At 38.2% G+C, this 52621-nt stretch carries 49 protein-coding genes, 1 tRNA gene and 1 pseudogene; 39 read left to right on the forward strand and 12 right to left on the reverse strand.

The genetic code is table 11. From position 1 onward, the window contains the following. The 5 genes from F3H01_RS01450 to F3H01_RS01470 all read left to right on the forward strand — a co-directional run. Window positions 1–3757 (forward strand): diguanylate cyclase domain-containing protein (locus F3H01_RS01450; protein WP_188116335.1); only part of this gene is annotated, 3757 nt, incomplete at its 5' end. After that, window positions 3757–4623 carry an ATP phosphoribosyltransferase regulatory subunit gene (locus F3H01_RS01455; protein ID WP_149724601.1) on the forward strand — a complete coding sequence of 289 codons (867 nt, stop codon included), beginning with the start codon at window positions 3757–3759 and terminating at the stop codon, window positions 4621–4623. The genes F3H01_RS01450 and F3H01_RS01455, both read left to right, overlap by 1 nt. 2 nt (window positions 4624–4625) lie before the next feature. Then, entirely contained in the window at window positions 4626–5876 is a 1251-nt protein-coding gene (locus tag F3H01_RS01460) for an adenylosuccinate synthase (RefSeq protein WP_087585191.1), read from the forward strand. Next, the gene (locus F3H01_RS01465; RefSeq protein WP_103579631.1) at window positions 5873–6295 is read left to right on the forward strand and encodes a flagellar export protein FliJ; all 423 of its coding nucleotides are present in this window, start codon (window positions 5873–5875) and stop codon (window positions 6293–6295) included. The genes F3H01_RS01460 and F3H01_RS01465 overlap by 4 nt, the downstream gene beginning before the upstream one ends. Beyond that, window positions 6295–6858 carry a MotE family protein gene (locus F3H01_RS01470; protein WP_149724602.1) on the forward strand — a complete coding sequence of 188 codons (564 nt, stop codon included), beginning with the start codon at window positions 6295–6297 and terminating at the stop codon, window positions 6856–6858. The genes F3H01_RS01465 and F3H01_RS01470 overlap by 1 nt, the downstream gene beginning before the upstream one ends. 117 nt (window positions 6859–6975) lie before the next feature. Here the strand turns inward: F3H01_RS01470 and F3H01_RS01475 are convergent, their stop codons facing one another. Together F3H01_RS01475 and F3H01_RS01480 are read right to left on the reverse strand one after the other, a co-directional pair. Then, the gene (locus F3H01_RS01475) at window positions 6976–7977 is read right to left on the reverse strand and encodes a TerC/Alx family metal homeostasis membrane protein (RefSeq protein WP_149724603.1); all 1002 of its coding nucleotides are present in this window, start codon (window positions 7975–7977) and stop codon (window positions 6976–6978) included. A gap of 17 nt (window positions 7978–7994) precedes the next feature. Next, window positions 7995–9194: a molybdopterin molybdotransferase MoeA gene (locus F3H01_RS01480; RefSeq protein WP_149724604.1), complete on the reverse strand. Its 1200-nt coding sequence runs from the start codon at window positions 9192–9194 to the stop codon at window positions 7995–7997. A gap of 135 nt (window positions 9195–9329) precedes the next feature. On the opposite strand from F3H01_RS01480, the gene yedE reads away from it, so the two are divergent. Beyond that, window positions 9330–10388, forward strand: a complete 1059-nt coding sequence (gene yedE / locus F3H01_RS01485; protein WP_087579561.1) for a YedE family putative selenium transporter — start codon at window positions 9330–9332, stop codon at window positions 10386–10388. Window positions 10389–10676: 288 nt separating this feature from the next. Beyond that, window positions 10677–12773, forward strand: a complete 2097-nt coding sequence (locus tag F3H01_RS01490; RefSeq protein ID WP_149724605.1) for a TonB-dependent receptor — start codon at window positions 10677–10679, stop codon at window positions 12771–12773. Window positions 12774–12865: 92 nt separating this feature from the next. Here F3H01_RS01490 and F3H01_RS01495 read toward each other — a convergent pair whose 3' ends face one another. After that, entirely contained in the window at window positions 12866–13696 is an 831-nt protein-coding gene (locus F3H01_RS01495; RefSeq protein WP_021091056.1) for a peptidylprolyl isomerase, read from the reverse strand. A 70-nt stretch (window positions 13697–13766) separates the two neighbouring features. Here F3H01_RS01495 and gltX point away from each other — a divergent pair, with 70 nt between their 5' ends. From gltX to F3H01_RS01525, 6 genes are all read left to right on the forward strand, one after another. Next, window positions 13767–15146 carry a glutamate--tRNA ligase gene (gltX, locus tag F3H01_RS01500; RefSeq protein ID WP_149724606.1) on the forward strand — a complete coding sequence of 460 codons (1380 nt, stop codon included), beginning with the start codon at window positions 13767–13769 and terminating at the stop codon, window positions 15144–15146. Next, window positions 15143–16396 (forward strand): malic enzyme-like NAD(P)-binding protein, encoded by a 1254-nt coding sequence (locus F3H01_RS01505; RefSeq protein WP_054196129.1) that lies wholly within the window; start codon window positions 15143–15145, stop codon window positions 16394–16396. The genes gltX and F3H01_RS01505 overlap by 4 nt, the downstream gene beginning before the upstream one ends. A gap of 84 nt (window positions 16397–16480) precedes the next feature. Then, entirely contained in the window at window positions 16481–17107 is a 627-nt protein-coding gene (upp, locus tag F3H01_RS01510; protein ID WP_004317747.1) for a uracil phosphoribosyltransferase, read from the forward strand. 9 nt (window positions 17108–17116) lie between these two features. Further along, window positions 17117–17623, forward strand: a complete 507-nt coding sequence (locus tag F3H01_RS01515) for a ribonuclease domain-containing protein (RefSeq protein ID WP_103588847.1) — start codon at window positions 17117–17119, stop codon at window positions 17621–17623. Beyond that, window positions 17620–17892, forward strand: coding sequence for a barstar family protein (locus F3H01_RS01520; RefSeq protein WP_103588848.1), 273 nt, complete (start codon window positions 17620–17622; stop codon window positions 17890–17892). Before F3H01_RS01515 ends, F3H01_RS01520 begins: the two co-directional genes overlap by 4 nt. Beyond that, entirely contained in the window at window positions 17889–18569 is a 681-nt protein-coding gene (locus F3H01_RS01525; RefSeq protein WP_103588849.1) for an MqnA/MqnD/SBP family protein, read from the forward strand. Before F3H01_RS01520 ends, F3H01_RS01525 begins: the two co-directional genes overlap by 4 nt. A 44-nt stretch (window positions 18570–18613) precedes the next feature. Here the strand turns inward: F3H01_RS01525 and F3H01_RS01530 are convergent, their stop codons facing one another. The 3 genes from F3H01_RS01530 to F3H01_RS01540 form a co-directional block, all read right to left on the reverse strand. Next, entirely contained in the window at window positions 18614–19219 is a 606-nt protein-coding gene (locus F3H01_RS01530) for a DUF6803 family protein (RefSeq protein WP_103588850.1), read from the reverse strand. 131 nt (window positions 19220–19350) lie between these two features. Beyond that, complete coding sequence (locus F3H01_RS01535) at window positions 19351–20064, reverse strand: TorD/DmsD family molecular chaperone (protein WP_103588851.1); 714 nt, start codon at window positions 20062–20064, stop codon at window positions 19351–19353. After that, a complete protein-coding gene (locus F3H01_RS01540) occupies window positions 20057–21730 on the reverse strand; it encodes a 4Fe-4S binding protein (protein WP_149724607.1) in 1674 nt (557 codons plus the stop codon). Before F3H01_RS01540 ends, F3H01_RS01535 begins: the two co-directional genes overlap by 8 nt. Window positions 21731–21884: 154 nt before the next feature. On the opposite strand from F3H01_RS01540, the gene selA reads away from it, so the two are divergent. The 16 genes and pseudogenes from selA to F3H01_RS01620 all read left to right on the forward strand — a co-directional run bounded on the left by selA (window position 21885) and on the right by F3H01_RS01620 (window position 39511). After that, on the forward strand, window positions 21885–23210 hold the full coding sequence (selA, locus tag F3H01_RS01545) for an L-seryl-tRNA(Sec) selenium transferase (RefSeq protein ID WP_149724608.1): 1326 nt from the start codon (window positions 21885–21887) through the stop codon (window positions 23208–23210). Beyond that, complete coding sequence (gene selB / locus F3H01_RS01550) at window positions 23207–25027, forward strand: selenocysteine-specific translation elongation factor (RefSeq protein ID WP_149724609.1); 1821 nt, start codon at window positions 23207–23209, stop codon at window positions 25025–25027. The genes selA and selB overlap by 4 nt, the downstream gene beginning before the upstream one ends. 53 nt (window positions 25028–25080) lie before the next feature. Continuing rightward, window positions 25081–25821 carry a thioredoxin fold domain-containing protein gene (locus F3H01_RS01555; RefSeq protein WP_149724610.1) on the forward strand — a complete coding sequence of 247 codons (741 nt, stop codon included), beginning with the start codon at window positions 25081–25083 and terminating at the stop codon, window positions 25819–25821. A gap of 285 nt (window positions 25822–26106) precedes the next feature. Continuing rightward, complete coding sequence (locus F3H01_RS01560) at window positions 26107–26313, forward strand: twin-arginine translocation signal domain-containing protein (protein ID WP_087579573.1); 207 nt, start codon at window positions 26107–26109, stop codon at window positions 26311–26313. Window positions 26314–26390: 77 nt separating this feature from the next. After that, window positions 26391–26585, forward strand: a pseudogene (locus F3H01_RS09760) (hypothetical protein); the annotation flags it as partial. A gap of 60 nt (window positions 26586–26645) precedes the next feature. Beyond that, window positions 26646–29300 carry a formate dehydrogenase subunit alpha gene (locus F3H01_RS01570; RefSeq protein WP_223155318.1) on the forward strand — a complete coding sequence of 885 codons (2655 nt, stop codon included), beginning with the start codon at window positions 26646–26648 and terminating at the stop codon, window positions 29298–29300. 11 nt (window positions 29301–29311) lie between these two features. Next, on the forward strand, window positions 29312–29872 hold the full coding sequence (fdh3B, locus tag F3H01_RS01575; RefSeq protein ID WP_021090689.1) for a formate dehydrogenase FDH3 subunit beta: 561 nt from the start codon (window positions 29312–29314) through the stop codon (window positions 29870–29872). Window positions 29873–30138: 266 nt separating this feature from the next. After that, window positions 30139–32082, forward strand: a complete 1944-nt coding sequence (locus F3H01_RS01580) for an FTR1 family iron permease (protein ID WP_149724611.1) — start codon at window positions 30139–30141, stop codon at window positions 32080–32082. A gap of 20 nt (window positions 32083–32102) precedes the next feature. After that, window positions 32103–32624, forward strand: a complete 522-nt coding sequence (locus F3H01_RS01585) for an iron transporter (RefSeq protein WP_085657784.1) — start codon at window positions 32103–32105, stop codon at window positions 32622–32624. A gap of 50 nt (window positions 32625–32674) precedes the next feature. Next, window positions 32675–34054 (forward strand): Fe-S-containing protein, encoded by a 1380-nt coding sequence (locus F3H01_RS01590; RefSeq protein ID WP_149724612.1) that lies wholly within the window; start codon window positions 32675–32677, stop codon window positions 34052–34054. Continuing rightward, window positions 34051–35343: an ABC transporter permease gene (locus F3H01_RS01595; protein ID WP_149724613.1), complete on the forward strand. Its 1293-nt coding sequence runs from the start codon at window positions 34051–34053 to the stop codon at window positions 35341–35343. The genes F3H01_RS01590 and F3H01_RS01595 overlap by 4 nt, the downstream gene beginning before the upstream one ends. Next, a complete protein-coding gene (locus tag F3H01_RS01600; RefSeq protein ID WP_084108994.1) occupies window positions 35330–36472 on the forward strand; it encodes an ABC transporter permease in 1143 nt (380 codons plus the stop codon). The genes F3H01_RS01595 and F3H01_RS01600 overlap by 14 nt, the downstream gene beginning before the upstream one ends. 1 nt (window position 36473) lies before the next feature. Next, a complete protein-coding gene (locus F3H01_RS01605; RefSeq protein WP_021090626.1) occupies window positions 36474–37163 on the forward strand; it encodes an ABC transporter ATP-binding protein in 690 nt (229 codons plus the stop codon). Further along, window positions 37153–37647 (forward strand): TlpA family protein disulfide reductase, encoded by a 495-nt coding sequence (locus F3H01_RS01610; RefSeq protein WP_021090806.1) that lies wholly within the window; start codon window positions 37153–37155, stop codon window positions 37645–37647. The genes F3H01_RS01605 and F3H01_RS01610 overlap by 11 nt, the downstream gene beginning before the upstream one ends. An 8-nt stretch (window positions 37648–37655) precedes the next feature. Further along, a complete protein-coding gene (locus F3H01_RS01615) occupies window positions 37656–38234 on the forward strand; it encodes a hypothetical protein (RefSeq protein WP_021090568.1) in 579 nt (192 codons plus the stop codon). A gap of 29 nt (window positions 38235–38263) precedes the next feature. Beyond that, window positions 38264–39511, forward strand: coding sequence for a DUF2920 family protein (locus F3H01_RS01620; protein ID WP_149724614.1), 1248 nt, complete (start codon window positions 38264–38266; stop codon window positions 39509–39511). 44 nt (window positions 39512–39555) lie between these two features. Here F3H01_RS01620 and F3H01_RS01625 read toward each other — a convergent pair whose 3' ends face one another. The 6 genes from F3H01_RS01625 to der form a co-directional block, all read right to left on the reverse strand. Continuing rightward, the gene (locus F3H01_RS01625) at window positions 39556–41925 is read right to left on the reverse strand and encodes a tetratricopeptide repeat protein (protein WP_149724615.1); all 2370 of its coding nucleotides are present in this window, start codon (window positions 41923–41925) and stop codon (window positions 39556–39558) included. Continuing rightward, a complete protein-coding gene (gene serS / locus F3H01_RS01630; protein WP_149724616.1) occupies window positions 41925–43169 on the reverse strand; it encodes a serine--tRNA ligase in 1245 nt (414 codons plus the stop codon). The genes F3H01_RS01625 and serS overlap by 1 nt, the downstream gene beginning before the upstream one ends. A 9-nt stretch (window positions 43170–43178) precedes the next feature. Further along, window positions 43179–43619: a hypothetical protein gene (locus F3H01_RS01635; protein ID WP_021090475.1), complete on the reverse strand. Its 441-nt coding sequence runs from the start codon at window positions 43617–43619 to the stop codon at window positions 43179–43181. Between the two features lie 13 nt (window positions 43620–43632). Further along, entirely contained in the window at window positions 43633–44595 is a 963-nt protein-coding gene (trpS, locus tag F3H01_RS01640; protein WP_149724617.1) for a tryptophan--tRNA ligase, read from the reverse strand. Window positions 44596–44999: 404 nt separating this feature from the next. Further along, entirely contained in the window at window positions 45000–45521 is a 522-nt protein-coding gene (locus F3H01_RS01645; RefSeq protein ID WP_054196151.1) for a shikimate kinase, read from the reverse strand. Next, window positions 45502–46890 (reverse strand): ribosome biogenesis GTPase Der, encoded by a 1389-nt coding sequence (gene der, locus F3H01_RS01650; RefSeq protein ID WP_149724618.1) that lies wholly within the window; start codon window positions 46888–46890, stop codon window positions 45502–45504. Before der ends, F3H01_RS01645 begins: the two co-directional genes overlap by 20 nt. Before the next feature lie 152 nt (window positions 46891–47042). On the opposite strand from der, the gene F3H01_RS01655 reads away from it, so the two are divergent. From F3H01_RS01655 to F3H01_RS01700, 10 genes are all read left to right on the forward strand, one after another. Beyond that, window positions 47043–47933, forward strand: coding sequence for a DMT family transporter (locus F3H01_RS01655; protein WP_149724619.1), 891 nt, complete (start codon window positions 47043–47045; stop codon window positions 47931–47933). Between the two features lie 9 nt (window positions 47934–47942). Then, the gene (locus F3H01_RS01660; RefSeq protein ID WP_149724620.1) at window positions 47943–48992 is read left to right on the forward strand and encodes a hypothetical protein; all 1050 of its coding nucleotides are present in this window, start codon (window positions 47943–47945) and stop codon (window positions 48990–48992) included. A 10-nt stretch (window positions 48993–49002) separates the two neighbouring features. Then, complete coding sequence (kdsA, locus tag F3H01_RS01665; protein WP_149724621.1) at window positions 49003–49809, forward strand: 3-deoxy-8-phosphooctulonate synthase; 807 nt, start codon at window positions 49003–49005, stop codon at window positions 49807–49809. Then, window positions 49799–50128 (forward strand): DMT family transporter, encoded by a 330-nt coding sequence (locus F3H01_RS01670; RefSeq protein WP_149724625.1) that lies wholly within the window; start codon window positions 49799–49801, stop codon window positions 50126–50128. Before kdsA ends, F3H01_RS01670 begins: the two co-directional genes overlap by 11 nt. Beyond that, window positions 50125–50448: a DMT family transporter gene (locus F3H01_RS01675; RefSeq protein ID WP_107769741.1), complete on the forward strand. Its 324-nt coding sequence runs from the start codon at window positions 50125–50127 to the stop codon at window positions 50446–50448. The genes F3H01_RS01670 and F3H01_RS01675 overlap by 4 nt, the downstream gene beginning before the upstream one ends. A gap of 10 nt (window positions 50449–50458) precedes the next feature. Further along, the gene (gene ribH, locus F3H01_RS01680; protein WP_021090940.1) at window positions 50459–50929 is read left to right on the forward strand and encodes a 6,7-dimethyl-8-ribityllumazine synthase; all 471 of its coding nucleotides are present in this window, start codon (window positions 50459–50461) and stop codon (window positions 50927–50929) included. A 1-nt stretch (window position 50930) separates the two neighbouring features. Continuing rightward, the gene (gene nusB / locus F3H01_RS01685) at window positions 50931–51326 is read left to right on the forward strand and encodes a transcription antitermination factor NusB (RefSeq protein ID WP_087578360.1); all 396 of its coding nucleotides are present in this window, start codon (window positions 50931–50933) and stop codon (window positions 51324–51326) included. Continuing rightward, window positions 51323–52003: an orotidine-5'-phosphate decarboxylase gene (gene pyrF / locus F3H01_RS01690; RefSeq protein WP_107769740.1), complete on the forward strand. Its 681-nt coding sequence runs from the start codon at window positions 51323–51325 to the stop codon at window positions 52001–52003. The genes nusB and pyrF overlap by 4 nt, the downstream gene beginning before the upstream one ends. 89 nt (window positions 52004–52092) lie before the next feature. Next, window positions 52093–52335, forward strand: coding sequence for a helix-hairpin-helix domain-containing protein (locus F3H01_RS01695; protein WP_149724622.1), 243 nt, complete (start codon window positions 52093–52095; stop codon window positions 52333–52335). A gap of 142 nt (window positions 52336–52477) precedes the next feature. Then, window positions 52478–52568: transfer RNA gene (locus F3H01_RS01700), tRNA-Ser, on the forward strand. Window positions 52569–52621 lie beyond the last annotated feature (53 nt).

Raw genomic sequence — 52621 nt, forward strand, 5'->3', positions numbered from 1 at the left:
TGCTGATGACATAGCCGAAAAGGATCTATCTCAGCTTAGTTTAAATGAGACAGATGCCGGGAAATTTACAGTATCAGATCGAGTTTATAAAAACAATCGTTTTAGAGATATTTATGCATCTTATGGACTAAAAAATGGAGGCAGCATTTTAGTTCAAATTGATATAAAATTTTTTCAAAACTACACTAATGTAGATTACGATGAGAAAACCAAAACTTATGCTTATTTGGTAGATAAATATGGAAATTTATCAAGAGATGAGTTTTATAAAAAATTTGATGAATCGATGTTTTTGACTTATGTGAGTCTTGGCGACGAGTTTAAAGAGGATAAAATAATATTTTCTTTAAGCCATATGGACTTTTATCTTATAAGCTATATGCCAGAGTATAAAATTTTTGTTATTACAGCTTCAACGAAGCATTTTCATATCTTTATGCAGTTTGTGTTATTTTGGCTATCGATCTTTTGTTTTATATCTTCTTTAATTTTGTGGGTTAGAGATGTAAAATTTATAAAAAATAGAATAATGCCAGCTTTAAAAGAGGTAAGAGATACTTTAGATGGCGATGAATACGAGATAAGACGAAGCTTTAATGTAACAGAATTTGAAGATATAAAAAATGGAATAAACAAGCTAAAGATAGAAACCAAAAAAGCAACTGATGGGCTAGAAGAATACAAAAGTAGATTTGGCTATATTTTTGAGCAAAGCTTTTTGAAAATAGTAGTTTATGATGCTTATAGCGGCGATATTATTGATGCTAGTAATGCATTTTTATCTTCCGTTGGCTACACAAAAGATGAGATTATAGAGCTAAATTTAAATGATTTAATAGATGGCGATTTTGCATTGTTTATGCAAATGAAACAAGACGCTCAAAATAGCGATATGAGCTTTAAAATCGAGCTAAAAACAAAAGATGGCGGCACTAAAGAGGGATTTTTACAAGAGTCGCAGATCGAGCTAAGAGATTCTAGGCTAAATTTTATGCTTATACACGAGCTTGACGATGGAAAATTTACGAAAAAGGATAACGAAGCAATAAATGATTATTCGTTTTTATCGCCAAATGTAATAGCAGAAGCATTAAGCAGCGATCCATTTTCTATCGTAAGAAGTACGCAAAATATCGATAGTGTCTTTAAAGTCCCACAAGATAAGAAGCTTATAAATTTAAAAGATCTAATAAGCCCTGAAAGTTTAGATGAGTTTGCTGTAAATGTTTCTAATGAATCTAAAAAATTCTTTGAAAAAGGTAGCAAAAATAGCGAAATAAATCTCGTAGCCAATATGCAAACAAACGAAAATAACAAAACGCCATTTAAGATAAAAGTAAAATTTATAGATAATGGTGCTGATAAAGAGCGAAAGATCATCTACTTTTTTAATGACTTAAGCGATATAGCAAAGTTACAAGAAAAATACGATACTGAATTAAAATATTTTCAAAGCATACTTTGGGCAAGCCAAGCGCTTGTCTTTTCATGGGATAAAAAAAGCGACACCCTTTATATCCCAAATGCTATCGCCAAGTCGCTCGGATATGCATTAAATGGGGATATGAGTATAAATTTTGAACGCGCAAAAACTATATTTGTAGATGAATTTGTAAGCTTTAAGGACTTTTTTGACCTTATAAAAAAAGGTGAAGTATATGATGGCGAAGTGCGTTTTTATAGGGCTGATAAAGAGATTATTTATGTAAGGATTAGAGCAAAAGCAATAGCTTTTTATGATGGTGAAGCAAGCGTTATAAAGGGCACAATGCAAGATCTTAGTGTGCAAAATAGCTTTTTTTCTTATCAAGACCTTTTAGCAAAAATTTTCTCATACGCAAAAGAGCAAATTATTATGCTTGATGATGAGCTTAGGATCATAGATGCTAATGACGCTTTTTTCGATACGCTTGACATTTCTAGAGATAAAAATTTTATAGAGAAAATTTACTCAAAAGATATAATAAATTTTAAAAACGGACTAAAAGATATTAAAGATGAAATTTTAAATTCACTTAAAATAACTGGCTTTTGGCAAGGTCTTATTCATGATGTTCGAAGCAAAAATAGACTCGAAGTCATAAGTATAAGCAAGCTTTTAAACGCGTTTGGCGATCAAGAGGGATATATTTTGTTAGCTTCAAGCGCAAATGATGATTGCTACAATAAAGAGTACCTCGAATTTATCGCATATCACGATACGCTAACTGGGCTGCCAAATAGATTTTTACTTTTTAATAAGCTAGAAAATCTACTAAAACAAGCGAAAAAAAGCTTAAAAGTAGCAGCATTTTATGTTGATTTTGATAATTTTAAATCGATAAATGACGGATACGGACATCAAGTAGGTGATAAAAACCTAATAGAAATTTCAAAAAAAATAGATGAAATTTTCCCAAAACAAGGAATATTTGCAAGAATAGGCGGAGATGAGTTTATAGGTGCTATGCCTTATGAAAATTTGGGAGAAATTTACGAAACTGCTGAAAACATCTTAAGGGTAGCTAAGAGTAAAATTTCTATTGATGATGATGAGAAAAAACTTAGCGTAAGTATTGGTATTAGCTTAAGTAGCGATGCACTTAGCGTTGATGATCTAATTGAAAGAGCCGATTGGGCTATGTATCAAGCAAAGCTTAATGGAAAAAATAAATATTATGTATTTAATTCGAAAAAAGATACATATTTTAAAAATGAATATAGAGATGACTCAAAGATCATTGAAGCTATCGATGCTGGCGAGATGTTCTTACTATATCAGCCCGAGATTGATATAAAAAGCGGGGAAGTTAGCAGCTTTGAGGCATTTATTAGATGGAAAAATGGCGATAAGATATTAAGGCCATCAGATTTCTTACCACTTGCAAAAGGCTCAAAAGCAGTTGTTGCTATCGCACTATTTACACTAAAAGATGCTTTAAAAGCTAGGGCTGTATGGCTAAAAGAGGGAATAAATGCAAAAGTTAGAGTAAATTTATGCATTAAAAAGCTAATGACCTCTGAGTTTTTTGAGAAATTTAAAAAGCTTTTAGAAGATGAGCAGCTAGACGCTAATGGGCTAATCATAGATATCGTTGACTCCGCAAGTGGCGTAAATTTAGATGATGTTGTTAGATATATCGATGCTTATAAGGAGCTAGGTGTTAGCTTTTCGCTTGATGATTTTGCGTCTTATTCGGGCTCAGTAGAAGCGTTAGGTATGTTAAAAACAAATAGATTTAATATAGATAAAAGATTTTGCAAACAAATTTTTGACTCAGTAGAAGCGCTAAAGACCATACGCATGATAAAGTATGTATCAGATACATTTGATTTTGATGTCATGATAAAAAATTTAGAAGATAAAAGCATGCTTGAAATTTTTGTTGGATTTGGCTTTAGTAGATTTCAAGGACGGCTTTTTGCGCCAGAGCTTAGCCTGGATGATGTGCTCAAATTTAAATTTGCTCTATCATCTCCGCTAAATGTAAGAAATTTTCAAGATGATGAGAACTACAATATGCTTTGCAAAATAGTAGGTGCAAAAGAGCTTATGACTCGTTTGATAAATTTGCTTAAATGCGATGAAAAAGTAAGCGAAAAATTAAAAATCGAAATAGCAAATCAAGTAGATAATATCAGAACAATAAATGAAAAATTAGCTGAAATTTTAGATACGATCCTTGTAAAAATAGACAAAGAGAACGTAATAAATTTAGCTAATGAGGCAATTTTGTTATGCGATGATGATCTAAATTTGAGTGGAGCGAATAAATAATGAATGAAAATGCTTTAAATGTTTATGAGCACGAAATCCCAAATGGAAGCAAGCTATACTTTGCTAGTAGCGCAAAGCTAAAGAGGCAGATTGAGCAAAAAGCTAGTGAAATTTTAGAAAATGAAGGCTTTAGCGAGATCGTAACGCCATTTTTCTCATATCACCAGCATTTAAGTGTAGATGCTACAAATCTTTTACGTTTTAGCGATAGTCTAAATCACGAAATAAGCCTAAGAGCTGATAGTACGGTAGATACTGTAAGGATCGTGCTTAGAAGGCTAAAGGCAAACGAATCAAAAAGATGGTTTTATATCCAGCCAGTCTTTCGCTATCCAAGTCAAGAAATTTATCAAATCGGAGCCGAGCTAATCGGTGAAAATGATGTTTTAAAAAGTATAAATATCGTAGCAAAGCTTCTTAATGAGCTAAAAATGGATACATTTTTGCAAGTGAGCAATATACAAATTCCAAGAGTAATTTGCGAAATTTTAAGTGTGCCTATTGAAATTTTTGAAAATGGACAAATGGAGAAAATTTTATCTCAAAATGTTCCATGGCTAAGCGCTCTTGCTCTTTTAAAGTCAGTTGATGAGCTGTATGAAGTGATTAAAATTTCTCCAAGTAAACTAAAAGAACCGCTTGAAAATTTGAGAAATTTAGCCAGTGCTTTAGAATATAAAAATTTAAGAATAGTTCCGCTATATTACTCGAAAATGAGATATTACGATAGTTTATTTTTTAGATTTTTAAGAAATAACAGCATAATAGCAAGTGGCGGCAGCTACGAAATAGACGGAAAAATAAATAGTGGTTTTGCTGTTTATACAGATGCATTGATAGAAGAAAAAATTAATTTAAGGAAGTAAGAATGAGAAAGGCTGATTTAGTAGTTGGAGTTCAATGGGGTGATGAGGGTAAAGGCAAGATAGTTGATATGCTAGGACTAAACTATGACATGATCTGTCGCTCACAAGGTGGTCACAATGCCGGCCATACGATCTGGGTTGATGGCGTTAGATACGCGCTTCACCTTGTTCCAAGTGGAATTTTGCATAAAAATATTATAAACATCATTGGCAATGGTGTTGTTGTTTGCCCAGAAGTATTAATCACTGAAATGGCTCAGTTTGAAAATTTGGAAGGAAGGCTTTATATTAGCGATAAAGCACATTTAAATCTAAGCTACCATAGTCAAATCGATCAAGCAAAAGAGAGACTAAAGGGCGAAAAGGCTATCGGTACGACTGGCAAAGGCATCGGACCAACTTATGCTGATAAAATAAGTAGAAGCGGTCATAGAGTAGGCGAACTACTTGAGCCAGAGCGTTTGTGCGATGCTTTAATGCATGATTTTGAGACAAATAAATGTGTATTTGACGCACTTGGTGTGAAAATTCCTAATGAGAGTGAATTACTTGAAGAGCTAAAAAGATATAAAGAGGTTTTGGCTCCATTTATCGCAAATACTACAAACCTAGTGTGGAAGGCACTTGATGAAAATAAAAAGGTATTACTTGAAGGCGCTCAGGGCACGCTTTTAGATATCGACCACGGCACATATCCATATGTAACTAGCTCAAATACCATAAGTGCAGGTGCTTGCACAGGTCTTGGACTAAATCCAAAAGAAATCGGTGAAGTAATAGGCGTCATAAAGGCATATACAACTCGTGTTGGCTTTGGTCCTTTCCCAACAGAAGACAAAGGCACAAGTGGCGATAAGATGTGTGATATCGGCAAGGAATTTGGCACAACAACAGGCCGCCGCAGACGTTGTGGCTGGTTTGATGCTGTGAGTGTAAAATATGCTTCAAGACTCGATGGTGTCGATACTTATGCGCTTATGAAGCTTGATGTACTTGATGGATTTGAAGTGGTAAAAATTTGCAAAGCTTATCAATATAATGGTGAAACTATCGATTATATGCCAACAGATCTTGAAAATGCAACTCCTATCTATGAAGAACTTGCAGGCTGGGATAGCGTAAAAGGCATAAGCAAATATGAAGATCTGCCAGCAAATGCAAGAGCTTATATCGAGCGAATAGAAGAGCTAACTGGCGTAAAGATCGGCTACATCTCAACAAGCCCTGAAAGAAGCGATACGATCATTAGATGAAAAGCAAATTTACCTCTATCGTCCGTGTAAAAAAACAAGAGATGGATAAGGTAGAGGCAAAGCTCGCCGTCGCCAGGCTTAATGTAAGAAATTTTGAAGAAAATTTAGTGCATTTAAGAGCAAGGCTTGAGGAGTTTTGCTTGCCAAAAAGTGGCAATATAGGCGAACTAAAGGAAAATTTAGAGTTTATAAAGATAGCAAGGCAAGAGTTAAATGCCTGCAAAGAGAGTCTTGAGATAGCTAAAAAAGAGGTTTCGCACTACGAACATAAATATAAAAATGCAAATTTAGAGTACGAAAAGATGAAATATCTAGAAAAAGAAGAGTTTAAAAAAGAGATAAAACGCATACAAAAGGCTGAAGCACTTGCGCTTGATGAGTTTGCAGTGATGAAATTTACAACTAAGAGCGAGTTTTGATGAGAGCGGTTTTATTATTTTTCATTGTTTTAAATTTTGCATTTTGTTTTGAAGTACCAGTTGACTGTACGCAAATTTTTGAAGTTAGAAAAGAAGAAATTTCAAAGGAGCTTGAGATCATAGATGAACAGCGCCAAGCTTTAGAGGTATTTCGCGCAAGCTCGGCAGCAGCCTATGAAGAAAATAATAAAAAGCTTGCCAAAAAAGAAGCTGATCTAAATGCGACAATGAAAGTGATCAAGCAAAAACGCAAAGAGATCGATGAAGTGGTCGCTAAAAATGAGAAAATTTTAAAAGAACTTCGCACAATGACTAGTGATAAAGTCAATGAGTCGTATTCTAAGATGAAAGATGGCGCGGCAGCTGAGGTGCTCTCTAAAATGCCTAGATCAAACGCAGCCACCATACTTTATGCTCTTGATGCCAAAAAGATATCAACCATCATGGCAAAAATGGATCCAAAAGTAGCATCCGAGATCACCACTTTGCTTCAAAAAGGGCCACCATTTGCTGATGAAAAAGGCGATATGCCAACTCCAGCTGGTAGCATAAATATACAGTAATAAATTTTTGCACAAACAAGCAAAATTTAAAAAATTAGACACCAAACATAAAGCACTATGCTTATAAATTCTTAATTTTAAGCTCACCTAACTTTAGCTTGTATACTTTTGTGGTAGCTATTTTTTAACCAAACTTACTAGGACACCAACTCCAAGAATGGCTAGAATGATAAAAAGGCTAATTTGTGCAGAAATTTCAAAACCATGATGAAAGATATGAGCGGTTGCATTTACAGCTAGCTTTGCTGCGATAAAAAATAAAAGCACGATCACAGAAATTTCTAGATATTTTAAAAAATTTTTGAGTGCTTCAAGCACAAAATAAAGCGTTCTTAGCCCAAGTATCGCAAATATCATCGCTGAATAAACAATCACAGGATCTTTACTCACAGCAATGACAGCTGGAACGCTATCAAAAGCAAATATCACATCGCTTAGCTCAATCACACAAAGGCACAAGAATAATGGTGTTGCTATCCAAGTAGCTTTTAGCCTTAAAATCTGATCGTTAAGAGCAGTTTTTTGACTATCTGAAATTTGCTTAGAAATTTCGCTAAATTTAACAAAAAAACTATGTCCAAAAAGCTGTGGCAAAACCGGAAAAAAGCGATAAACTGCCCTATAAGCTATGTGGTTTGAATAATCTTTTATATCTTCATCGCACTTATCTTTTTTTATCATCATTACGGCACTATATGCGACTATTGCCGCAAATATTAGCTCCATCAAAGGAGAGATGGCAAAAAGCATCGTACCTACGGCTACAAAGATGAGCCTAAATATCATAGCTCCTATAACGCCAAAATAAAGCACTCTGTGGCGGTAAATTTCAGGTATCTTAAACCATGAAAAAATCGCCATCATCACAAAAAGATTATCTACTGAGAGTGACTTTTCTAGCGCATATCCTGCAAAATAAAGACTTGCTATTTCACTGCCTCGCTCAAAATATAAATATATGCCAAAAAGCACCGAAACTCCTATCCAAAAAATAGACCAAATGCCAGCTTGTTTTAGTGAAATTTTCTCATCATGCTTATGAGCAAAAAGATCTATTCCAAAGGCAAGTGATGCCATTATAAGAAAAACTATAATTGTTTGAATTTCTAATGCGTTCAACTTTTATCCTTAAAATTTTAGCAAGGCATCATCAAGACTTCTACTATCTCGCCTTTTTTAAGAATTTCTTTATCCATCGGAATCATTAAAAGTGCAGCCTTGTTTGTCAAGTTATTTACTATCGCTGAACTGCCAAGCTTTTTGCCATTTAGATTTACAAAATTTTTTGCTTCACGATTTTCTAAATTTACAGCCGTAAATTCTAAAAATGGTGAGCGTTTTTTATAGTCTTCGTCCATTATAGCCGTGATCTTTGGCTCTTCTTGACCAAACCACGCATTTATTAAGACCCTCACGTAAAGCACACACATAACCATTGCCGAGTACGGAAATCCTGGCAGTGCAAAGATATATTTGTCGCCTGATTTTGCCACTCTGATATGACGGCCCGGTTTTATGGCAGCACCTTCGATGATAAGACTAAAATTTTCATTTAAAGCGCCTTTTACAAAGTCGTAATCACCCATGCTTATGCCACCAGTCGTCACTAATATATCAGCTGATTTTAGTGCGTTTATGATCGCTTTTTCGACAAGCTCGGCTTTATCTCTTACGATCTCGCAAAGGATCGGCTCCGCACCCATTTTGCGTATCTGCATAGCGATCCCTACGTGGTTTGAGCTGTGAATTTGTGCTGGATTTTCTAATGGCTCGCCAAGGTCTTTTATCTCACTACCAGTCGCTAGTATCGCCACTCTTGGGCGTATGAAAACGCTTACGTGAAAGACACCAAGCTCAGCAAGAAGTGCTATCTCAGCGTAGCTTAGACGAGCGCCTTTTTTTATTAAAATTTCACCTTTTTTGTAACTTTCCCCCACTTCGCGCACAGCAAAGCCCTTTGGCACACTCTTTTTGATGAGTATTTTTGAGCCGTTAACCTCGACATTTTCTACCGGCACAAGAGTATCAGTGCCTTCGCTCATTAGTGAGCCAGTGAAAGTTTTTACACATTTACTACCCGCTATGACTAGTCCTTTGTCACTTCCAGCAGGCAGATCTGTGATGAGCTCAAGCTCACTTAGACCATCTTTAAAGGCAAAAGCGTATCCATCCATCGCTGAAACTGGCTTTGCTGGGTAATTTTCAGTGGCTGTCACGTCGTAGGCGATATTTCTATCAAGTGCGTCCGTAATGGCCACTTTTTCGATCTTATCCCACTCGTTTATAGTATCTTTTAAAATTTTTAGGCTATCTGCGTAACTCATAAAATCTTTCATTATTAACCCTTTTATGAAATTTTTGCATATTTTATCTACTTTGCTCTTAAAAAAATTAATCTTTGTTTTATTTAATGATTATTAAAATGTCGTTTAAGAAATCAGTTTGATTTTACCCTATACACAGGAATATTCATGAATAAAACAGTGCTTTACATCATCGCAGGTGCAAGCTTAGGCATTCTTGGCCCAGTGCTTGTTTATTTTGGCAACCCAGCAAATATGGGCGTTTGTGCGGCTTGCTTTTTAAGGGATAGCGTAGGCGCTTTTGGCTTTCATCAAGCCAAAGTGGTACAGTATCTAAGGCCTGAAATTTTAGGGCTTATCATTGGAGGCTTTTTAGCAAGCATGCTTTGGAGTAGAAATTTCACTCCAGTATCTGGCAGTGCAGCATTTTCTAGATTTTTCTTAGGTGTGTTTGCTATGATTGGTTGCCTTATCTTTTTGGGTTGCCCATGGAGAGCGTTTTTGCGTCTTGGTGGCGGAGATATGACTGCTATTGCTGGTCTTGTCGGTCTATTTGCTGGCGTTTTTGTTGGACGATTTTTTAAGAAAAATGGTTACGTCATACCTGAAAATGACGCCACTACAAAACCAGTTGCCTTTTTACCATTAATTATTGCTGTTTTGCTTTTAGCAGCCCTTGTTTTTGGTTTAAAGCTTGGCGATAATGGTGCATTATTTAGCTCAGAAAAAGGCCCAGGTTCACAGCACGCAAATATCTTTATCTCACTTATTTGCGCCATTGTTATTGGCATTTTTATGCAAAGAAGCAAATTTTGCTCGGTTGGAGCGATTAGTAAAGTTTTTGAGCGTGATCTTTCAATGTTTTATGGCATTGTATCTATCATCGTTTTTGCAAGTATCACAAATTTAGCTCTTGGACAATATAAATTTGGCTTTGAAGCTCAACCTATCGCTCATAATGATGTTCTTTGGAATTTCTTAGGCATGAGCTTGGCCGGTCTTTGCTTTAGCCTAAGTTATGGCTGCCCAGGCAAACATTTAGTGCAAATGGGAGCTGGAAATTTAAGCTCAGCTGTATTTGTTTTAGGCATGGGAGCAGGCGCTGCGATAAGCCATAACTTCATACTTGCAAGCTCAGGAGCTGGCATCACTCCTTACGCTCCATATGCCGTAGCGATCGGCTTTATCTATGCTATTTATGTCGGAGTTTTTACTAAAAAAGCATAATATAAATTTGGCTGCCTTTGCAGTCAAATTTATTCGCTCCTTATATCTATCACCTCATCAAAAAGTTCAAAAAGCTCACGTGGGTGTGTGATCATTAAAATACTAGCCTTAATCTAAAATTTTTTAGTGGCAATAGTAATGCATTTTTTAAGATGGCAAATAATAATTTCAAATCGAACTAAAATTTTAACAATGGATTGGCAAAAATTAATAAACATCAATATAAAGTAAATATTTTAAACTATTTTGATATAGAATATCGATTTTAATTTTATCTAAAGGAATTCTATGAAATTTAGCATACTTGCTTCATCACTGATCTTTAGCTCGCTGTGGGCTTTAGATACAAATAACAGTGATTATTCAGTTATTTTACCAACTATCGAGGTGGAAGGTATCTCTGAGCAAAATACCCTAAAAGGTTATATCGCGTATGATAGTGCGGATATCAATAGAAATGGACTCAGCAACAAAGAGACGCCACAAACTATCGAAAATATAGATATACAAAAGAACAGAAACTACGGTACAAACGATCTTTCAAGTATTCTAGAAGGAAATGCTGGTATTGATGCAGGCTATGATATGAGAGGCGAGAGCATCAAGATAAGAGGCTTTAGTGTTGATGGCGGTGACATATATAGAGATAGTGTTAGAGACTCTGGCCAGATAAGACGCAGTACAGCAAATGTTGAGAGAGTTGAAATTTTAAAAGGACCAGCTTCGATCTTGTATGGAAGAAGTGACGGCGGTGCGGTTGTAAATCTAGTTAGTAAGAAGGCAAATTTTATGCCTGTTTATAAACTCTCAGGAAGAGTTGGTAGCTGGAGTAGATATGGTGGTGGTATCGATATAAATCACGTAGTAAATAATCAACTAGCTGCAAGGCTAACGACTGATATGGAGCGTGGAAAATCATGGAGAGATGGTATAAAATATAAAAATTTTATGATAAGTCCAAGTATTATTGTGACAAATGATGGTGGAACGGTGAGCTTTGAGGCGCAATACACATATGATAATGCTTGGCGTGTACCTGATAGAATGCCAACAAAAAGTGTCTATGACAAGCTTGGTATCGACTATACAAAGGGCTTTTCTCATGATGGAGACTTTGTTGAAGATAAGCTTCATTTCTTTCGTACTGAGCTAAATGCAGAGTTAGTAAAGGACATGAATTTAAAATGGGTTTTTGGTTATAGAAAAGCTAGTCAAAATTTTGACCATTATTTTAGTGGTACCATCATGCCCGGAAATAGACTAAAGCAAAACTATGCTAAACAACAAACCGATAATGACACACTCTCAAATGCCATAACACTTACAAAAGAGCTTGAATTTACAAGATTTAAGCATAATCTTACTTTTGGATATGACAACAGCGTAGAAACTCGCCATCCAAGGCTTTGGTTTGATAGTGCAAAAAATGTGACCATAAATCCATACGCATCAAGATCAAGTTGGGGTAGTGTGGGCTACATACCACTTAATACTGATAATAAGCATAAAGCCATAAATAATGGAGTATTTCTCGAGGATTTAATAAGCTTAGACGACAAATATAGGCTACTTGTTGGTGGAAGGTTTGACTTTTATAAATTTAAAACAAGAAATATTACAAATATGACAAATAGCTACAAAGGGCACTCTTTTAGTCCAAGAGTTGGCTTGCTATGGGATTTTTTACCAGAGCATACTGCATATGCTTCATACTCAAAGAGTTTTGCCCCATACGGTGGCCGTGGAAATATAGGTATAAGTATAGGCGATACAACGATGCTTGATCTAAAACCGCAGAATAATGAGCAATATGAAATCGGCTTAAAAAGCACATGGGCTGATAATAGATTTAGCTCAAACTTAGCGATATTTCAGATCGAGCATAACAATATAAGATATAGACCAGATCCTATAAATGATCCATATACTTGGGCGCAACGTGGTAAAGAGCGAAGTCGTGGTATAGAGCTAAATATCTTGGGTAAAATTTATGAAAATTTATATCTAAGAAGTTCTCTTGGATATATGAGAGCTATTATCGCAAGTGATAAATCAAATCCATTAAACGAAAGACTTAGTCTAAACAATACAACCAACTGGCAGGGCAATGTTTTTTTAAGATATGCTAAAAACGACAAATGGTATGTCGAAAGTGGCGTAACAGAATACTCTAAACGATATAGCTACCGCATAAGTAATGGTAGAGTCATAGACGAACATCTTCCTGGTTTTGCTAGATTTGATGCAAGTGCTGGATATAACTTTAACGAACACGCTCAAATAACATTAGCAATAAACAATATCCTAAATAAAAAATACTGGCGTTCTGATTCAAGACCGGGCGACGAGAGATCGTTTATGCTAAATATGCACTACACTTTTTAACTAAAATTTACACCGCCTTCTCTTTGGCGGTGTAATCTTTTGTTATGTAAAATTTGGAGAAAATTAGCCACCAAAGATGGCTAAATTTGAAGTTATCTTAAAATTTGAATCTTTGCTTTTGCGCGGAGTTTATCAAAATAATCAGCCATAAGTTTTTCTTGCTCACCTTGATAAAGCTCATTTATAACATTATCCTTAACGTCTGCAAAGCTTGGTGTGTATGAGCCGATCTTCTCTTTTACTAAAAACATATCAAAGCTGTCAGGCCCTTGCAAAGGCTGTGTGTAGTCACCGTTATTTGTGCTTGAGATGATCGCAGCAAGCCTTGGATCTATGCTTTGATAGTCCAAACTAACCTCTTGTGTTTGCACGCCGTCTAGTAGCTTCGGACTTGTCTTTTGAGCCTCAAGTAGCTCAGGATCTTTTGCTCTATAAACTACGACTCTAGCGGTGCTAAAGACCTTAAATTTATCAGGATTAGCGTCAAAATACATCTTTGCTTTTTGCTCATTTACATTTTTGCCAGCTTCAGCCAAGATGCTTTTATAAAGCTTTTCTTGAAGCATCTTTTTTTCTATGTTGTTTTTAAACTCCAAAAAGTCCATGCCTTGAGCTTGGATAGAGCTTCTAAACTGCGAATTTGTCATGCCATTTTGCTTTGCGATCGATTCGATCCTGTCGTTTAGCTCAAATGGCGTTACGCTAATGTTTAAATTTTTTATCTGAGCATCTTCGAGTCTATCCCTTATGAGTAAATTTAAAGCATCTTGTTCGCTAGCTCTTAACTGCTCTTTCAAGCTATAAACTTCATAAAGCGTGATTGGTTCGTTCTCTACAATAGCTGCGATACCGTTTATCATCTGAGCCGAATATAAATTTAAAGCACTTAGCATGCCAGCAGCCAAAAAGAGCAATTTTTTCATAATAAAACCTTTATTTAAGTATTTAGTAAATATAATTTTGGGCAATTATAACATAAAAATAAGGCACAAAATGATAGTTACTAGATTTGCTCCGTCGCCTACTGGATATCTACATATAGGCGGACTTAGGACAGCCCTTTATAATTATTTATACGCAAGAGCTAATAATGGAAAATTTTTACTTCGCATCGAAGATACTGATTTAAAACGAAACTCAGAAGAGGCCACGCAAGCCATAAAAGAAGCGTTTGCTTGGTGCAAGCTAGATCACGACGGCGAAGTGACATATCAATCAAAAAGATTTGATCTTTACAAAGAGTATGTTAAAAAACTACTTGAAGAAGGCAAAGCATATAAATGCTATATGAGCAAGGACGAGCTTGAAGAGCTTAGAGCTAGCCAAGAGGCAAGAAAAGAGCGTCCAAAATATGATAATAGATATAGAGATTTTACTGGCACGCCTCCAGCTGGCATCGAGCCAGTCATCCGTATCAAGGCCCCACTTAGTGGCGAGATCGTCATACATGATGGCATAAAGGGCGAGGTTAAATTTAAGGTTGAAGATATCTTAGATGACTTCATCATCGCTAGAAGCGACGGTACGCCGACATATAACTTCACGGTTGTGATAGATGACGCACTAATGGGTGTAACGGACGTCATCCGTGGCGACGATCACCTCTCAAATACCCCAAAGCAGATCGTTCTTTACGAGGCACTTGGCTTTAAGGTGCCAAAATTTTATCACGTCGCTATGATAAACGGCGAGGATGGCAAAAAGCTTAGTAAAAGGCACGGCGCGACTGACGTTATGGAGTATAAAAAGATGGGCTACTTGCCTGAAGCACTCTTAAATTTTCTCGTTCGTCTTGGCTGGAGCCACGGCGATGATGAGATTTTTACTATTGAGGATATGCTTAAATACTTTAATCCAAACGACATCAACAAAAGCTCAAGCACTTACAACGCTCAAAAGCTTGACTGGCTAAATTCTCACTACATTAAGACTTTACCTTATGAGAGGCTAGCGCATGATATGCTTGAGTTTGGTGTGGATTTTAAGGCTTTGGTAAAGGGTGAGCTACTTCTAAATTCGCTCCGCGAGAGATCAAAGACACTAATCGAAATGGCAAATAGCGCAAACGCGATAATCAACGCTCCAAAAAGCTACGATGAGAAAGCTTGGGCTAAATTTATAAATGAAAATAGTAAAGAAATTTTGGCTAAATTTGCTCAAATTTTAGACCGTGACCTTGACGCAAAGAGCTATGAGGAGCTAACTAATAAATTTTTAGAGCAAAATGGCCTAAAGCTAAAAGACCTAGCTCAGGCTCTAAGAATAGCGCTAACTGGCTCAAGCGTGAGCCCAAGCATCTTTGAAGTGCTTGAAGTAGTGGGCAGTAGCGAGACGAAAAATAGAATACAAAATTTATTAAAGGAAGAGAAATGACACATGTAACTAAAGAAGAAGCACTAAACTACCACATAGGCGGTAAGATCGAGATAAAGGTAAAGACGCCTTGCGAGACGTCAAGAGACCTTTCAATGGCCTATACACCAGGTGTTGCAGAGCCTTGCAAAGAGATAGAAGCTGACAATGAACTAGCTTATAAATATACAAATAAAGCAAATCTAGTAGCCGTTATCACCGATGGTACGGCTGTCCTTGGGCTTGGCGACATCGGTGCGATCGCTGGCAAGCCAGTTATGGAAGGAAAGTCAGTTTTATTTAAAAAATTTGCAAACGTAGATGCCTTTGACATCGAGCTAGACGAGCATGATCCAGATAAGATCGTTGAGATTTGCAAGGCCCTTGCTCCGACATTTGGTGGTATAAATTTAGAAGACATCCGTGCTCCAAAGTGCTTTGAGATCGAGAGAAAGCTTCAAGAAGCAGTTGATATCCCTGTAATGCACGACGATCAGCACGGCACGGCGATGATAACAAGTGCTGGCATGATAAATGCGATGGAAATTTCTGGCAAAGATATATCTAAGATAAAAATCGTAGTTAGCGGCGCAGGCGCAGCTGGCATTGCGTGCGCGAAGATGTATAAAGCGCTTGGTGCAAAACACATCGTTATGATAGATAGCAAAGGCGTAATTCATTCAAAAAGAACAGACCTAACACCTGAAAAGGTAGAGTTCGCGCTTGAAACTGAGGATAGAACTCTAGCTGATGCGATGAGGGGTGCTGATATGTTTTTAGGTCTTTCTAAGCCTGGTGTTCTTACAAAAGAGATGGTTGCTTCAATGAACAAAGAGCCTATCATCTTTGCTTTGGCAAACCCAGTGCCTGAAATTTATCCAGAGGATGTTGAGGCTGTAAGAAGTGACGTTATGATGGGTACAGGCAGAAGCGACTATCCTAACCAAGTAAATAACGTTTTAGGCTTTCCATTCATCTTTAGAGGTGCGCTTGACGTTAGAGCTAAAAAGATCACTGAAAATATGAAAATGGCTGCGGCTAGAGCGCTTGCACAGCTTGCAAAAGAGCCAGTACCAGCTGAAGTTTTAAAAGCAAGTGGCGTTAGCGAGCTAAAATTTGGCAAAGAGTATATCATCCCAAAACCATTTGACAAGCGCGTATTAACAGCAGTCGCTCCAGCAGTTGCAAAAGCTGCGGTTGAAGATGGCGTGGCGAGAGTAAAAGATTTTGATGTTGAGGCTTACAAAGCCAAGCTTGCAAAAGGATTTTAAAATTTAGCCCAAATTTTGGGCTAAACTCTTTTTGGCATTTTGTAAAGATAAACCTTGTAAAAACAGTAAATTTAAGGATAAAAAATGCAAAACGTTAAACTCATCTCGCACCCACTGATCGAGCATAAATTAACTATTTTACGTGATAAAAACACCCAACCTTTTCAGTTTCGTATGCTAGTTGATGAGATCAGTTATCTTATGATCTTTGAGGCGACTAGAAATTTAAAGGTAAAAGATGTCAAAGTCCAAACTCCAGTTGCGGTGGCAGATGCAAAGAGGCTTACTACAAAAGTGATGATATGCCCCATCTTAAGGGCTGCTCTTGGTATGCTTGATAGCGTTTTTACTATCATTCCAGATGCGAGTGTGGGCTTTTTGGGCTTTCAGCGAAACGAAGAGACAGCACAAGCTGAGTTTTTCTACGCGAAGCTTCCAAAAGACGCAAAAGAACGCATGGCGATCATCATCGATCCTATGTTTGCAACTGGTGGCACGGCGATAGATGCGGTCAAATTCTTACGTGAAAAGGGCGTTAAGGAGATCAAATTTATCTCTATCATCGCTGCTCCTGAGGGGCTAAAGAGATTTAGCGAAATTTACCCAGACGTCGAGGTCTATACAGCTTCGATTGATGAGAAGCTAAATGAGAAAAACTATATCGTTCCAGGTCTTGGTGATGCTGGTGATAGAGTTTTTAACACGCTTTAAGGGCAAAATTTGAATAAAAGACTTTTGCCAGCCTTAGTCGCCTTTATCATTGCTATTATTGTTGGCACTTTTTTCTTTTCAAATAATGGTAGTGAAGCAAATAAAAATGCTCAAATTTTACTTGAGCAACTAAACAAAGAGGGACAAAAAAGCCAGAGCCTTGCAGAAAATGGCTCATACACTTCAAAAGATGAGGTCGCTCTTTATATCTATAAATTTAACAAGCTGCCAAAGAATTTCATAACCAAAAAAGAGGCACTTGAACTTGGCTGGGATGCAAAAAACGGAAATTTATGGCAGATAAGCGGCGGCAAAAGCATTGGCGGAGATAGATTTTCAAACAGAGAAAAGAGGCTGCCTGAGGCTGATGGCAGAAAGTGGTTTGAGTGCGATGTGAATTATAATGGCGGCAGGCGCGGCGCTGAGAGAATTTTATACTCAAACGACGGGCTTATTTACTACACGCCCGATCACTACGAGCATTTTTACCTGCTTTATGAGAAGAGGATGCAATGAAAAGCGTGATCTTAGATGCAAAAAAGATGGTCGAAAAAGAGAAGATGCATGAGTATTTTGCTAAGAAATTTGACCTGCCAGAGTACTACGGCAAAAATTTAGACGCGCTCTTTGACTGCCTTTGTGAGATAAATGAGCCAACGCTTATAAAGCTAAAAAATGAAAATGCTTTGGATGATGACACAAAAGAGAGCTTAACCCAGCTATTTCGCGACGTTTGCAACGAAAATGAGATGGTTAAATTTGAGCTTGTAAAAGATGAAAAATGATATTTGGAAAGATTGATTATCTAAATTTACTCCCCTTTCACGTATTTTTAAAATCAGCCCCACTAAGCTCTCAGATAAAAAAGGCTATCGAGTTTAAAAAGGGTGTGCCAAGCAAGCTAAATAGAGCCCTAAACGCCAGAAAGATCGACGCTGCGGTGATCTCAAGCATAGCAAGCAAAAAGGCAAATTTAAAGAAGCTAAATTTTGGAATAGTCGCCAAAAAAGATGTAAAAAGCGTGCTTGTTCGCAAAAACTCAGCCCCAAAGCCAGATCCTGCCTCAGCTAGCTCAAACGCCCTAGCCAAGGTGCTTAAACTAAATGGAGAGGTGATCATAGGCGACAGGGCGCTAAAGGCATACTTAAGCGAGGGCAAAGAGTGCTTTTACGACCTTGGTCAAATTTGGCACGAAAAGACAAATTTGCCATTTGTTTTTGGTAGATTTTCTTACGTAAAAAATGGCTCGTTTTACAAAAAACTGGTCACAAAATTTTTACAAAAAAATGTAAAAATTCCAAATTATATATTAGCCCAGTATGCCAAAAGCCGCGACATAAGCGAGCAAGATATCAAGTGGTATCTTAAATTTATAAGCTACAAGATCGGCCCAAAAGAGCAAAAATCACTCCGAAAATTTTTTAAAGAAGATAGATTGTTAAAAGCAGAAAAAAAGAATTAAATTTTTTATAGCTTCTTAGTAGGCACCAAGAAGCTATAAAAATTTTAGTGATGCATATGCATGTTAGTTGAGTTATCATCACTCATCTGTTGCATATCCATCATCATCTTGTGGTGATCATGCATCGGCATATCTGCTGGCATGTTCATTGGCATATTCATCTGCATATCCATCGCGCCATTTTCAGCCTTGTAGCCTGTTATGGTAGGATCAACCATGCCAAATATCATAGCGACGTGTCCGACGATCAAAAAGAATATGAGCAGGCAAAAGTGAAGCTTTAGCTTTGCCTTTTGGCTTGCGTTTTTATAGATCAAATTTAGCTCTAAAAGCGCGATGCCAAGAAGTGGGATGACGCCGATGAGATATGAGTAGATAGCGATGACATCGGCATATCCGCGCCATTTTATGGTTGGATAAATTTTTGCTAAAAAGTAGATCACAAGAGCTGTAAAATAGACCCCAAGCACTATGCCAACAAATTTGCTAACGGCCTTAAAGCCAGCGTTTTTGCCGCTATCCATGTGATACATCGTGAAAAACTCCATCGCCACTAAAAGCTCCGCAAGCCCCATAGGTATCACCATGTAGAGGATTAGATTGTAGGGTTGATCGAGCGATAAAAGCTCCATGTAGTGTGTCATTACCATTGTAAATCCTTTGTAAAAATTTAAAGAAATTTACTACCGAAGGGTTAAGATAGTTATAAAATATTGAGAATAGTTGCGGGATCTAAGTGGATGTTAAATTTACTCCTAGCTAGGCTAAGAGTAAATTTAAGCTAGTCTTTAAACTCGTGCGAGATGACTGGAGAAAATTCTTCCCAATGAAGCTTGGTTTTAAATGTCGGCATCTTGCTTTGAAATGGCTCTTTTTTAAGTGCCGCCATAGCGACACTATCGCCTTTTGGCTTAGCCGGTGCTTCTACGTTTAGTATAGAGCGTTCAAGGTCGATGAAATCTTTTAAAATAATAGTATATGATTTAAAGAAATTTGCCTCTTTGTGAGCCAAAAGTAGCGAGCCAAACTCATCTACAAATAAATTTAAAGTTTCAGAAAATAGCTTATTGCTAATATTTTTTGCATCATTAAACTCATCTTTTAAAAATGTAGCCATCGCTAAAAATATAAATCCAACGTAGTCCTCGCTGTCTTTGCAAAGCTCGCTATCACGTCTATATGGGCTTAGTTTTAAACATTCAATAACCCTAAGCCTAGCTGCGCCGTTATCTCTGCCCTCTTCATAAAATGAGGCACTTAAAGGGATATTTGTAAAGCCAAAAAGAACGTCATTTTGTTCTTTTGAAAATTCTTCAAAGCTAAATTTATCTAAATTTTTAAATGCAGCATCACTATCCTCGCTCAAAGGATTTGCGCTTAAGTATTTTAGCTGCTCTTTCCACCTTGCAAATTTCTCATCATTTGTGTAAAAAAACATAGGATATGCTAGAAATTCGTAAAAATATGATCTTGCTTTTATGATGTTTTTATCCATTTAATAAATCCTCTTTCATCGCGTTTATTTGTGCTTGAACCATTAGTTTGGCCTTACAGTCAGCACAGCAGTAAAGTGCTTTTATCTTAACCCTATCGTTGCCAAATCTTGGTTGCATTATAGTTGCGATCTTTTCTACCGCTTTTTTAGTTGCAAACTCTTTTCCGCACTCAACACAGGCAAAAAGCTCATCTCGTGCCAGTTCATTATAGGTAAAAAACTCAGGCTTAAGAGAAATTTTTCCAACCTCAAGGCTTATGGTATCTTTTTCAGCACAGCTTAGTTCGCAGTATCCGCAAGCTGTGCAGACGCTTGGATTAAATAAAATCGAATTTGTCTTTTTATCAGCCACTAGCGCGCTTACGTTACAAGCGCCAACGCAACTTAGACAAAGTGTACAGCTATCAGTGTTTATCTTGACATCGCCGTATCTTATCATCTCGCCGCTTTTTACCACGCCAAGATCTTCGCTACCTACTAAAAACTCGAGCCTTTTTGCAAAAATTTCTCTTTTTGGCAAGGCATATTCGTTTATTGTGTGTTGTGAGTCAGCTATAAATTTTGCCTTTTTGAGCGATTCTTCAAGCTCATTTTTATCTTTGGCGTGATAGATCGCCGTCTCTTTAAATTTAAGCTCATAAATTTGATTTAAGATGCTAATGGCGTCTTTTTCGCCTTTACCAAGAGTTTTGCTAAATAAAATCACACTCGCACCACTTTCTTGAAGCAATGTAATAAGATGAGCTTGATTTAACATATGTGGTGCTGATATGAAAAAAGGCAAGACATTTTCAGGTAGGCTTATATTTAGCTCGTCTAAATTTGTTTCATTAGAGATTATTAGTGGAATTTTACCTTTGTAAAGTTTGGCAATAGTAGCAAATGAGTTTTGTGGCATAAGTGTAGAGTCAAGAGATCCGCTAGGGCAGACGCTAATGCAGTTACCACAATTTACGCAATCGATTTGTGAGAAAACAAGATGCTTTGTCTCGTCTTCTTTTAAAATGGCTACAGTTGGACAAACATCGACACAGCGTCCACAAATTTCATTCCTTCGCTCATGGTATTGGCAGATTGAAGAGTCATATTGAGTTAGACTTCTGTACTTAAATTTTGGAGTTTTTTCATTTAAAATTTTAAGCACAGCTTCGTCTTTTAGCCCAGATATTTCGTAACAGCCGCTTTGCTTTAGCATATAATCCCTTGCATTTTCAACCAAGAAAAAGTCGCAATCGACCTCAAATTCGTCATTTGCTCTAAGTATCAAAACACTAAGTTCGCCAGCTGCGCCATAAATAAATTTCACTTCAAAATGCGTTAATTCAATGACTTTATAGCCATTTTCTTTTAATAAATTTGCTAGTTCCTCACGGCCTGAGTTGCTTACTATTACGACGTTTTTTCCGACTTCTTTTTCGTAATCAACATCCTTTGCCATGTCAAATGCAGTTGCTCTTGCTTCATAAAGCAAAAGTGTATTTTTAGCTTTTTCTAAGACGCTTGCAGTTGTATTTTTTAGATAAAAATTTATCTCAGGTGCGGTAATGTTTGCTTTAAGCTTTGGCGAGTTAGAAACTAAATATTCTTCCTTTTCATTATTTATTTCTATCTGTTCATTTAGCATTAAAGTATCGTCAAAATCGTTATAAAAGCCAAATTCTTTCATAATTTCTCCTATTATCAAAAACAGGCTTATTTTAATATTAATGGGATTAATAGACTCTGAATTTTATATGTTCCTTTTTGCTCTAAGGTTTAATTTATAATATTTTTTATGTTAAAATCACGGCTTGGTAAAACTAACTTACTAGGAGCGCAAATTGAACGATTTAAGAAATATTCCACAAGTTGATAAGATCATAAAAAACGAAGCATTTTCGGGACTTGACACGAGTTTAGTCACTATGCTTGCAAGGCAAATTTTAGATGAGGTTAGAGCTAAAATTTTAAATGAAAATGCAAATTTTGCGTTGCAAGAAATAATAGATTTAATCCTAAACGAATATCATAAATTTAATGAATCAAGCCTTCAAAGAGTGCTAAATTTAACTGGTGTGACCATTCACACAAACCTCGCTAGAAGTGTTATCGATAAAGAAATTTTAAAGCGGGCAACACCTGTTATCACAGGATACTCAAACCTTGAATACAACCTAAAAACAGGCAGTCGCGGCAACAGATATGACTATATCGGTGAGATGATCGCAAGAGCATTTGGTTTTGAGGACGCTATCGTCGTAAATAATAACGCAAGTGCTGTATTTTTGGTGTTAAACACCTTTGCAAAGGGCAAGGAAGTCGTCGTTAGCAGAGGCGAACTAGTCGAGATCGGCGGTAGTTTTAGAGTGCCAGAAGTTATGGCAAATGCGGGCTGCTTTTTGAAAGAGGTTGGCACGACAAACAAAACTAAGCTAAAAGACTACGAAGAGGCAATTAGTGAAAATACGGCGATGCTTGTAAAGGTTCATCGCTCAAATTTTGACATCGTTGGCTTTAGCGAAGAGACCACGGCAAATGAGCTAAGCGGGCTAGCAAGCAGGCAAAATTTGATAGATTATTTTGATCTTGGCAGTGGATTTTACGGAAATTTGCCCTTTAACTTAGACAAAAACGAGCCAGATCTAAAAAATTTAAAAGATGTTTCGCTAGTTAGCTTTAGCGGCGATAAGCTGCTTGGCGCGGTTCAGTGTGGCATAATTGTCGGCAAAAAAGAGCTCATCTCAAAACTTAGGAAAAATCAGCTTTTAAGGATGCTTCGCGTCGATAAGGTGATCATCTCGCTTTTGGCTGAGAGCATGAAAGCCTATCTAAACAAAGAATTTGAGCTAATCACAACGCAAAAATTGCTTCACAAAAGCGTAAAAGAGCTTGAAGGCTTAGCAAATTTTATAAATAAAAATTTAAAAAATCCGCTTGAGATAGTGCGCACACAAACCTTTGTAGGAGGTGGTGCGATGCCAAATAAAAAGATCCCAAGCGTGGCACTTGCGCTTAGTGGCGACGCAAATTTAAACGAGCTAAAATTTAGGCAAAAAAGGGTGATCGGACGCATAGAAAACGATAAATTTATGCTTGATCTTAGATCACTTCTTGATGATGACGTAGAGACGCTAATAAAAATAATAAATGAAACGGAAGAAAAATGAGTTTAATAATAGGAACAGCAGGGCATATCGACCACGGAAAAACCGCGCTTATAAAGGAGCTAAACGGCTTTGAGGGGGACAATCTTGAAGAGGAGAAAAAGCGTGGCATAACGATCGATCTAAGCTTTTCAAATTTAAGCAAAAATGATGAAAATATCGCGTTTATCGACGTGCCAGGGCATGAAAATCTCATAAAAACGATGATAAGTGGCGCGTATGGCTTTGATGCGTGTTTATTTGTGGTGGCAGCAAATGACGGCCTTATGCCTCAAAGCTTGGAGCACCTTGAAATTTTAAATCTCCTTGGCGTAAAATCCGTGATCGTGGCGCTTACAAAGTGCGATTTAGTAGATGATGCCACCATAAATTTAAGAAAAAAAGAGATAAGAGATGAAATTTCTAAATTTAAAAACCTGCAAATTTTAGAAATTTTCGCCGTTAGTATAAAGGATAAGGCAAGTATCGACGAGCTTAGAAACTACCTCTTTACGCTAAGAGCCAAAAAGCGCGATGAGGAGGGCGTTTTTAGATACTACATCGATAGAGTTTTTAGCCTAAAAGGTATCGGAAATGTCGTAACTGGCACTGTGATAGAGGGAAGCGTTAGTAAAAACGATAAGCTTTTTAACTACGACGCTGGCAAAGAGGTGCTAGTAAGAAGCGTGCAAAGCCACGATAAATTCGTTGATAGCGCTGGAGTTAGCAGCCGCGTAGCGCTTAATCTAACTGGCATCGAGCTAAGCGAGCTAAAAAAGGGTCAGCTACTTAGCAAAAAGGGCTTTTTTAGGGGATTTAGAGAGGTTGATGCGGTCGTAACTGCTAAAAATCTCATCCACTCTCAAAGTGTAACTTTTTGCGTGGGTGCTAAAAACGTCCCTGCAAAGGTGCTAATCCTTAGCCAAAAAGATGATAGCTACTTTGTTACCTTTAAATTTCAAAGCGATATGTTTTTGAAATTTGACGAGGCCTTTGTGCTCATCTCAGATGCACGCGTGATAGGCGGTGGCAGAGTGCTAAATCCTGTGCTTGAGCCACTAAAAAAGGCTGGCAAAATTCTCTTTTTGGCTGCACTTTTAAAGCATGATTTCATTGGGGCATTTTCTATACTTAAAGAAGCCCACAAAAATGGCTTTGGCATCATCTCCTCTTATCAAAGATTTGGACTAAGTCACGAAGAGGCCGTAAATGTGGCTAAAAAAGTCTCAAACGTCTTTGTCGATGAAAAGGCTTTAAATATCTACGATCTAAGTGCAGTTGAGCGGATAAAGTCTGTGGTTAAATTTATGATAGAGAAGAATGAATTTGCTGTCTTTTCAGCTCAAAGCATCAGCCTAAAACTTGCTTGGGCTAGTTTAAATTTGGCTCAAAAAGCACTTGATGAGCTTGAAAGTATAAACTTAATCTCTAAAAATGATGGCGTCTATACAAAAAAAGGCGTTGATATAAGCAAACTAAAAGTAAGGCTTGAAGAGAAAATTTATGAAATTTTAGAAAGCGGAAAGCTAGCTCCAACGGCACCTTATAATATATATGATGAGCTGGAAATAGATAGGCTAAGTGGTGATAATGCACTTAAAAAACTAACTGCAATGGGCAGAGTTGTAAGGCTGGAGCATAATCTTTTTATCACTAGAAATTCGCTAAAAATGGCACTTGATAAGCTAAGAGAGATCATCAAAAATCAAGGCTTTGTAAATGTTACAAACGCTAAGGATGCGCTAAATTTAAGTAGAAAATATATTATCGCTTATCTTGAGCAACTTGATCTTGAGAGTGACATAATGAAGCAAGGAAATGATAGAGTCTTTCGTGGTTAGTATTCATTTACAAAAAGTAAATATAATCCGCCAAATTTTTAAAAAGGAAAAAAATGAAAAAAGTGGTTTTGGCCTCAATAATAGCGGCAACTAGCCTAATGGCAGCTAGCAATAAGCAAATAGAAGATTTTTACTCAGAAGTTTTTAAAAATCAAAATATCGATGGTGTTAATGTAAAAGTCGTAGAACGCACTAAAATTTTAGATGATATAGAAAAAGTAAGCTTAAAATTTAGCAAAGGAGATATGTCTCAAGAAGATGTAACTTTTGTTAAGGGCGATCTTATGTTTCCTGATGTTGTAAATTTAAAGGAGCAAAAGTCTTATTTGGCTGAAGAAAAAAAGGTAATCGCAGAAAAAGCAGCACTTGATTTAGTAAAATCACTAGCTAAAATTTATAAAAATGAAGACAAGGCAAATGTTATAACTCTTGGCAATGATAGCAAAAAGCCAACTCTTATCATGTTTTCAGATCCTGAATGCCCATATTGTAGAGCCGAGCTAGCAAAGATCGAAACGACATTAAAAGACAATAACGTTGAAATCATCCTAACTCCAGTGCATGAACTATCATCTTTGCAAAAAAGTGCTTTGATCTATAAAGATATAAAAAATACAAAAAGTGATAGCGATAAGGTTAAAATTTTAAGAAAGTATTTTTCTGAAGATTATAACGTGGATGAAAAAAATGTTAGCAAAGAAGAGAGCGACAAGATCGATACTTTACGTAAAAAATATTTCTCAGCTGGCGTTAGATCAGTACCATTTATCATAAACAAAAGTGATCTAAAATAATCTTTTCTAGGGAGCTCTCCCTAGAATTTCTTCTTTTAATAAAAATTCTTAAATTTTAAAATACATTTAACTATATTTTTAATAAATACTTAACAAATATAATTAATATTATATATTTACTTTTATTATTTTATAAATATGCTAAATTTACACAGTTTAATTCTAGGCTCTAAAAGCCCTGAAATAGACTGTTCGCAATATTTTAGTATCTCTAAATATGCAAATTTTACATATTACGGAACCAAATTTCTCAAATTTTTAAGATTTGAGGGGCAAGGAGAAAAAATGCAAGGATCAAGAAGAGATTTTTTAAAGAAATCTCTAAAAGTTGGTACTGCTGGCGGAATACTCGCAGTTTCTGCAATAGCAAAAACAACTAGTGATGACTTAGCTCCTGATGGCAATGGCGTCGTCGTAGGTAAGTCAAACAAAAAAGAGGTGCTTTATAAAAAAAGCAAAAATTGGGAAACCTACTATAAAATCGCTTATTAAGGGAGAAAACCATGAGTGATGCACGTATAGGGAGACGTTCATTTTTAAAGCTAGCCGCACTTGGTGCTGGCACCACAATGGCTTTTGGAAAAAATGATACGATAAGAGAGGCGAGTGCGGAAGAGATAAAAGATCCTTTTCCTGGCTCAAAAAAAGTTAGAACGATTTGTTCTATTTGTTCAGCAGGCTGTGGTATCGAGGCTGAGGTAAAAGATGGTGTTTGGATCCGCCAAGATATGGCGATGTACCACCCAATATCTCAGGGCTCACACTGTTCAAAGGGTATCGATCAGATCGATCTTACACATAGCAAACAACGCATCAAGTATCCTATGAAAAAAGTTGATGGTAAATGGCAAAGAATTTCATGGGATCAAGCCGTAAATGAGATCGGTGATAAGATGCTTCAGATCCGCAAAGAAGATGGCCCTGATAGTGTTGTTTTCTTAGGATCAGCTAAATTTAACAACGAACAGTCTTACTACTTTAGAAAATTTTGTGCATTTTGGGGTACAAACAGTAACGATCACGTAGCAAGAATTTGACATAGCGCAACAGTCGCCGGTGTGGCGAATACTTGGGGTTATGGCGCGATGACAAACCACTTTGGAGATATGGCTGCGAACTCAAAATGTATATTTATAATAGGTGCAAATCCCGCTGTGGCAAATCCAGTTGGCGGTATGAAGCACACTTTGCAAGCAAAAGATAGAAACAACGCAAAGGTGATCGTAGCTGATCCAAACTTTACAAAATCAGCCGCTCATGCTGATCTATACCTAAGACAAAGATCAGGCACTGATATAGCACTTGTTTATGGACTTATCCACATCATCTTAAAAAATGGCTGGGAAGATAAAGAATTTATAAAAAATAGAACTTACGGCATCGATGAGATAGCAAAAGAGGCTGAGCACTGGACACCAGAGGTCACATCTGACGTTACAGGCGTGCCAGTTGATAAGCTGATAGAGGCTGCAAATATCCTAGCTCATACAAAGCCAGGCACTGTGATCTGGGCACTTGGTATCACTCAGCACTCAGTTGGCAGCTCAAATACGAGAATTTTACCTATACTTCAACTAATCCTAGGCAACATGGGCAAACCAGGCGGTGGCTGTAACATCATCCGTGGTCACGACAACGTTCAAGGTTCAACTGATATGTGTAACCTCTCAGACAGCTTGCCGATGTACTACGGACTAACTGATGCGGCTTGGAAGTACTACTGCCAAGGCTGGGGTGTTGATTATGATGAGTTTGTAAAACGCTTTGCAGTCTCAACCAAAGAGCCAAAACAAGGCGGCACACCAGTTAAAAACACTGTTTTTGAAGAGTATTATTACCACGATCCTAAAAATCCAGAGGATAGAAACTGGAGAAATGAAAAAGGCTGGTCACTTTCAAAATGGTGGCAAGGCGTCTTAAAAGAGGAAAATACCTTTAGTAGTGGTGCATTAAGAGTTCTTTGGGTGCAAGGAACTGGTCTTACATCTATGGCGCACCTAGCTAAAATTCAAGAAGCAGCTTCAAAACTAGATATGATCGTTGTAGCTGAGCCATTTGTAAATGAAATTTCTATCCTTTCGGATAGAAAAGATGGCGTTTATATCTTGCCGGTGGCAACTGCCTTTGAAAATGAAGGTCACTTAAACGCTACAAACCGCTCAGGACAATGGAGAACAAAAGTTGTTGATCCACTTTATGAGAGTAAGGGCGATCACGAAGTGATGTTCCTATTTGCTAAGAAATTTGGCTTTTACGATGAATACGTAAAAGGCATGAAGATGGCTGTCGTAAATAGAGAGCTAAAACAAGTAAAAGATGACTTTGTATGGCCAGATGATGCAACAAATGAGATAGCAAGAATTGGAAATTCTATAGGTTATGGTGGTAGAACAGCCGAGATGTTTAGACGCCATCAAGCAAACTGGGATAAATTTGACCCAGATACGCTAATAGGTATTGGCGGTGAAGTCAAAGGCGAGTACTACGGTAAACCATGGCCAGCATGGGATGAAAAACACCCTGGAACACCAATACTATATGATATGAGCAAGCCTTATGTTGAGGGTGGTTCAGGCTTTAGAAATCGCTTTGGACTCGAACATAATGGCGTAAGTCAGCTAGCTAGCGAAGAGACAACACTTGTTGGCTCAGCTATAAAAGGTGGCTATCCACAAATCACAAAAGAGAATATAGAAAAAGTCTTAGGCATAACTCTAACTGAAGAAGAGAAAGCTAAGATGGGACCAAGCTGGAGCATGGATTATAGTGGTATTATCTTTGAAAAATGCCGCGAAAAAGGTGTTGTTCCTTATGGTAATGCAAGGGCAAGAGCTATCGTTTGGGAATTTCTCGATCCTATTCCAAAACATAGAGAGCCAATCCACTCACCACGCTGGGATCTTGTTCAAAAGTATCCGACATTTGATGATCAAGCTAGAAATTTCCGTGTTTCTACTAAGTTTAAGTCAGAGCAACAAGCAAAAGACTGGTCAAAAGAGTTTCCTATCGTGTTTAGTACTCAACGCGTCGTAAACCTAAGTGGTGCTGGTATGATCGAAAGAACAAGTAAATATCTATCAGCTATTACGCCAGAGATGTTTGCTAATGTTAATCCAGAGCTAGCTTTAAAATACGGCATAAAAGATCGCGATATGATGTGGATTCACAGCCCACAAGGCACAAAGATCAAAGTAAGATGCTATCACAGCCAGATGGTAACTCCAGATAGAATTTGTATGCCATACAACTTCGCTGGTATTATGCAAGGCGTTGATCTTTCAGCTCGCTATCCAGAGGGCACTAAGCCTTATGTTATCGGTGAGAGCTTTAACACAGTTACTAACTACGGATTTGACCCAGTTACTCAAATTTCAGAGTTTAACGCAGGTCTTTGCCGTATAGAAAAAGCTGAGGAAAATACATTTAAAACATCGTTTTTCCATGAATATGGCGAGAGAGACGCCATGGGTAAAGAGTAAGGAGGAATAAAATGGCAAGAATGAAATTTTTCGTAGATACTGATAGATGTATTAGTTGTTATGGTTGCCAAGTTGCTTGCTCTTCTGCTCATGAACTTCCAGTAGGAATTTATAGAAGAAAGGTCATTACGCTTCACGATGGCATTGAAGGTAAAGAGGTTTCAACTACTATTGCATGCCAACACTGTACTGATGCACCTTGTGAGCAAGTTTGCCCGGTTGATTGTTTCTACATTAGAGCTGATGGCATCGTGCTTCATGATAAAAATATATGCATAGGCTGTGGTTACTGCTTATATGCTTGTCCGTTTGGTGCACCACAGTTCCCTAAAGATGGAGCATTTGGTGTAAAGGGCGTTATGGATAAATGTACAATGTGTGCAGGCGGTCCAGAGCCAACAAACTCACACGAGGAGAGAGAGCTTTACGGTCAAAATAGAATGGCCGAAGGAAAAGTGCCTATGTGTGCGGCTGTTTGTGCTACAAATGCACTTTTAGTTGGAGATGCGGCTGAAGTATCAAATGTATATCGCAAACGTGTTATGCTAAGAAATACTGGGCTAAATGCCTAACAAGAAGGAGAGCATTTGCTCTCCTTTAAATTTTAGAATCTAAACTTAAAACCTTTTCATTTTTTATAAAGCTACTATTTTTTATTCAAAAGATAAATTTTAAATTTACATTAGAAAATTTCTAAAACTATTTAAAATTGGCTATTTGAAGACAAATTTCTCTTTATTATCTCAATTTGCTCTATTTTATGATAATCGTTTTTATTTTAATCAAAGTAAAGCCTTGATAATATTCGTTTCAAAAAATCTCACAGGTGGTTTATTTAATGAATAAATTCTTAAAATTTATGCTAATTATGTTGTTGCCTATTTGGCTTATAGCAAAAAATGACGACTACACACAAGTCGCAGCTCAGATAAAAGAGTCATTACAAAAAGTAATAACAGAGTATAGAGCTGGCAATGTCGAGCAAGCAGTTAGCGATACTCAAAATGCTTATTTTGGTCTGTTTGAAGATGTTGAAGCCGGCATCAGAATAAATTTAGGTCAGAAAAAAGCTTACTCTATGGAGAAGCAGTTTGGCGAGATCAGAAAGGCGATAAAAGCTGGCGAAGCACCAGATGATGTGCAAAAAAGAATAGACCAGATAAATAGCGAAATTGCTGAAGTTCTGCCAGTTATTTTAAATGGACATAAGCTTGTTGGCGAGTACTCAGACACCCCAGCACAAGCTGCTGCAAGTGGCTATGATACTTCTAAATTTATCCCTGAGTGGAAGGTGGCATTTGCAAATTTATCAGCCGATCTAGATAAAGCAATAGCAAGCTATGAGAGCGATAAGCAAGATGACGCCAAAAGTGCTATTCAAGATGCTAAATTTACAGATTACAGAAATACTCAACTTGAAATCGCTATTCGCCAGCATATAGAAAATGGTAAAAGCATAGATGCTGACATCCAAAGAAAGATGGGCGAAGCGATCAGCGGCATCACAAATGGTATAACAAAAGATGACTTTAAAGTAAAGCTAGAAGAGATCAAAAAGCTAGCTTATGACGCTGTCTCAAAACTCCCAGCTGATACTGCAAAACTAGCAAAAGTTGATATGAGTAGCGCAGCATCTAGCGATAGTAGCGAAGATAGCGGCACAGACTACACTCAAACTGTTAAAAACATAAATGACAAAATTCAAGCAGCCATCGCACTTTACAAAGGTGGCAATAGCGCTAAAGCTATGGGCGATATCCAAGATATCTACTTTGATGAGTTTGAAGGTAGCGGCATGGAGAACAAAGTAGGCGCGATAGATGTAAATTTAAAAACAGCTATCGAAGCTACATTTGGCAACCTCGTAGCCCTTATGAAATCAGGCGCAGATGAAAAAACACTTGAAGAGAGTGCAAGCAAAATGTCATCTCAGCTAGCAGCCGCACTTGAGAAAACTAATGGTTCAAGCTCACCTTGGACGCTATTTATCTGGGCGCTAACTATCATCTTAAGAGAGGGCTTTGAAGCTCTTATCATCGTTGCAGCCGTCGTTGCATATCTTGTAAAAACTGGCAATGCAAAAGCTATGGGTAAGGTCGTATATAGCTCAGTTGGCGTGGCTGTCATCTTAAGCTTTGTCATGGCGTGGATCATGAACGTCATCTTTGGCGAGGCAGCAGGTCAAAAAAGAGAGCTTATGGAAGGCATCACGATGCTTGTTGCAGTGGGACTTCTATTTTACGTTGGCTTTTGGCTTCTTTCAAATGCTGGCGCTAAAAAATGGAATGACTACATCAAATCACATGTATCTGAGTCTATCTCAAGTGGCTCAAGTACAGCGCTGTGGTGGACCGTATTTTTAGCCGTATTTAGAGAGGGCGCTGAGACAGTGCTATTTTATCAAGCACTTATCTTTGACGCAAAAGACTCAGCTGGCTACTCAATGATCGCAGCTGGCTTTGTCGTAGGTCTTATCGTTCTTTTGATAGTCTATTTCTTATTTAAAATTTTTGCTGTTAAAATTCCTATTAAGCAATTTTTTATATTTACATCAGCGATCATCTTTTATATGTCGATCGTCTTTGTTGGCAAGGGCGTTGGCGAGCTAGTTGAGGGCAAAATTTTCATCCCAACTATCATAAAAGGACTTAGCTTCCCTGACTGGATGAGAGACTGGCTAGGACTTCAGCCATATTACGAGAGCTTAGTACCTCAAATCATTATGGTGCTTGCCCTAGTTATAGGCATCGTTATCATGAAATCAAAACAAAATAAAGATTAATTTTATCTAAAGGAGAAAAGATGAATAAAATTCTTAGTTCAGCTCTAGCACTTAGTCTAGCAGCTGGTTTTGCACTTGCTGGAGAGCATCCAATTGGTGAGCCTGTAGAGGCTAATGGTATGGAGATAGCTGCTGTTTATCTAGAACCAATCGACATGGAGCCAAAAGGCGTTGATCTAGCTCCAAGCTTGGCTGATCTTCACTTAGAAGCTGATATCCACGCTGTAAAAGGCAATAAAAACGGCTTTGGCGAAGGCGAGTGGATCCCATATCTAAAAATCAACTATGAGCTAAAAAACCTTGATAATGGTAAAACTAAAAAAGGTACATTTATGCCTATGGTTGCAAGCGATGGCCCACACTACGGTGCTAACATAAAAATGGATACAGGTGTTGGTAACTATGAGCTTAAATTCCACATCGACAATCCAGAAAAACAAGGCTTTGGTCGTCACGCTGACAAAGAGACTGGTGTTGGTAAATGGTTTGAGCCTTTCACAACAACTTATAAATTTCAATGGACAGGTGGTCCTGTTAAATAATCACCAGGGGCGTTTTCGCCCCTTTTAAAAAATTCTCATAGGGTTTAGTTATGTCAATTTACTTCTATCAGGTCTTTTTAGCCCTCCTTGGATTTACGCTTTTTGCTGCCTTAAATAACAATGGCAAAAGTTTAAAAACGATTTTTTTACCATCATTTCTTGGCGTTGTTGCTGGTGTGCTTATCTTTAAAGCTGCCCGTCACGCGCTTGTTGATGACCAGTTTAAAATTTTCATAGATTCAGTGACACTGATTTTTCTATTAATTAGCGTTTTGTGGATATTTTTCGAGCTTAAGATAGCAAAAATCGTAACATTTTTTATTTTAGGCATCGGCTTTGGCTTTGGCTATAGCTCAAGTAGTGTGTTATTTCCACTATTTGGTGGTGAGCTACTAGATACGCTTTCGGTCATTAGCTTCTTTCTAATGATATTTGCAATGATTTTACTCGTATTTTTATTCTTTTTTATTTCGAATTTAAAATCTAGCATTTCTCCATTAATAGCTAAAATTTTAGCCCTTATCACTTTAGTTTTCTTGCTAATCGATAGAAGTTCTCAGACAGCACTTGAGCTTTTGCGTGCTGGGGCTTTAAAAATAAGTAGTGAGTTAAACTCTCAGATTCTATCTGTTAGTGCAAAAGGTATTTATGTATCAGAATTTGGTACTTATTTTTATATCCTTGTGATCTTACTTTTATGCATCATCGCGCTTTGCTTTATGCCAAAGAGCATCGATAAGAGCACGTTTGGCTCTATCAAATACCGCTTTACAAAAGCCATTAGAGAAAATATTTCTGATAATGCAAAATTTGCATTTTGTAGTATTTTGATAGCACTTGGCTTCTCGCTTTATTATGATCTTTACGCATCTCGCCCACCTCAAATTTCAGAGCCAGTCTTAGTTGAGCCAGTGGGAGATAAATTTATATTTGATGTTGATATGCTAAAAGATAATGAACTTCACAGATTTGCTTATATTACAGATGAGGGTAAGCAGATAAGATTTTTCTTGTTAAACCGCTTTAGCGACCGAGTATCGCCTGTTATTGTATTTGATTCATGCATGATTTGTGGCGATATGGGTTATATAAAAAGAGGAAATGACCTTATTTGTATCTCTTGCAATGTTAGAATTTTTTTGCCATCAGTTGGCAAAGAGGGTGGTTGCAATCCGATACCAATGCCATTTATCTTTGATGGCAAAAATATCATAGTTGATTATAAAACTATTACAGATGGAGCAAATTTCTTTAGTAAGGTTGTCGAAAAAATGGTGCTTGACCCAGTTAGTCGCAAAAAGGTGAGCAACCTTGAGTCAAGATCATATTTATACTATGGACGCACATATTTCTTTGAAAATAACGAAACTCAGGCGAAATTTGAAGCAAATCCAGAAAAATATGTAGAAACAAATGGAACGTTAAAATGAAAAATATGCAACTAAGAATGATAAAAAGCTCGATCACGGGCTCAAAGGTGCAAAAGACGATGGCATTTATCACCATACTACTAGCTGCTCTTTTGATAGCTTGCATGCTAAATATCACGCTAAAAATCGGTGATCAAGTAGCAACTGAGCTTAGAGGATATGGCTCAAATATCGTTGTTTTGCCACGAGGTGAGAGTTTAAGCATTGAGATCGAGGGTAAAAATTTCACTCCACTAAAATCACAAAATTTACTACCAGAGGCTGATATCTATAAGATAAAAGAGATCTTTTGGAGAAACAATATCGTTGCTTTTGCGCCGTTTTTAGAGGCAAAAGTTAAAGATGAAAAAGGAATTGAATTTGCCTTTGAAGGAACCTATTTTGATAAAAATATCGGTCTAAAAGATGAACCAGAATTTAGCACAGGCGTTAAGAGCTTGTATGGATTTTGGGGTGTTGAGGGCGCTTGGCCAAAAGATGAGAGCATGGATGAAATTTTAGTTGGCGAAGAACTTTCTAAGGCTAAAAATTTAAAGGTTGGCGACAAGCTTAGCCTTACTGGCAAAAACGGTACAAAAGAGGTTAAAATAGTTGGAATTTTAAAAGGAGCTAGTGACGAGACGCATAAGCTAGTTGGCTCACTAAAGCTTGCTGGAGATCTTTCTGGGCATGCAAACTCATACACAAAGGCTGAAGTTTCAGCTATGACGATCCCGGAAAATGACCTATCGCTAAAAGCAAGAAGAAATTTAGACAACCTTGATAGCGCAGAGTACGACAAATGGTACTGCTCAGCCTATGCAGGATCAATCGCATTTCAGATAGAAGAAAATTTACCAAACGTTAGCGCAAAAGCTAGCCTTCAAGTAAGCGACGCAGAGAGCAACATCGTAAAGAAAATCCAAAGCCTAATGGGCATCGTTAGTATCATCGCTCTTATAGTTTCAGCCATCGGCATAACATCGCTAATGACAAGTGAAATTTACCGCCGTAAAAAAGAGATCGGCCTTTTAAAAGCTATAGGTGCTAGCAACTTTGAAATTTACGCCCTTTTTGCTAGCGAAAGCCTTGTGGTTGCCTTTTTTGCAGGTATCACGGGAGCATTTTTAGGATACGCACTAAGCTACGTGATGTCTTACATTATCTTCTCACATGGCATCGGTATAGCTTGGATCGTACTACCAATTAGCGTGGCATTTGCCCTACTTATCTCAGTCGTTGGCTCGCTAATGCCAATGAGAAACGTCATAAATTTACTACCTGCGGAGGTGCTATATGACCGCAAATAGCAAATTCTTTTACAATACAATTTATAAAAGTTTAAAAAACGGCTCATCAAGAGTAATGGTCATCGTGATCTCTATCTTACTTGGAGCATGCGTGTGTGCTGCATTTGTCAATGTCTATCTTGACATTGACTCTAAAGTCTCACGTGAGCTAAAAACTTATGGCGCAAATATGATCTTTGCTCCAAAAGATATGGCGACAAGTGATGATATGAGTGAAAAAACTTACAATGAAATGATCGCTAAAGTGCCAAAAGACAAGCTTCTTGGTGAGAGCGGTTATCTCTTTGCTCAGGCAAATATCGGTCCAACAAACGCTATCGTCATGGGAACAAAATTTAGCAATCTAAAAAAAGTTAAACCATTTTTAGATGTTAGAGATGGAACGATGATAAATGTCGATTTTGACGATAAAAACGTGCTAATAGGCGTCGATCTAGCTCGTCAGGCTGGCTTTAAAGCAGGCGATGACATAGAAATTCGCGCCATTGGCTCAAATGAGAGCATAAATGTAAAGATAAAAGGCGTAGTCGCAAGCGGCGATAAAGAGGATGCACTTTTGATCACGTCACTATCTTTGGCTCAAAAAATTTCAAATAAAGCTGGCAAAATAAACTATGCTGAAGCTGTTGTGCTTGGTAACTTTGACGAGATAACATCGCTAGCAAAGACTATAAGCAATGAAGAAATAGCTGCAAAACCAGTGGCAAAGGTCTCAAAGTCTGAAGGCTACATCTTGGAGAAAATAAAGCTATTAATGGCACTTGTTAGCCTTGTTATTTTGCTCATTACTTCAATGTGCGTAAACACAACGCTTAGTGCTATCTTGCTCTCTCGCTCAAAGGAGATCGCACTTCTAAGAGCCATAGGTGCAAGCAAAAAGGATGTATTAAAGCTATTTGGCTTTGAGACATTTGTGACAGCGCTCATCTCAGCATTAGTTGGTGCATTTTTAGGATATTTACTAGCTCAAATTTTAGGTTATGCGATATTTGATTCTAGTATTGATTTTAGAATTTTAAGCATCCCAGTAGCTGTGATAATATCGCTTTTATTTGCAGCGATCGCAGCATTTTATCCGATCAAACGGGCACTTAATAATAAAATGGCAGATACATTAAGAGGAGAATGATATGCAAAATGCACTAGAATTAAAAAATATTTGTAAAATTTTTGGCGATGTTAAAGCACTTGATGATATAAATTTTGAGGTTAAAAAAGGTGAGTGGGTCAGCGTAATGGGACCAAGTGGTAGTGGTAAGAGTACGCTTGTAAATATCCTTTCACTAATGGATACTCCAAGTAGTGGTACTTATATGCTTGGTGGCGATGATGCGAGCAATCTAAATGCTGACGATACACTTAAATTTAGACGTGAAAAGATCGGTCTTATTTTTCAGCAGTTTCACTTAGTGCCATATCTTAGCGCACTTGAAAATGTAATGATCGCTCAGTACTATCACAGCTCAGTTGATGAAGAGGACGCTAAAAAGGCACTTGAGGCAGTTGGTCTTTCTCACAGGCTAACACACAGACCAAGTCAGCTAAGTGGTGGTGAGCAACAACGCCTTTGTATCGCACGCTCGCTCATAAACGATCCTGAAATTTTAATAGCAGATGAGCCAACTGGTAACCTTGATGAAGCAAATGAAAGAGTTATACTTGATCTATTTTGCAAGCTAAGAAAAGAGGGCAAGACGATACTTCTAGTAACTCACAACCCTGATCTTGGCGAGTATGGTGATAAGATCGTATATCTAAGACACGGTAAGCTAGAGAAAATTCGCACTATTGAAAACCCAAAGGTGCCAAATGAGATATAAAATTTTATTTTTATGTCTAGTCTCAGCCCTAGTTATGGGCTGCGTCAAGCAGTATGAGAAGCATCACATTACGCTAAATGACTCAAGTGGCATTGATACGCAGTTTTTCCCAACAGAAAAGAGGCTAAAGATAGGCGATAAGCCATATATGCTATTTTTCTTTGGCACTGACTGCGGAGTGTGCAAGGCCGCAATACCTGACCTAAATACGCTTGAAAAAGAGTATGGTAAAGAGGTTCAATTCATTGGTGTTTTAGGGCCTAGTAAGGGTTTTGATAAAGATATTGAGCTTTTAAAAGAGCACAACATCACCTTTAAAACTACTAGCGATAAGGTTTCAGTTGATTACTTTAGCAAGGCAGTTGGTGGCGTCATGGGCGTGCCAGTTATCTATTTTTTTGATAAAGATGGTAAGATGCGATCAAAATTTATCGGTCTTACACCAAAAAGCGTACTTGAAAGTGCTATAAGATCGCTCTTGTAGGAGTGAATATGAAAAATTTCTTTTTATTTGTCTTAGCAGTATTTTTTGTTGGATGTGCTAACAGCACTCCAAATATCTCGGTCAAAACGAGCGAGCCTATATTTTTTACGCTTAATGAAGCAAACAGAAGCGTCTATGTAAATTTTAAAAATAGTGCGACCGGGCAAGATGTAAATGCTGAAATTTTAAGCGAGTTTGCAAAGGCTGGTTTTAGAAACGAGCCAAATATCAAAAATGCTGACTTCATCATCCTTGGCGATGTGCAAAGCTTTTCTAGGATAATCAAAAGAGATCCTAGATTTTCAATGGGGATGGGATATGGCTTTGGTAGACCAAGCTTTGGCTTTGGCTACTCGATGTTTTTCCCATTTGGCTATTACGATGATGATGACTTTAGCACGAATAGCTATACTTATCACATGCAAGTAAGCGTGCTAGTGCGTCCAAAAAATGGTGGCGAAAAGGCGACAAATATCTCACTTATGCAAGCTGGCAATGTCTATTCGCCAAGCTACATTTGGCCATTTTTTAAAGAACGTCTAGCAAAACAGATCGTTAGCTTTTTTTATAATGTCTCGCAAAAATAGGAGAAATTAGTAAATTTAAAAGGATTTAAATGCTAGTTGATGGAGGCTATGAAATTTCATCTTGTGATGATATTGAACTTGGTATAAAAAGAAGCTCTCCTCTCTCCTTTTATTCCTGTTATGACAATGCCAAGGATGCAAAAGCTCTTTTGGTGATTATCCCTGGGCTTGGAGAAGACTCTGACCTTGGATATAGAGCTAATCTCATGCGAACCATGGCAGAGACTTATGATGTTGCATGCATTAGTGTGGATTATCACTGTATAGGCAACCGCCCACAGCTTGGGGCGAAATTTGGACTTGATGATATAGATCGCGAAATCTTAACAAGAGAACTATCAAGTATAGGTATAAATTTACCAATTGATCTGAAAAGTATCGACTGCCACGAGAAGGTTGATTTGCTGCTTAAATTTCTTAGCAAAGAGATTACTATTCGAAAAGAGAGAGGTATTTTACCGGCTGATTTTAGACTAAATGCTAGCATTACGATGGTACCGACAAAAAATGAATATCAAAATTTTGGTGTTATGCAAGCATTAGATGTGCTAAATGCCGTGCTTTATACAAAAAAATATATAAATAGTGCCAAATTTGAGCATCTACCAGTGATAATAGTAGGCAGCTCACATGGTGGATATCTGGCACATATGTGTGCTAAGATCGCTCCATGGCTAGTTGATGCCGTGATAGATAATAGCTCTTATGCCATTTTTTTATGGCGTCTTATTGGCTTTGGTAAAGAGATAGATTTTACTAACTATTTTTGTTTTGGTACTGGCATTTTGTATCAAAATTTATATCTTTATTTTTTTGATAAGACCTACTGGACGCTTAATGAAAAATCACCATACTATTTTATTGACGCAAGAGAAGAGATAAGAAACATCCTAAATTTAGATCATTTAAATGTTCAAAGCAGCTATAAAAAGCCAATTTACGTGAGCTATCACTGTATTTGCGATAAAGAAATAGCTCCAGCAAAGGATAAAATCGAGCTTTACGAGGCTCTTAAGAAACTTAAATTTGACGCAACACTACATATGATAAAAGATGGGAGCGAGGTTGATGGCAAATTTATAAAGTCTCTAACGCATGGAATGGGGATGTCTTATAAACTACTTTTACAAAAAGAGCTTCCCAGTATGATGGAGAAAATTTTATCTCAAAAAAACAAAAAGAGCAGCAAGAGTATTGAGTATAAATGCGGCGATACGATCTATAAATTTAGTGAAGTCTTAGATCAAATAAATCTTGAAATTTTAGATATTGCTTAGTATTTAAAATAGTTAAAACTAGGCGCATAAAGACCTGGTTTTTATCAGTCATTATCTATCTCAAAGTCGTAAAATTCACTTTCATACTCAATATTTCCTATTTTGCTGTATTGTATAAGAGCTGCTTTTATATTATCTATCTGCTGATACATTAGGCCAAGAGCTATTCTATTTTCGATAGCATTAGCATCATTTAGTTTTGTTAGCTCTAAAAGTGCGATCGCGTTTGATACTTTTCCAGCTCCTGTCGCAGCCACAGATGCTAAAAACAATGTGCTAGCGTCATTTACTTTAAACTCATCGATTGCTTGATTATAAAGTTTATAGCTCTCTTCAAAGTCGTTTGTAAAGATATCGATATAGGCTAGAGTTTGGATCAAATTTATATTCTTTGGAGTATTTTTTAGCTCGGCTCTTAACTTATCACGCTCTCTTGTAAGTAAGCCTGAAATTTGAAGTAGCTTGATGTATTGCTTTTTGATGATATCAGCGCCGTGATAGAAAGCGTTTGAATCAAGTTGCTTGCCATTAAAGTAAATTTGTATCGCTTTTGCATACTCTTTGACATTTTGCTCTTTGTTTTTCGAGATAAAATTTAAGATATTTGCAATAATATCATTTGGCAAAATTTTTAGTAGCTCGTCAGCTTTTTTTACCATTAGCTCATCATTGTTTGTTATTTTTGCGATGATGATATCAAATGCTAAATTTAGCATTGTCTGCTCTTTTGGCTCTTCAAGCCACCTTATCATCGCACTTTGGTTGCCGCTAACCAGGCTTAGAAGCGAGGCATATAAATTTACAGGCTTTAAACTCTTGTCATTTTCTAAATTTTCGCCGATCTCTTCAATGAGTTTTGGGTTTAAATTTCTATTTATATCTAGACAAATCGCCCCAAAAATACCTGCAAGATGGTTGTTTACATCCTGGTGATAGCTTGCTATGAAGTGCTTTGCTGCAAGGCTAAAATTTCCAAGCTGAGCGTAGCTTAAGGCGAGATTGTATTGCAAGATAGAGTGATTTGGATAAGTGCTGGCTAGCTCTTCAAACTCTTTATTTGCTTCTTTTAAGCGGTAGCTTAGTGCTTTTGCAATAGCTTCACTAAGTTTTGCATTTACTTTTGAAGCAGCTGCACTTTGGCTAAGATAGTCATTTGCTGCTGAAGTATCGTCTAAAAAGACGCTAACGCCGCCTTTTCTTATCTGCTCGATACTCTGTTTTGCATCAAAGACCTTGTAAGGTGCGAAGTAAAAAAGCGTCTCATAGCGCCTTGTTCTATCAAAAAACATATCGTCGCTAAAGTGTGCCTGAGCTAGGCTGACATCAAAAAGATCAGGCTTTAGTATCGTTTTTATCTTGTAAATTTTGCTTGGCAAAGAAGCATTGTAGTCGTAAACATCTTTTATAAATGCTGCTGCATCGCTGTAGTCAGAAGTTTTTAGATCGATTAGCGCTTCAGTCATCTTGATAAGATCGATATTTGGCGTATTCTTAGAAGCTTTTGTTAGATAATCCCTTGCCTTGTCGTATTTGCCAAGTCTTGCATAGAGCTGTGCTAGCGTGAAGTCGGCTTTAAATGCCTTTTGGCTCTCAAGCTTAGCTATTGCTCTCTCATCATCGCCAAGAAGTGATAAAATTTTTGCACTTAAATACGCATATTCATTTTTATAATCCGCAGTATTTGGATGAGAAAGTGCTTGAAGCGCCTCGTAATAGTTGCCTTTATAATAGTTTATAAGCGCGTAGTAATAGCTATAAAGTGGCGAGTTATTTTCATACTGCAAAAATGAGTCAGCAAGTCCTATATAGTAGTTAAAATTTTTGGTGTTATTTAGCTCGAGTGAGCAAGCGGCAGCGTTTATCGCACTAACCGCCGTATTTTCTCTATCGGTTATGGCTTTATTAAAAGATATGATCGCCTCATCACATCTTTCTTGTTTCATCTGAGAAACGCCGAGGTTGTAGTTTGAGAGAGACTGGTTATAAACAGCTATGTTTTCATAAATTTTTAACGCTTCAAATTTATTACCACGCTCATAAAGCTGATTGGCCTTATTTATCATTTCATCGATCTTTGAAGCGCCAAAATTTTGCGTTTGGTAGTTGTTTTCTATATTTTTTACGATACTTGCAGTATCTATGTTCTCTTTTTTGTCTTTCTTTAGCAAGATAACTAGCAAAACCACTATCAAGATGATAAGTACTAGAGCGACCACACCTGCTATTATAAAGAGCTTTTTATTGCTCTTTTTTACAGGGATTGGCTCTGGGATGCTCTCATCTTGTAGCACACCCTCACTTGCGATGCTCTCAAGCGAGACGATCTCTTCAGGTGTCTCGGCTTTTGCCTCTTCAGGCGCTTGCTCTGCTTGCTCGCCAGGTGGTTTTAAAACTACAACCTCTTCTTCAGCCACTACATATACCTTTTAAGAACTTCTGGAATTTCGATAGTGCCATCTGCTTTTTGGTAGTTTTCCATTATTGCTATTAGCGTCCTACCCACAGCTAGACTTGAGCCATTTAGCGTATTTACAAGCATATTTTTCTTGCCATCTTTAAAGCGAATTTTTGCACGCCTTGCTTGAAAATCACGAGTATTGGAAATAGAGCTAATCTCTCTATATTTGCCTTGACCTGGTAGCCAAACCTCAAGGTCTATTGTCTTTGCCGCGCTAAAGCCAAGGTCGCCACTGCAAAGAAGCATATGGCGGTGAGGAAGTCCAAGGCTAGTTAGTAGATCGCTCGCGCACGCTACCATCTCATTTAGCACGTCTTCACTTTGATCTGGCTTTGTGATACTTACTAGCTCGACCTTTTCAAACTGGTGCTGGCGGATCATACCTCTAGTATCACGTCCTGCTGAGCCTGCCTCTTGGCGGAAGCATGCTGAGTAGCAAGTCATCTTTATAGGTAACTGCTCAGCTTCAATGATCGTGTCATTGTATAAATTTGTCACAGGCACTTCGCTAGTTGGAATGAGATAGAGGTCCTCGTCGCGTACTTTGTAAAGGTCCTCTTCAAATTTAGGTAGCTGACCAGTACCAAAAAGTGTGTTTGAGCTTACTAGATAAGGGACATTTACAAGCTCGAAGCCACGTGAGCTGTTAAAGTCGATCATGTAATTAACGAGCGCTCTACTAAGCCTTGCTCCCATGCCACGAAGCACGGTAAAGCGAGATCCTGAGAGCTTTGCGCCCCTTTCAAAGTCAAGCCAACCAAGGCTCTCACCTAGCTCCCAGTGCTCTTTTGGCGTAAAGCTAAATTTAGTTGGCTCAAGCACCGTTTTTATGCAGACATTATTGTCCTCGTCCTTACCAAATGGCACGTCATCATCGGTGATATTTGGCACGTTAAATGAAATTTGCTCAAGCTTTTCTTCATATTGTTTAACGATCTCATCAGCGTCAGCAAGTGCAGCTTTATTTAAATTTAGCTCATTTTTAAGCTCACTCACGTCTTCACCGGCTCTTGCCTTTATACCAAGCTCTTTGCTCTTTGCATTTTGGATCGCTTGGAAATTTTCAAGTGCTTTGCGCTTTTGCTTTAGCTCATTAAAAGTTTGTAAAAGCTCGTCAAGTAGCCCAGCTTTTACATTTTTTCCCTCAAGTTTTTTTACAAATTCATCGTAATTTGTCTCGAGTAGTTTTAAATTTATCATCCTATATCCTTAAACCATAAACATAACTTTTGCAAAAAGTACGATAAAAACTGCCGCTGTTAGCGCAAATGGGTGAATGTTGCCAAGTGGGCTAGGGCGTTTAAATATAAATTTGCAGCTCAAATTTGTTATAACCGCAGCTACGATTAGCATTGCTAAGAAAAATTTGATCATAAAAATGATTTGTAAATTTGTCTCAAAGTAGCCTCCAGCCTTTGATCCGACCCAGTTACTCATCATCATGCCTCCAGTTAATACCAAAAGCAAGATGCAAAGTGGCATTATCTTAATAGCAACTGAACCGATAGCTTGTTTTGCTTTTTGAGCAAGCTCAGGTGGCATTTTTTTACAAGCTGCCTTAAAAATGATTACATCAAAAAAGAGGTAACCAACAAAGATGATTGCACAAAAAAGATGAACTATCTGTGCGTATGGATATAAATTTTGCATATTTTTTCCTTTATTAATAAATTCCGACTGCTTCACGAACTTTTTTTATAGTTGTTTGAGCAACATTACTTGCCTTTTTGGCTCCTATTTCTAAAATTCCAGACACTTCGTCAGGATTATTTTGATAATGCTCAAATTTCTCTCTCGCATCTTTAAAATAGTCCCAAATAAGCTCATTTAGATAAGCTTTAAAGTGCCCATGACCCTCGCCACCACGTTCATATCTAGCCTGCAAGTCGCGCTGGCCGCTCTCGTCTAAAAAAAGTTTGGCGATATTATAGACGTTGCAGTTTTGCCACTGTTTTGGCTCTTCAAGCGGTGTGCCGTCTGTCACGATGCTAGAAATTTGCTTTTTAAGCGTCTTGGCGTCTGCGAAAATATCGATCGTGTTGCCGTAGCTTTTGCTCATTTTTTCGCCATTTGTGCCAGGCACGGTGGCGACATTTTCATCGATCTTTGCCTCAGGCAATGTAAAAATTTCTCCATGTTCGTTGTTAAATTTTATCGCGATATCACGAGCGATCTCTACGTGCTGGATCTGGTCTTTGCCCACGGGTACGACCTGCGCATTATAAAGCAAAATGTCAGCTGCCATCAAAACTGGATAGCTAAAGAGTCCGTGGTGCGAGCTAAGACCTTTTGCGACTTTATCTTTGTAACTATGCGCGCGCTCAAGTAGGCCCATAGGCGTGTGCTGACTTAGTACCCAGTAAAGCTCAAGCACGTCTTTAACGTCACTTTGCACCCAAAATATGCTTTTATTTGGATCGATCCCAAGTGCCAAAAACGCACACGCAGCCTCAAAAGTGTTTTGTTTTAGGGCTCTGGCCTCGCTAAGGCTCGTCATCGCGTGATAGTTTGCTATAAACATAAACATCTCATTTTGCTCTTGCATATCAACCATCTGCTTTATCGAGGCAAAATAGTTGCCAAGGTGTAGTTTGCCGGAGGGTTGGAGGCCGGTTAATACTCTCATCTTATCCTTTCAAATTTTGGCTTTTTCTCGTGAGCGCTTTTGATAGAGATTTAAAATTTTAAGCTTTCGGCAGACTATGTGTCTAGCCTCGGCTTAAAATTTCTACACAACTATCAAAATCATCTCACGATACTTCGCTAAAAATACTTTTTAAATTTTAACGTTACATTAGAGTTTTTGTATCTAATCTAATCTTAAAATTTAGCTTAGCAGGTTAAATGCCTAGTTTTGATTAAAATTTTGACAGCGCAATATTTAAATTTTCCTCAAACACTTTGCTAAAATTTCTAACTACAAAACGTTAAATTTAGCTCAAACATTTCAAATTTTAACACCACGCCAGATAGCCATCTAGCTTGATCTTAAAATTTATCGTTGCAAGCAGCAATCACGCTACTTTACAACTAAATTTTTAAAAGCATCCTTATCTCTTTTACGATCTGCTTTGGAGTTTTACCCTCGACTTCGACGATGTAATCAGCCTTTTTCTCATAAAGCTCCTCTCGCTCCAGATGAAGTGCCTCAGCTCTTTTTAGATCACTTAAAAGTGGACGTTTGGCGAGCTTTTTCTCGCTATTTTTGCTATTTTTTAGCCTTTGCATGATCGCATCAAAGCTTGCTTTTAGATAGATCACGGTGCCAATTTTCTTTAAATTTTTAACCTTCGCAAAGCCTCCGCCAGTTGAGATGATTGCATTTTTGACATTTGTTGCTAGAAATTTAGCCAGATCCTTTTCAAGCTGCCTAAAATGCTCCTCTCCGTACTCTTCAAAGATAGCTTTTATCTTCATATTTTGTGAGCTCTCTAGCAGGTCGTCGCAGTCAAGATTCATCGTCTTTAAAGCTTTGCTTAGCGCCCTTGCGGTCGTGCCCTTGCCAACTCCCATAAACCCTATCAAAACGATATTATTGTTCTTTGTTTTCATCGCTCTCTCCACGTTTTTTAGGGATTAGCACGATAGGCACGCCAGTTAGATTAAAGCTCTCTCTAAGCTTATTTGTTAAATAGCGTTTGTAGCTAAAGTGCAGGCATTTTGGGCGGTTCATTATGAGCGCTATCATGATCGGCGCGGTCTTAAACTGCACTGCGTAGTAAATTTTCACAACTCTGCCTTTATCTCGTGGCAGAGGGTGTGCCTTGGTCGCTTCGCCGATCACTTCATTTAGCTTTGAAGTTTGGATTTTTTGAGTGTAGTTTTTATAAATTTCAACTATGAGCGGGTAAATTTTATGCACTCTTTTGCCACCAAGTGCTGAAACACTAATGATCGGCGCGTATGCTAGAAATTTAAATCTATCCTTTATCTCTTTACAGAGTTCGTCAAATTCTTCGCTACTTTTATCCCATTTGTTTAGCACGATGATGACGCCAAGCTCAAATTTTGAAGCGATGCCAGCGATACGCTCGTCAAGCTCAGTTAATGGCTCAGAGCTATCAAGCACAAGTAGCGCTACGTCCGTCTCTTCTAAAATTTTCTCAGTTCTATTTAACGCGTATCTCTCGATGCCCTCGATCTTGCCACGCTTTCTAATACCAGCAGTATCGACAAACTCAAAAACTCTGCCATCATGCTCGTAAATTTCATTAACTGGATCTATCGTAGTGCCTGCCACGTCGCTAACGACGGCGCGACTCTCTTTTACAAGGGCGTTTAAAAGCGAGCTTTTGCCAACATTTACGCGGCCGATGATACCAACTCTTATGTTTTTGCTCTCGTAGTCTACCTCGTCGCTAAGCTCACCCTCGTCATTGTAGTTTTCTAAAAAATCATCAAAATCTTCGCTTGTGTCGGCCTTTATCTGCACTTTATCTTCGATGTGTTTTGCTATCCACATGCTAAGTTCGTCAACGCCTGTGTTGTGGCTAACAGAAATTCCAAAGGTATTTTTCGCGCCAAAGCTTATAAATTCCCACTCTCTTTGCTCATTTTTTTTGCTGTCGATTTTGTTGATGACTAGAGCGATTGGTAAATTTAGCTTGCTAAGCTCGTAAAAAATGGCTCTATCTTCGTCATCTGGCATCATTTTGCCATCGACCATGTATAAGATGACGTCTGAATTTCTAGCCTCAGCCAAGGTCTTTGCTTTTACGTTTTTAAAAAGCTCGCTACTATCATCAAGTCCGCCGCTGTCGATTAAAATGCACTCTTTACCCTCGACTTCGATCTTGGCCTTGTTTGTATCTCTTGTGGTGCCGCTAACGTCGCTAGTGATGGCGATGCGTCTTCTTGCTAGGCGGTTAAAAAGTGAGCTTTTGCCGACATTTGGCTTGCCTACTAATATTACTTTTTGCAAATTTTGTCCTTTTCGTGATGGCTGATTATACAAATTTTTGACTTATATAAAGTATAAAAATTTGCTTAAAAGCGCCAAAATAAAAGAAAAAATCAACCAAAATTTAAGCCACTTTTCATTAAAATGGCTACTTTAAATTTAAAGGTCTTGTGATGTTAAAAAGGTTTTATATTTCGCATCTTGGCATTTTTTATATGCTCTTTGCTTGCTTTATGTTTGCCGTTACTGGCGCATTTGCAAAGTATCTTAGCAAAGATATGCCATCTATCGAAGTTGTATTTTTTAGAAATTTAATAGGCCTTTTTATCGTCATTTATGCCATTTATAGATTTCCATTTAAACAAGCTGGTGGACACTTTTTTTTGCTGATGTTTCGCGGTTTTGTGGGCACGGTCGCACTTTTTGCTTTTTTTTACAATGTCGCTCATGTAAATTTGGCCACAGCTTTTACATTTCAAAAGACAAATCCAATCTTTACAGCCATCCTCGCAGCCTTTATTTTCAAAGAGCGTTTAAGCTCACTTGGCTGGTTTGCTGTATTTTTGGGGTTTGGTGGAATTTTGCTTGTTATCCAGCCAAATTTAGGCATAAGCAAGACTGATATTATCGGCATTTGGAGTGGCCTTGGTGCGGCAATCGCATACACGAGCGTTAAGGAGCTAAACAAGAGTTACGGCACGAACGTTATCGTGCTAAGTTTTATGCTTTGGGGCTCGTTTTTGCCACTTATTTGTATGGGTTTGGCAGAATTTTTCACCTATGAGCCACTTGATTTTTTGTTTTCAAAATTTAGCATGCCAAGCTGGTATAACGTTGTTTTTATCTTGCTAATGGGACTTAGTGGATATTTTTTTCAGTCGTACATGACAAAGGCGTTTGCGGTTGGCAAAAAGGCTGGAGTGATCGCTGCGGTTAGCTACGCAGACGTCATTTTTACGCTTATAATTGGCTATTTTATGGGTGATGTATTGCCAAATCAAACGGCACTTTTAGGCATCTTACTAGTAATAGTGAGTGGAATTTTAGTTGTGAAAGAAAAATAAGGCGATACTATGAAAATAGAAATTGGAGAATCTTTATTTTATTCTTGGCTTCGTCATGTTAAAGAGTGCCAAATAGTGCAAACTAACTGGAAAATTTCTCCAAAATGGGAGATAAAATTTTCAGACGAGTTAGAAAATATAATGTCAAAAACAGATGAGCTTTTTTCTAGCAAATATGGATATAAAATTTATAAACAAAATACCTCATTAAAACAACTTTTGCAACAAGCAGAGTGTGATGCACTAGGCGTTTGTATGAGTGATGGAGTTAGTGAAATTTATGCAGTTGATGTTGCTTTTCATGAGTCTGGACTAAACTACGGCGGTCTTGATGAGACGGTAGCTAGAGTAGTAAAAAAATGTCTTAGAACCGCCATGTGTGTTTATGGATATTTTGGTGTTAAAAAAGCAGAAATTATCTTCGCATCCCCTAAAATAAATAGACAAATTTTAGATGCCTTGTGCCCTTGTTTTGTTGATATAAACAACATAATGCAAGAGATGGGATTTGAATTTGACTTTAGAATAATAGCAAATAGCGATTTTTCAAATTTAGTTTTAGAACCTATTTTAGAGGTAAGTGGTAATGTGGCCGATACGGCGGAGCTTTTTATGCGTTCTTACCAGATGCTATCCTTGTTTGACAAAAAAAGCCTAAAAGATATGGAAAACACAGAAAAACAAAAGCTGAAAGTAGGCATATATAGCTATCAACGTTCTAAAGACTATGTTAATATCAAAAATAATCAAGATGAATACGCAGAGCTAAAAGTCGGACAAATAGCACGAATAATTATGAGGGAAATTTTGGAAAGCGGTAAGGTAGATGCTAACGAGATAAGCTGGCTTCAAAACGAAAAGTATAGTAAGGATACTCTTGGATTAAATTATCCTGCGCTTGTAATAGCGAACAATGAATATGATACGAGGCGATATTATGTGGATCCTGTATTCATAAATGGTGTATATTATAAACTTTGTAATGATTGGTATGAAGGGGCAACAAACGACGATAGACCACTTTTGATAGATTGGATTAGAAAATTTAGAGAAAAATAAAGGAGAAAAAATGATACTAATAGCAGGACCTTGCGTCATAGAAAGCGAGCAGCTCGTTTTTGACGTGGCAAAAAGGCTGGTTAAATTTAACGAAGATAAGCGGATAGATTTTTATTTCAAATCAAGCTTTGATAAGGCGAATCGCACGAGTATAAGCTCGTTTCGCGGGCCCGGACTTGAAAAAGGGTGCGAAATTTTAGCTAAGGTAAAAAAGGAATTCGGCTTTAAAATTTTAACCGATATCCACGAGAGCTACCAGGCCGCGCCTGTTGGCGAAGTGGCCGACGTGCTGCAAATCCCCGCGTTTTTATGCCGTCAGACCGATCTGCTCGTAGCTGCGGCTAAGACAAAGGCGGTCGTAAATATCAAAAAAGGGCAGTTTTTAGCAGCCTCTGCGATGAAACACTCGGTCAAAAAAGTGCTAGAAACGCGCGGCGTAAAGGGCGAGGGATACGAGGTCGCTAAACAAAACGGCGTGTGGCTAACGGAGCGAGGCAGCACCTTTGGCTACGGAAATTTAGTAGTAGATATGCGAAATTTGGTGCTGATGAGTGAGTTTGCGCCGGTGATTTTCGACGCGACGCATAGCGTGCAGATGCCGTCGGCTTTGGGCGAGAAAAGCGGCGGAGACGCGAGATTTGTGCCCTATCTAGCGCGAGCTGCGGCGGCTGCCGGCGTGGACGGATTTTTTTACGAGACGCACGTAAATCCTTGCGAGGCGCTTTGCGACGGGCCTAATATGCTAAATTTGGACGAGCTAGACGCAAATATCGATCAAATTTTTAAGATAAAGCAAGCTCTTGGCGATGCAAACTAAGGGCTTTTTGTGGGTATTAGGCGGCGCGGTCGCCGAGTGCGGCTGGGCGTACGGGCTAAAACACGCCCAAGATGCCGTAGGATTCGCGCTTACTGCCGCGTTAGTCTGTGTTAGCTTCGTATCGTTTATAAAGGCTTTAAAATACATCCCCGTTAGCGTCGCATATACCGTATTTGTGGGGCTTGGGGCGTTTTTTGTGGTGATCGCCGAGATCGTGAGCGAATTTCGCGCGAGCGGTCAGACGCCGGATTTATTGCGGCTATTTTTCATAGCGACGCTAGTTGCGGGCGTGCTAGGGCTAAAAAGGCTAAAATCTTGATGCACGTTTTAGCTCTTTTGGCGGCCGGGTGTTGCGAGGTTTTGGGCGTGTTTTTTCTAACGAAATTTCAAAAAAGCGTCGGTGTGAAAAAGGCGGCGAATTTTTTGATTTTAACCGCAAATTTCGCCCTTTCGCTCTGGCTTTTGAGCTACGCGATGCAGGCGATGGCGATGTCGGTGGCGTACGCGATTTGGACGGGCATCGGAGCGATCGGAGCCGTGGGCGTCGGGATAGTGTTCGATAAAGAAAAAATGAGCGCGCAAAAGGCGTTTTATCTATCGCTAATAACGCTAAGCGCGGTAATGTTAAAGATAAGTTAAAGGAGAAATCATGAAAATAATCGAAGGAAATTTGGCTCTAAAAGGCGGTGAGAAGGTCGCCATAGTGGGTGCTAGGTTTAATCATATCATCACCGATAGGCTGGTCGAGGGTGCGAGGGATGCGTTTTTGCGTCACGGCGGGGATGAGGCGAATTTGAGCCTCATTTTGGTGCCTGGCGCATTTGAGATACCGATGGCGCTTGAAAAGGCGCTAGCTAGCGGTAAATTTGACGCAGTTTGCTGCGTGGGAGCGGTTATCCGCGGCTCTACGCCTCACTTTGACTACGTTAGCGCCGAGACTACCAAGGGTATCGCAAACGTCACGCTAAAATACGGCAAACCGGTGACCTTTGGCGTGCTAACGGTCGATAGCATCGAACAAGCCATCGAGAGAGCGGGCTCAAAGGCCGGAAATAAGGGCTTTGAAGCGATGACGGGCGTAATCGAGATGCTAAGCTTATATAAAAATTTGGAGGCGTAAAATGGCGACTCGTCATCAGGTCAGACAAGCCGTCGTTTCGCTACTTTACTCAAACGAGATAAATCCAGTAACTGCTGCATTTGAAGAGGAATTTCTGGAAGAGAAAAAGATAAGAAACGAGCGAAAAAGTGAGGCGCTGCAGACTTTTAAAGAGGTGCTCGCAAATAAAGAAAAACTAGATGAAATTTTAAAGCCATATCTAAAAGATGGTGATTTTAGCAAAGTTGGCGCGACTGAGCTTGCCATTCTTAGACTTGGGCTTTATGAGATGAAATTTAGCCAAACTGATAAAGCCGTCATCATAAACGAAGCGATCGAGCTTGCGAAAGAACTTGGAAGTGATCAGGCGCCAAAATTTATAAATGGCGTACTTGATAAGCTAAAGGACGATCTGTGAGGCTCTGCGTCGCACTTGATATGGCTAGTCGTGAAGAGAATTTAGCCCTTGCTAGTGAGCTAAAAGGGCTTGATCTTTGGCTAAAAGTAGGGCTTAGAAGCTATCTTAGGGACGGAGCAAAATTTATAGAAGAGCTAAAAGGGCTTGGAAATTTTAAAATTTTCCTCGATCTAAAGCTCTATGATATCCCAAATACGATGGCGGATGCGGCTGAAGTCGTCTCAAAAATCGGCGTAGATATGATAAATGTGCATGCTAGCGCTGGTGAGCGCGCAATGAAGACAGTTATGGATAGGCTAGCTGGTCTTGGAAGCCGTCCTTTAGTGCTTGCAGTATCGGCACTTACTAGCTTTAGTGAGAGCGAGTTTGACTCTGTTTATAACGATACGATCGCAAGAGCTGTTAGGAAATTTAGCCAGATGAGTTTTGAAGCAGGGCTTGATGGAATGGTCTGCTCTGTTTTTGAAAGCAAGCTCATTAAAGATGTAACAAATGAGAAATTTATCACTCTTTGCCCTGGTGTTAGGCCTTTTGGCGAGAGCGCTGGAGATCAAAAAAGAGTAGCAAACTTAGTGAGTGCAAAGCAAGAAGGTAGCGACTTTATCGTTGTTGGTAGGCCGATTTATGAGAATGTAAATCCAAGAGAAATTTGTGAACGAATTTTGGAGCAAATTTAAAATTTGAACTTGTATGAAGTGATTTTTAACTAAGCTTTTTTACAAAATGTTGCGTGAAGATGATATCAAAGCGAAGTGAGGAGCTAAATTTGAGTGATTTTAAGAAAATCCCCTATGTCGGCGAAGCGACGCAGGCCGATCTGCTGGCACTTGGCTACACAGACATTGCTTCGTTAAAGGGTGCGGATCCAGACGAGATGTTTGAGCGCACAAAGGCGCTCGGACGTGGCAGTGATAGGTGTATCCTCTATGTTTACCGTATGGTTTGCTACTATGCAAATACGCCGCACCCAGACAAAGCCAAACTAAAATGGTGGCTTTGGAAGGATTAAATTTAGAAATTTGACCCGCGCGAGTTGTTTAAATTTGAGTAGTTTCGCACGGCTATTTTTCTATGGGAGAGTGGCAGGCGCGAAAATGCAAATTTAAGCAAGATATCAGCAGCATTCAATTATAATGCGATTTCTTTTTTATGGACAGATGGGTGAGCGGCTGAAACCACACCCCTGCTAAGGGTGCAGCTCTTAATCGGGGCTCGAGGGTTCAAATCCCTCTCTGTCCGCCACTATTTATAGATAATCATAAATTTTTTATTATTGTTTAACATTATTTTTTAAA

The organism is Campylobacter concisus (genome assembly GCF_902460875.1).
Lineage (GTDB): Bacteria > Campylobacterota > Campylobacteria > Campylobacterales > Campylobacteraceae > Campylobacter_A > Campylobacter_A concisus_AA.

Coding starts and splice junctions, on each gene's coding strand:
- gltX (WP_149724606.1), top strand. CDS start 13,767: ATGATAGTTACTAGATTTGCTCCGTCGCCTACTGGATATCTACATATA.
- F3H01_RS01605 (WP_021090626.1), top strand. CDS start 36,474: ATGCAAAATGCACTAGAATTAAAAAATATTTGTAAAATTTTTGGCGAT.
- F3H01_RS01525 (WP_103588849.1), top strand. CDS start 17,889: ATGATATTTGGAAAGATTGATTATCTAAATTTACTCCCCTTTCACGTA.
- trpS (WP_149724617.1), bottom strand. CDS start 44,595: ATGAGAGTATTAACCGGCCTCCAACCCTCCGGCAAACTACACCTTGGC.
- F3H01_RS01460 (WP_087585191.1), top strand. CDS start 4,626: ATGAGAAAGGCTGATTTAGTAGTTGGAGTTCAATGGGGTGATGAGGGT.
- F3H01_RS01470 (WP_149724602.1), top strand. CDS start 6,295: ATGAGAGCGGTTTTATTATTTTTCATTGTTTTAAATTTTGCATTTTGT.
- F3H01_RS01555 (WP_149724610.1), top strand. CDS start 25,081: ATGAAAAAAGTGGTTTTGGCCTCAATAATAGCGGCAACTAGCCTAATG.
- F3H01_RS01585 (WP_085657784.1), top strand. CDS start 32,103: ATGAATAAAATTCTTAGTTCAGCTCTAGCACTTAGTCTAGCAGCTGGT.
- F3H01_RS01655 (WP_149724619.1), top strand. CDS start 47,043: ATGTTAAAAAGGTTTTATATTTCGCATCTTGGCATTTTTTATATGCTC.
- yedE (WP_087579561.1), top strand. CDS start 9,330: ATGAATAAAACAGTGCTTTACATCATCGCAGGTGCAAGCTTAGGCATT.
- serS (WP_149724616.1), bottom strand. CDS start 43,169: ATGATAAATTTAAAACTACTCGAGACAAATTACGATGAATTTGTAAAA.
- upp (WP_004317747.1), top strand. CDS start 16,481: ATGCAAAACGTTAAACTCATCTCGCACCCACTGATCGAGCATAAATTA.
- kdsA (WP_149724621.1), top strand. CDS start 49,003: ATGATACTAATAGCAGGACCTTGCGTCATAGAAAGCGAGCAGCTCGTT.
- F3H01_RS01590 (WP_149724612.1), top strand. CDS start 32,675: ATGTCAATTTACTTCTATCAGGTCTTTTTAGCCCTCCTTGGATTTACG.
- fdh3B (WP_021090689.1), top strand. CDS start 29,312: ATGGCAAGAATGAAATTTTTCGTAGATACTGATAGATGTATTAGTTGT.
- F3H01_RS01540 (WP_149724607.1), bottom strand. CDS start 21,730: ATGAAAGAATTTGGCTTTTATAACGATTTTGACGATACTTTAATGCTA.
- F3H01_RS01455 (WP_149724601.1), top strand. CDS start 3,757: ATGAATGAAAATGCTTTAAATGTTTATGAGCACGAAATCCCAAATGGA.
- F3H01_RS01660 (WP_149724620.1), top strand. CDS start 47,943: ATGAAAATAGAAATTGGAGAATCTTTATTTTATTCTTGGCTTCGTCAT.
- selB (WP_149724609.1), top strand. CDS start 23,207: ATGAGTTTAATAATAGGAACAGCAGGGCATATCGACCACGGAAAAACC.
- F3H01_RS01600 (WP_084108994.1), top strand. CDS start 35,330: ATGACCGCAAATAGCAAATTCTTTTACAATACAATTTATAAAAGTTTA.
- F3H01_RS01560 (WP_087579573.1), top strand. CDS start 26,107: ATGCAAGGATCAAGAAGAGATTTTTTAAAGAAATCTCTAAAAGTTGGT.
- F3H01_RS01635 (WP_021090475.1), bottom strand. CDS start 43,619: ATGCAAAATTTATATCCATACGCACAGATAGTTCATCTTTTTTGTGCA.
- F3H01_RS01535 (WP_103588851.1), bottom strand. CDS start 20,064: ATGGATAAAAACATCATAAAAGCAAGATCATATTTTTACGAATTTCTA.
- F3H01_RS01490 (WP_149724605.1), top strand. CDS start 10,677: ATGAAATTTAGCATACTTGCTTCATCACTGATCTTTAGCTCGCTGTGG.
- F3H01_RS01645 (WP_054196151.1), bottom strand. CDS start 45,521: ATGAAAACAAAGAACAATAATATCGTTTTGATAGGGTTTATGGGAGTT.
- F3H01_RS01505 (WP_054196129.1), top strand. CDS start 15,143: ATGACACATGTAACTAAAGAAGAAGCACTAAACTACCACATAGGCGGT.
- F3H01_RS01480 (WP_149724604.1), bottom strand. CDS start 9,194: ATGAAAGATTTTATGAGTTACGCAGATAGCCTAAAAATTTTAAAAGAT.
- nusB (WP_087578360.1), top strand. CDS start 50,931: ATGGCGACTCGTCATCAGGTCAGACAAGCCGTCGTTTCGCTACTTTAC.
- F3H01_RS01610 (WP_021090806.1), top strand. CDS start 37,153: ATGAGATATAAAATTTTATTTTTATGTCTAGTCTCAGCCCTAGTTATG.
- F3H01_RS01670 (WP_149724625.1), top strand. CDS start 49,799: ATGCAAACTAAGGGCTTTTTGTGGGTATTAGGCGGCGCGGTCGCCGAG.
- F3H01_RS01465 (WP_103579631.1), top strand. CDS start 5,873: ATGAAAAGCAAATTTACCTCTATCGTCCGTGTAAAAAAACAAGAGATG.
- F3H01_RS01495 (WP_021091056.1), bottom strand. CDS start 13,696: ATGAAAAAATTGCTCTTTTTGGCTGCTGGCATGCTAAGTGCTTTAAAT.
- F3H01_RS01530 (WP_103588850.1), bottom strand. CDS start 19,219: ATGGTAATGACACACTACATGGAGCTTTTATCGCTCGATCAACCCTAC.
- F3H01_RS01595 (WP_149724613.1), top strand. CDS start 34,051: ATGAAAAATATGCAACTAAGAATGATAAAAAGCTCGATCACGGGCTCA.
- F3H01_RS01580 (WP_149724611.1), top strand. CDS start 30,139: ATGAATAAATTCTTAAAATTTATGCTAATTATGTTGTTGCCTATTTGG.
- F3H01_RS01620 (WP_149724614.1), top strand. CDS start 38,264: ATGCTAGTTGATGGAGGCTATGAAATTTCATCTTGTGATGATATTGAA.
- F3H01_RS01520 (WP_103588848.1), top strand. CDS start 17,620: ATGAAAAGCGTGATCTTAGATGCAAAAAAGATGGTCGAAAAAGAGAAG.
- ribH (WP_021090940.1), top strand. CDS start 50,459: ATGAAAATAATCGAAGGAAATTTGGCTCTAAAAGGCGGTGAGAAGGTC.
- F3H01_RS01615 (WP_021090568.1), top strand. CDS start 37,656: ATGAAAAATTTCTTTTTATTTGTCTTAGCAGTATTTTTTGTTGGATGT.